Here is a 52,931-nt window from a genome sequence, read left to right on the forward strand (position 1 = left end):
CCACCGGGGCGGAGCGCTTGCGGGTGAAGAAATCGAAGATGCTCATGCCACCGCCTTCCGGCCGAACAGGCGGCCGAACAGGCTCGGCTTCTCCAGCGCCGGGGCGGTGATCTCCACCGTCTCGCCGAGCAGGCGGCGGGCGGCGTCGGCATAGGCGCGGGCGGCGGTGGAGGCGGGGTTATGCAGGGTCACCGGGCAGCCGAGATTGGAGGCGTTCAGCACGTCCGGGCTCTCGGGCACGATGCCGAGCAGCGGAATCGCCAGAATTTCCAGCACGTCATCCACCCCCAGCATCTCGCCCTTGGCGGCGCGGGCCGGGTTGAAGCGGGTCAGCATCAGGTGCTTCTCGAAGGTCTCGCCCTTCTCAGCGCGCACGGTCTTGGAGTCGAGCATGCCGATGATGCGGTCGGAATCGCGCACCGAGGAGACTTCCGGATTGGTCACCACCACGGCGAGATCGGCATGGCGCATCGCCAGCATCGCGCCCTTCTCGATGCCGGCCGGGCTGTCGCAGATCACCCAGTCGAATTTCTCGCGCAGTTCCTCGATCACGGTTTTCACGCCCTCCTCGGTCAGCGCGTCCTTGTCGCGGGTCTGCGAGGCGGCGAGCAGCGAGAGCGTGTCGAGCCGCTTATCCTTGATCAGCGCCTGGGCCAGCTTGGCGTCGCCCTGCACCACGTTGACCAAGTCGAACACCACGCGGCGCTCGGCGCCAAGCACGAGGTCGAGATTGCGCAGGCCGACGTCGAAATCCACGACCACGACGCTCTTGCCAGCCTGGGCCAGCGCGGCGCCAAGCGAGGCGCTGGTCGTGGTCTTGCCCACGCCGCCCTTGCCCGAGGTTACCACCATGACTTTGGACATGCGATTTACAGCTCCTTGTTTGTTGTCCGGCGCACTCAGGCCAGGGGGGCGATGTTAAGCACACCGTCTTCGAGTCGCACCTGCGCGGGGCGATTGGTGAAGGCGGCGCTCCAGCTTTCCGGCGTGTCGTAAACGCCGTCAATGGCGACCAGCTCGGCGCCGAATTTGTGGCAGAAGATGCGGGCATTGGCCCCGGCGCGCAGCCCGGCGATGGCGCGGCCGCGCAAGGCGCCGTAAATATGGATGGAGCCGCCCGCGATCACCTCGGCCCCCGAGGAGACCGGGCCGATGATGGTGACATCGCCCTCCTCGAAGATGATGGACTGGCCCGAGCGCACCGGGCGGTCGATCAGCAGCGAGGTGACGGCCGGCACCGCCGGGGCAGGCAGCTTGTCGTCGGGGATCTCCAGCAGCTTGCCGCCATCCTCGCGGTCTTGCGGTTTCTGGCGCAGATCGGGCAGCCCGGCCCAGCGTGTGCCGGCGAGTTCGGCTGGCTCCAGCCCCTCGACGGCGATGATATACAGCCCGCGCTCTTCCAGCGCCGCGATCAGCTCCTCAAGCCCCGCCCCAGCCTCGCGCGCGGAGGCCAGGTTCACCACCACCGGCTTGTTGGTGAAATAGCTCGCCGCCCGGCGCAGTTGTTCGTCCAGCGCCGCGAACCAGCCGTCCAGCGGCGGCTCGGGCGCCAGGATCAGCGCCATGAAGCTGCGCCCGCGGATGCGCAGCGCCGGCAGGGCGGGGGCGGCGGTCACCGGCACGGCCTCGGCCCGTTCAAAAAGATCGGCTTGCGAGCAAGCGTTTTTTGAAAAAATGGGAGCATTTCAAGAGTCCGTTAAGCAGCCGGGTGGAGTCAGGTCAAGGGTTTTGGCAGGCCTCGGCATGAGCTTTGATCCATATCAAGGACGGGCTGCGCAAAAAGGTTCACATGGCACTCACCTTATGCGGCGGACGGCTTCCCGTATCAGGGCCACCATTTTCAGGGATGAACCATATGTTTTGCTTCCAGTGTGAACAGACTTCGCGCGTTGACGGCGTGGCTGGCTGCGCGAGCGCCAAGGGCGTGTGCGGCAAGGATGAAACCACCGCCGACCTGCAGGACGTGCTGATCCACCTGCTCAAGGGCATCGGCCAGTACAGCACCCGCCTGCACCAGCTTGGCCAGCCTGACAATGCGGCCGACAGCTTCATCATGTATGGCCTGTTCACCACGCTGACCAACGTCAATTTCAACCGCGCCGTGTTCATGGAGCTGATCCCCGAAGCCGCGCGCATCCGCGACCGCCTGCGCGCCGCCTATGAGGCCGCCGCCGCCAAGGCCGGGCAGACCGCCGCGCAGCTTTCCGGCCCGGCCCAGTTCCAGCCTGCCGATAATCTGGCCGGGCTGCTGGCCCAGGCACAGATCGCCTCGGTGCGCCACGGCGTCGAGATCGTGGGCGAGGACGTGATCGGCCTGCGCGCGTTGATCCTGTATGGGCTGAAGGGCGTGGCCGCCTATGCCCACCATGCCGAGGTGCTGGGCCAGGCGAATGAGGAGATCTATGCCGGCATCGCGCATGCGCTGGACTTCCTGGCCGGTGAGCCGGTGGATGTCGCCGCCATGCTGGACGAGGCGATGGCGCTGGGCCGCCTGAACTACACGGTGATGCAGACGCTGGACGCCGCCAATACCGGCAATTTCGGCGCCCCGGCCCCGACCGAGGTGCTCACCACCCCAGTGGCGGGCAAGGCCATTCTGGTTTCCGGCCATGATCTGCGCGACCTGCACAACATCCTGGAAGCGACCAAGGACAAGGGCATCAACGTCTACACCCATGGTGAGATGCTGCCCGCCCATGGTTATCCCAAGCTGCACGCCTATCCGCATCTGGCGGGCAATTACGGCGGCGCCTGGCAGAACCAGCAGAGCGAATTCGCGGCCTTCCCCGGCCCGATCGTGATGACCTCGAACTGCCTGATCGAGCCGCAGCCGAGCTACCGCAACCGCATCTTCACCGCCGGGCCGGTGGGCTGGCCGGGCATCCGTCACATCAAGAACGACGATTACAGCCAGGTGGTGCAGGCGGCGCAGGCCATGCCGGGCTTCACCGAGGCCGCGCCGGAGAAGAAGGTGCTGGTCGGCTTTGGGCACGAGACCCTGATGGGTGCGGCCGGGGCCGTGGTGGACGCGGTGAAGAGCGGCGCGATCAAGCATTTCTTCGTGATCGGCGGGTGCGACGGCGCCGCCCCGGGCCGCAACTACTACACCGACTTCGCCGACCACGCGCCGAAGGACGCCATGGTGCTCACCCTGGGCTGCGGCAAATACCGCTTCAACACCCATGATTTTGGCACCATTGGCGGGCTGCCCCGGCTGCTCGATGTCGGCCAGTGCAACGACACCTACTCCGCCCTGCAGATCGCCCTGGCCCTGGCCAAGACCTTCGAGTGCGGCGTCAACGATCTGCCGCTGTCACTGATCGTCTCCTGGTTCGAGCAGAAGGCCGCCGCCGTGCTGCTTACCCTGCTGGCGCTGGGCGTGCGCAATGTGCGCCTCGGGCCGAGCCTGCCGGCCTTCCTCACCCCGGCGCTGCTAGGGGTGCTGGTGGAGAAGTTCGGCGTGCAGCCGATCACCACGGCGGATGCGGACATCTCCGCCGCCCTCAACCGCCAGGCGGCCTAACCGCCCGGCACCGCCCAGGGAGCCCCCGCTCCCTGGGCTTTTTTCTGACGCAAGAGGATCGCAGCATGGTTGTGACTTTGGTGACCCGCGACGCGGCGCGGCTGGAATTCCCCTGTGCCAGCGGGCAGGATGTGCTGGGCGCGGCCGAGGCGGCTGGGCTGTATCCGCCCGCCATGTGCCATGAGGGCAGTTGCGGCATGTGTCAGGCGCGGGTGGTGGAGGGCGCTTATGAGATGGGCCCGCACACCGAGTCGGCCATGCCTGCCGGGCCGGGGGGCGTGCTGCTCTGCCGCTGCCTGCCGCAGGGCGATGTGACCATCGAGCTGCCCTGCACCGACGCCCAGGTCGGCCGCCACAAAATTCCGGTGCGCGAGGCCGAGATCGAGGCGATGGCCCAGGCCGGGGCCGGCGCCGTGGCGCTCACCCTGCGCCTGCGCCCCGATGCCGAGCTGGGGCTGGCGGTGGATTTCATCCCCGGCCAATACATGGAGCTGACGATCCTCGGCACCGAGACCCGCCGCGCCTATTCGCTGGCCAATCTGCCGAACTGGGAAGGGCGGCTCGATTTCATCATCCGGCTGCAGCCGGGCGGGGCGTTTTCTTCCTGGCTGGGCGAACGCGCGGCGGTGGGCGATGTGCTGAACGTGCGCGGCCCGCTCGGGCATTTCGTGCTGGACGAAAGCAGCCCGCGCCCGCGCTGCCTGGTGGGCGGCGGTTGCGGCATGGCCCCGCTGCTCTCCATGCTGCGCCACATGGCGGATTTCCAGGATTCGCAGCCCGTGCACCTGATCTATGGCGCCAACCGCGAGGATGAGCTGCTGCCAGCCGAGGAGCTGGACGCGCTGCGCGCTGCCCTGCCGCAGCTTGGCGTGACGCTGAGCGTCTGGCGTCCAGGCCCCGGCTGGACCGGGTTTTCCGGCACCTCCGCCGACGCGCTGGACGCCTATCTCGCCACCGCCGCCGAGACGCCGGATATTTATGTCTGCGGCCCGCCGCGCATGATGGAGGCGGTGATGAGCACCGCCCAGCGGCGCGGCGTGCCGGAGGCGCAGATCTTCGCCGAGCGCGTGCAGAGTTGAGGCGCCGCCCCGGCGGCGCTAGGGTACGCCATGCATCTGACACGATTTACCGATTTCGGTCTGAGAACCCTGATCTATCTGGCCTTGCAGCCGGAGAAGCTGGGGCAGATCGCCGAAATCGCCGGGGCCTATGAGATTTCCGAGAGCCACATGACCAAGGTCGTGCACCGCCTGGGGCAGGCGGGGCTGATCGAGACGCTGCGCGGGCGCAATGGCGGCATCCGCCTCGCCCGCCCGGCAACCGAGATCGGGCTGGGCGACGTGGTGCGGGCGCTGGAGCCGGAGCTGGCTCTGGTGGAATGCCAAGCTGGGAATTTTTGCGTGATCGGCGGGCTGTGCCGCCTGCAATCCATCGTGAATGAGGCGCAGGACGCGATGCTGGCGGTGATGGACCGCTACAAGCTCTCCGATATCGCCGGGCCGGATAGCCGCGCGCTCAAGCGCCGCCTCAAGGTCGGGACCGAGGCTTAGCCCTCGGCGTTTTCCCTGCGTAGCACGTCGAGCGGCAGGAGTGCGCCGTCGCGCTCGAAATGCCAGAAGGTCCAGCCATTGCAGGATGGCGCATTCTGTACCGCCGCCCCCACTTGATGGATGGAGCCCCGATGCGCGCCGGAGACGAGCTGCCCCTCGGCCGTGACCTCGGCGCCGAAGCGGCGCTGCTTGTCCATCACCGGCGTGCCGGGGCGGATGATGCCGCGCTCGACGAAGCTGCCAAAGGCGATGCGCGGGGCCTCGCGCCCGGTGGGTGGGGCGAGCACGGCGGTCTTGGGCGCCTGCCGCTCGGCCTTCAGCCGGCCCCAGGCGGCCTCGACATAGGCGGGGTGGCGCTCGATGCCGATGAAATGCCGGTGCAGCCGCTTGGCCACGGCGGCGGTGGTGCCGGTGCCCAGGAAGGGGTCGACGATAATATCCCCCGGGCTGGTCGAGGCCATGATGACGCGGTGCAGCAGGGCCTCGGGCTTCTGGGTGGGGTGCAGCTTCAGCCCGTGCTGGTTCTTCAGCCGCTCCCCGCCGGTGCAGAGCGGCAGCGTCCAGTCCGAGCGCATCTGCAGATCGTCGTTCAGCGCCTTCATCGCTTGGTAGTTGAATTTATAGCGGCTCTGCGGGCTCTTGGCTGCCCAGATCATGGTCTCATGCGCGTTGGTGAAGCGCCGGCCGCGGAAATTCGGCATCGGGTTGGTCTTGCGCCAGATCACGTCGTTGAGGATCCAGAACCCCATATCCTGCATCATCGCGCCGATGCGGAAGATGTTGTGATAGGAGCCGATGACCCAGATTGTCCCATCTTTGAGCAATATGCGGTGGCATTCGGCCAGCCAGTCGCGGGTGAAAGCGTCATAGGCCGCGAAATCCGAAAACCGGTCCCACTCCTCGTCCACCCCGTCCACCAAGCTGTCATCCGGGCGGCGCAACTCGCCGCGCAGCTGCAGATTATAAGGCGGATCCGCGAAAATGCAGTTTACCGACGCGTCGGGCAGCATGCGCAGCATCGTCCCGGCATCGCCGAGCAATATCTGGTCCAGCGGCAGTTCGCGCAGCACTTCCACAGGCAAGGCGGATCCTCGAAATCACGGGTTTCAGCAGATTTGGCGTCTGCCCCGTAACCGCGTCAACACTGGGCAACTATATTTTGTCTTCGCGCCGTTAATAGCAAGATAACCGTTGCGCTATTCTTGACATGCCGGGGGGGGATGGGTAGCAACCCGCCAACGTCTAGGCGGGTTCTCCGCTGAAAACAGGTGCATGAGCGAAGGTCGGGACAAAGCGGCGTTTGAACAGCGGCTCAAGGCTGCCGAACAGGCTGCCGAGGGGCCGAAGCGGGACGCGGCTGAAAGCGATGCCGGGTCGGCCCGGCGCGCGATCGAGCTGGCGATGCGTCTGGGCGTGGAAATGGTGGCCGCGATGGTCATTGCCGTGGTGATTGGCTGGGGGCTGGATAAGCTCTTCCATACGACACCCTGGCTGATGATCCTCATGGTCCCGGTGGGTATGGTGGCCGGGCTGCGTAATCTGCTTCGCGCATCCGGTGACAAAACAGGCGGCTGAACGGGATAGACATGGCAGGACCAACGATCGACGCGCTGGGACAATTCACCCTGACCACGGGGCTTGGCGGCCTCGGCCGCGCCGTGAACTTCACCAATTCCAACGAGGCGATGCTTGGCGCCGCCGTGGTTGTGGTGCTGGTGTTCGCGCTTGGGCTGCGCAGCCGGGCGTTGGTGCCGGGCCGCACGCAGTCGCTGGTCGAGCTGCTTTATGAATTCGTGCGCAACATGTGCGTGGACACGATCGGCGAGGAGGGGCTGCGCTTCTTCCCCCTGGTGTTCACCATCTTCAGCTTCATCCTGCTCGGCAACCTGATCGGGCTGTTCCCCTATTTCTTTGCCTTCACCAGCCATATCGCGGTCACACTCACACTGGCGCTGTTCGTGTTCGTGTTCTCCACCGGGGTGGGGTTCTACACGCATGGCTTCAAATTCCTGAAATTCTTCGTGCCCTCCGGCGTGCCGAGCTGGCTGCTGCCGCTGCTGGTGCCCATCGAGATCATCTCCTACCTGTCCCGTCCCGTCTCCCTCTCGGTCCGTTTGTTCGCCAACATGACCGCCGGGCACGTAATGTGGGAGGTATTCGCCGGCTTCATGCTGCTGCTCACCGCGAGCTTCGGCGTGCTGGGCGCCTTCGCCTCGGTGGTGCCGCTCGGGCTGAACGTGGCGCTGGCGGCTCTGGAGCTGCTGGTGGCCGGGCTGCAGGCCTACGTGTTCGCCATTCTCACCTGTCTGTATCTGCACGACGCCGTGCATATGCACTAACGACTTCGCCAAAACGTTTCTCGGAAAGGAAAGTTACATGGATCCTCAGTCTGCCGCTCTGCTCGCCAAGGACGTTGGCGCGGGTCTCGCCACCATCGGTGTCGCTGGCGCCGGTGTTGGTATCGGTAACCTGTTCGGCTCGTTCGTGTCCGCCGTTGGCCGCAACCCGGCCGCGCGCGACAACATGTTCAAGGACGTGCTGCTGGGCTTCGCGCTGACGGAAGCCGTCGCGCTGTACGCCCTGGTTATCGCGCTGGTCATCCTGTTCACCTGATGCGCCGCGTAAGCACCGCTCTGCTGCTGGCTTTGGCACCTTCGGCCGCACTGGCCGAGGGCACCATGCCGCAGATGGATTTCGCCAACCCGCTGACCCTGGATCAGGTAGGCTGGATGGCGGTCATCCTCGTGGTGCTGTATCTGCTGCTTTCGCGCTGGGGCCTGCCGGAAATCGGCAAGGTGCTGGAACATCGCGCCGGGGTGATCGCCAAGGATCTCGCCGCCGCGCGCGCGGCCAAGGTGGAAGCCGATCAGGCGGTGGCGCAGCTCAACGCGACCATCGCCCAGGCCCGCGCCGCCGCGCAGGCCGAGGTGGCGAAGGCCGTGGCCGACGCCAAGGCCGACGCCGCGGCGAAAGCCGCCGCCCTGGCCAGCCAGCTGGAGGCCAAGCTCGCCGAGTCCGAGGCGCGGATCGACGCCGCCCGGGCCGCCGCGCTGGCCGCCATCAAGCCCGTGGCCGCGGAGGCAGCCAGCTCCATCCTGTTGAAACTCACGGGCAGCCAGCCCGCTGAAGACAAGCTCGCCCAGCGTCTCGACGACGCGCTGGCGGCGCGCAAGGCGGCATAAGCCATGGAATACCAAGCTCTCTCCGGTAGCGCTTTCTATCTGCATGGCGCGTTCTGGGTCTTTGTGGCCGTGGCCATCTTCGCCCTGATCGCGGGGCGCAAGGTCATGGCCGCGATCGGCACGATGCTCGACACCCGCGCCAAGAGCGTGAGCGACGCGCTGGCCGAGGCCGCGCAGCTGAAGGCCGAGGCCGAGGTGATCCTCGCCGACGCCAAGGCCCGCCAGGCCCAGGCCATGGAAGACGCCAAGCAGATCCTGGAAACCGCGCACCAGGAAGCGGCCAGTCTGGCCGCCGCCCTGGCCGCCGAGGCTGAGGCCACGGCGAAGCGCCGGGAACGCATGGCGATGGAGCGGATTGCCGCGGCGGAAGCCTCAGCCGTGAGCGAGGTGCGCGCCGCCGCGATCGACATCGCCACCGCCGCCTCCGCCGCGCTGCTGCGCGACGAGCTGGGCGCGCAGGGCGATGCCGCTCTCATCGACCGCGCGATCTCCGGCGTGCCGGGCGCACTGCGCGCCTGAGCCTCGCGCCGGCTGTCGGATAAAAGGCCAGGGGCTGCTGTCCCTGGCCTTTTAAGTTGTATATACTTTTATCGGTTTTCCCCGTTTTGACCCGTTGCGCGCATGGCTGAAAACGGCCATGATGCCCCGTGTTGCATCACTGCGCGATGCTCTGATGGACAAAATGCACAATATTGGGAGAATGCGATGAAGCAGATTTTCGCGCCGGCGGTTGCCGTGGTTTGCGCGCTCGGTACGCTTGCCGCCCCGGTTGCCGCCCAGGCCAAGGCGTTAACGCAGATCACCTTCGGGGTGGATGCGACCTACCCGCCTTTTGAGAGCCTTTCGCCCAGCGGCGCCTTCCAGGGCTTTGACATCGACCTCGGCAAGGCGATCTGCGCCGAGCTGAAGGTGAAGTGCGTGTTCGTGTCGCAATCCTTCGACGGCATCATCCCGGCCCTGCAGGCCCGCAAGTTCGACGCCATCCTGTCCTCGATGACGGTGACGCCGGAGCGCGCCAAGCAGATCAATTTCTCCTCCGAGATGTATAATGAGCCGACCAGCCTGGTCGAGAAGAAAGGCGCCGGGCTGGAGCCGACCGCCGCGAGCCTGAAGGGCAAGAATGTCGGCGTCGAGGCCGGCACCATTCAGGAGACCTACGCCAAGACCTATTGGCAGCCGCAGGGCGTGAACGTGATCTCCTATCAGGGCCAGGATCAGGTTTATGCCGATTTGCTGTCGGGCCGTCTGGACGCCTCGCTGCAAGACTCGGTGGAGGCTGATTACGGCTTCCTCAAGACCCCGAAGGGGACGGATTACCAGTTCGGCGGCAATGTCACCTATGATCCGCAGGACGTGCTGGGTTCCTACATCGCAATCGGCGTGCGTAAGGATGAGCCGGAACTGCTGAAGAAGATCGATTGGGCGATCGCCGAACTCCACAAGAACGGCACGTATAACAAGATCGAGGCGAAGTACTTCAACTTCGACGTTTACGGCACGCAGCCGGCGGCCACCACCGCGCCGGCGGCAGCGGCGCCTGCCGCGAGCGCGCCCGCAGCCCAGTAAACGGTTTGTCTCTGGCTCCGGCGCGCGGCGCCGGAGCCGTTCCTGGGGAGGAACGTCATGTTCAATCTGGCGGGCTACGGACCGCAGCTTTTCAGCGGCATGGTGACGACCATCGAGTTGTCCGTGTTGTCGCTGGTGGTGTCTTTCGTCATCGGCTTGCTTGGCGCTTCGGCCAAGCTCTCCAAAAGCCGCCCGATGCGCGGCGTGGCCACTGTGTACACCACCATCATTCGCGGCGTGCCCGATCTCGTGCTGATGCTGCTGATTTTTTATTCGCTGCAGATCTGGCTGAATGATTTTTCCGATTACCTGAATTCGATTCAGGGCGATTTCACCTTCGCGTTTCCGCTCGACCCCTTCACCTCCGGCGTGATCACGCTTGGCTTCATCTACGGTGCGTATTTCACCGAAACCTTCCGTGGCGCCTTTCTTGCGGTGCCCAAGGGGCAGCTCGAAGCCGCGCGCGCGTTCGGCATGCGCCCCAAGCAGGTGTTCCGGCGCATCCTGTTCCCGCAAATGATGCGCTACGCCTTGCCGGGCATCGGCAATAATTGGCAGGTGATCCTCAAGGCCACGGCGCTGGTGTCGCTGATTGGCTTGTCGGATGTGGTGAAAGCCGCGCAGGCGGCGGGCGAGGCCACCTTCCGCACCTTCTTCTTCATCGTGGTGGCGGGGGCGGTGTACCTTGTGCTCACCACCGTCTCAAACGGCGTGCTCATCTTACTGGAACGCAAATATTCCGTCGGTGTGCGGAAGGCGGCGCTATGATCGATATTCTGCAAAATTACTGGCAGGCCTTGCTGTATTCCGATGGCTACGGGGTGACCGGCCTGGCCATGACGCTGTGGCTGCTCGTGCTCTCCTGCGCCATCGGCTTCTGCCTGGCGCTGCCGCTGGCGGTGCTGCGCAATGCGCGCAACCCGGTGCTGTGGTTCCCGGTCTGGTTATATACGTTCATCTTCCGCGGCACCCCGCTCTATGTGCAGCTCCTGCTCATCTATAGCGGCATTTATGGGCTGGATTTTGTGCACCACACCGCGCCGCTGGCCGATTTCTTCCGCTCCGGGCTAAACTGCACGATCCTCTCCTTCGGGCTCAATACCGGTGCCTACACCACCGAGATCTTCGCGGGCGCGATCAAGGAGACCTCGCATGGCGAGGTGGATGCCGGGCTGGCGATGGGCATGTCGCGCGTGACGCTGTACCGGCGCATCATCATCCCCGCCGCGCTGCGCCGGGCGCTGCCGGCCTACAGTAACGAGGTGATCCTGATGCTGCACGCCACCACCCTGGCCTTCACCGCCACGGTGCCGGACATTCTCAAGGTCGCCAACGACGCCTATTCCGCCACCTATGCCCCGTTCGACTGTTTCGGCATCGCGGCGCTGATCTATCTATGCGTGTCATTCACGCTGATCTTTTTGTTCCGCCGGACGGAGCGGCGCTACCTCGCCTTCCTTAGCCCGTAAGGCGAGGCTGGGGGGCGGCATTAAATTCTGCGGGGCTTGATCCGGATCAAACCCTGCGCATGGATGAAACATTACAGTTCCGTCCATGAGAATTGTTGTATCCCTGGGCGGCACGGCGCTGCTGCCGCGCAAAGAAAGCTTGTCCCCTGGCATCCTGCGTAAGCGGGTGGCGGAGGTCGCCCGAAGCCTCGCCGGGGCGATGATGGGGGGGCACCAGATCGTCGTCACCTTTGGCGATGCCTCGCAGCTGGGTCTGCTTGGGCTGCAGACGCTCAACAGCCCGCGCGCGGCGTTGATGCCGCTGGATGTGCTGCATGCACAGGTGGGAGGCTGGCTGGGCTACGAGCTTGAGCGCGAGATCCGCAACGCCTTGCCGCCGGGGGCGCTGGTGGTAAGCATGGTCACCCAGACCCTGGTGGATATGCATGACCATGCCTTTCGCGAGGCTGGCCTGCCGGTTGGCCCGGTGTTCGACAAGCCGACCGCCGAGCGCGTCGCCAAGGAGCTGGGCTGGAAGATCGATCGGGCCGGGGAAGGCTGGTGCCGCATGGTCCCGGCGCCGCAACCGGTCGATATTATCGAGACCGAGGCGCTCCTGCGCCTCATCAATACCGGGGTCACCGTCATCTGTGGCGGCGGCGGCGGCGTGCCGGTGCGCCGCGATATCGAGGGGCAGCTTTACGGCGTCGAAGCGGTGGTTAGGAAGGAGGCCGGCGCCGCCTTGCTGGCGGAGCGGGTGCAGGCGGATATGTTCGTCATGCTCTCCGAGCTTGGCGGGCTGTATCTCGATTTCGGCGCCCCCGCGCAGCGGCTGATCGCCGCCGCCGGGCCGCAGGATTTGGCCGCGCATTTCGCCCAATTTCCAGAGCAGATCATGCGCCCCAAGGCACAGGCGGCGGTGGCATTTGTGCGTGCCACCGGCAAACAGGCGGCCATCGGCAAACCGGAGGAGCTTGCGGAAATTCTCGCTGGGCGGCGCGGCACGCTGGTCGCCGCCGATGGCGGGCAGATCAGCTTCCACGACCAGGGGTAGCGGGCTCTCCCGGCGGCAGGGCCGAGCAAGCCGGTAAAATTGTTGCAAATCCGTCCCGGCGCGTTAGGATGCCGGGGCTAGGTCAACAAACCGCCGCTTGGGATGAAAAAAGTGAACGGTATGGGAACATCCGCGGAGAAGGGTGAGCCGGAGGATTTGGCTAGCCTCGCCCTGGCCGCCCTGCGCGAGCGCGAGGCGCAGCTGCGCTCCATTCTGGACACCGTGCCGGACGCCATGATCGTGATCGACGCCGCTGGCGTCGTTGGCTCTTTCAGCAGCGCGGCGGAGCGGCTGTTTGGCTACAGCGCCGCTGAAATGGTGGGGCGCAATGTCAGTCTGCTGATGCCCGCGCCCCATGCCGAGCGGCATGACAGCTATCTTGAACGCTATCTGCGCACCGGGGAGAAGCGCATCATCGGCGCCAGCCGGGTGGTGATGGGCCGGCGCAAGGATGGCTCGACCTTCCCCATGGAGCTGTATATCGGCGAGACGCCGATGCGCGCCGGGCGCGCCTTTACCGGCTTCATCCGCGACCTCACCGAGCGGCACGAGACCCAGGCCCGGCTGCACGAGTTGCAGGCCGAGCTCGCGCATATGTCGCGCTTCACCGCGATGGGGGAAATGGCCTCCACCCTGGCGCATGAGCTGAACCAGCCGCTCACCGCCGTGGCGACCTATCTCAATGGCTGCGCCCGCCTGCTCGACCGTGGCGCCGGCGCCGATCTGGCGATGCTGCGCGACGGTATCGAGCGCGCCGCCGAGCAGGCGCTGCGCGCCGGGCAGATCATCCGCCGCCTGCGCGAATTCGTCGCCCGGGGCGAGACCGAGCGCCGCCGCGAGAGCCTGCCTAAGCTGGTCGAGGAGGCGAGCGCCCTGGCCCTGGTGGGCGAGCGCGAGAGCGGGGTGCGGGTGGATTTCGCCTTCGCGCCGGAATGCCGCGCCGTGATCGCCGACAAGGTGCAGGTGCAGCAGGTGCTGCTCAACCTGATCCGCAACGCCATGGAGGCGATGCGCGAGAGCGAACGGCGCGAACTCGTGGTGAGCACCGTCCCGGCGATGGAGGGCATGGTGCGGATCTCGGTGGCTGATACGGGGCCGGGCATCGCGCCGCACATCATGGCGCAGCTGTTCCAGCCCTTTGTCACCACCAAGAGCTACGGCATGGGAGTCGGGCTTTCCGTGTCGCGCACGATCGTCGAGGCGCATGGCGGGCGGCTCTGGGCCGAGCCCAACCCGGGCGGCGGCGCGGTGTTTTTCTTCACGCTGCCATGTGTCGGGCAGGCGGGCGCGGACAGCCATGCTGCCTGATCCGGTGGTGCATCTCGTCGATGACGACGAGGCGGTGCGCCACTCCCTGGCCTTCCTGCTGGCCAGCGCCGGGTTCGCCGTGCGCACCTACGATTCCGCCGCCGCGTTTCTCGACGCGCTGGAGGCGGTGCGGCCGGGCTGCGTGGTCACCGATGTGCGCATGCCTGGCCTCTCGGGGCTGGCGTTGCAGCGGGAGCTGATCAGCCGGCGCATCGGTCTGCCGGTGATCGTGATGACCGGCCATGGCGATGTGAAGCTGGCGGTGGAGGCGATGAAGGCCGGGGCGGTGGATTTCATCGAAAAGCCGTTTCAGGACGAGGTGATGCTCACCGCCATCCGCGCCGCCTTCGACCGTTATGCCCGTGACACCCGCCACCATGACGAGGCGAACGCCGTGGAAGCCCGGCTGCATACCCTGACCATGCGCGAGCGCGAGGTACTGGATGGGTTGCTGGCGGGCCACCCCAACAAGACCATCGCGCATGAGCTCAACATCAGCGCCCGCACCGTCGAGGTGCATCGCGCGAATGTGATGACCAAGATGGGCGCCGCCAACCTGCCCGAACTGGTGCGCATGGTGCTGCTCTCGCGCACCCCCGGCGTGTAGTTCCGCCGCATTTGCGTTGAATCAAGTGACACGTGCCGGATGTCTGGTATCCGGGCGGGATTATTCATCCTTGTGCAAAGTTCAGGACGGTCGTGTTCGAGTTGGGAGTCAGCGGTATGGCCGAGGCGCGGCCACTGGTCATGGTCGTGAACGACGATGCGGCGATGCGCGACGCCCTGCAGTTCCGGCTGCGCCTGGAGGGGCTGGAGGTACAGGCCCATGCCGATGGCGCCGCGCTGCTCGCCAGCCGCGATCTGGCGCGGGCGGGCTGCGTGATCCTGAAGGACCAGATGCCGGGGGTGGGTGCGTTCGAGACGCTGCTTCGCCTGCATGCGCTGGATCTGGCGCCGCCGGTGATCTTGTTGACGGGCGCCGCCAGCGCGGCCTTGCGCCACCGGGCGGCGGCGGCTGGGGTTTGGCTGGTGCTGGAGAAACCGATCCTCGATAATGGCCTGGTCGATGCGGTCGGGCATGCCCTGGCCGGGCAAGGCGCGAGCCGGCCTACGTAGAATCCCGTAAGGGAAAAACCGAATATCATTGTCAGGGCCGGGCCGGTTAAATCTCTCCCGCAAGAGCAAGTGGGAGAACCAAGAGATGTCAGCCAGCATAGCGCTGCGTGGAGATCATGGTGCCGCGAAGCTGTGGGGCGCGCCGGTGCCGCCGCTCACATTGATCGGCCCGGCGGGAGAGACCACGCTGCCGCCGCCCGCGCTGCATTTCACCCAGGATGCGGAAATCTACGCCGAGGGCGACGAGGCGGTTTATCTCTACAAGGTTGTCAGCGGCATGGTGCGTACCTGCAAATTCCAGACGGACGGGCGGCGCCATGTCGACGCGTTCCACGGGCAGGGCGATGTGTTCGGCTTCGAGCTGGGGGCTGAGCATGCGCTCTCGGCCGAGGCGGTGACCGAATGCGCTGTCATCCCTTATCGACGCCGTGTGCTGGAGAGCAAGGCCGCGCAGGATGAAACGGTGGCGCGCCAGCTTTACCGCTACGCCATGCAGTCGCTGGAGCGCACCCGCCAGCACGCGCAGCTGCTCGGCCGGGCGAGCGCGCCGCAGAAGCTGGCGGTGTTCCTGCTCGATCTGGCCGGGCCGCGCGGCGCGGCGGTCGATCTGGCGATGACCCGCCACGACATCGCCGATTATCTGGGGCTGACCATCGAGACGGTGTCGCGCACCCTCTCGCATCTGGAGCGCGACGGCGTGTTGCACCTGATCACCGCGCGGCAGATCGAGATCCGCGACCGCGCGGCACTGCGGACGCTCTGCGGCTGAGTGCCGCGGCCCATGGGTGGACGGGGCGGATGATATAATATATCATTTCCGCCGGTTTCATCTGGGGGCGGATATGACTCGGCTTGGCTTGTTGGCGGCGGCCGCGGCGCTGGCGCTGGGCGTCGGGATGGCGCGGGCGCAGCCGGTGCTGCGCGCGGTTGGCATTGAAAACCAATACGCCAATGTGATGGCGCAGATCGGCGGGCCTTATGTGCAGGTTAGCGCCATTGAGAGCGACCCCAACACCGATCCGCATGAATTCGAGATCAGCCCGCAAGTGGCTGGCGAGCTCGCGGCGGCGGATGTGGTGGTGGAGAACGGGCTGGGCTACGATGCCTGGGCCGATAAGCTGCTGCGGGGCGGCCATGCCGAGGTGATCAGCGCGCAACGCGTGCTCAACCTGCCCGGCACCACCCAGAACCCGCATCTATGGTACGACCCCGCCACCATGCCCGCCGTGGCCCAGGCGGTGGCGGCGGCCTTCGCCGCCAAAGACCCGGCCCATGCCGCCTATTATCAGGCGCGGGCGCATGCTTTCGACGCCTCGCTCCAGCCCTGGCGGGATGAGCTGGCGCAGATCAAGACCCTGTATGGCGGCACCGCCGTGGCGGTGAGCGAGCCGGTGGCCGATGACCTGTTGCTGGCGGCAGGGCTGAAGATCGCCACGCCCTTCACCCTGCAGGCGGCGGCGATGAACGGCACCGACCCCGCGCCGCAGGATGTCGCCTTCCAGCAAAACCTGCTGGTTTCGCGCCAGGTGGCGCTCTACGTGTTTAACCTGCAGGTGCAGGACACGCTCTCCGATTCCTTCCGCGCTTTGGCCCAGCAGAGTGATCTGCGCGTGCTCGGCGTATTTGAGACGATGCCGAAAGGTGCCAAGAGCTACCAGGACTGGATGCACGGCGAGACCGCCGCCCTGGCCCAGGCGCTGGCGGCGAGCGGGCATTGACGCACGCGCTCGACGTCGCCGGGCTGTGCGTCTCGCTCGGTGGGCGCGAGGTGCTGCACGAGGTCAGCTTCGCGCTGGAGCCGGGGGCGTTTTGCGGGCTGATCGGCGCCAATGGCTCGGGCAAGACCACCTTGCTGCGCAGCATTCTCGGCTTCACCGCGCCCAGTGCCGGGCGCGTGGCGCTGGCCGGGGTGGCGGGCTATGTGCCGCAAAAATTGCAGCTCGACCCTGACATGCCGGTGCGGGCGGGCGATTTCGTCGAGCTGGGGCTGAACGGCCATCGCTTCGGTTTCCCGTTCCCCTCGCGCGCACGCCGGGCCAAGGTGGAGGCGATGCTCGCCGCTGTCGGCGCGGAGGCGTTCGCCGGGCAGCGCATAGGCGAACTCTCGGGCGGGCAGCAACAGCGCGTGCTGATCGCGCATGCGCTGATCCGCCAGCCGAAGCTGCTGCTGCTGGATGAGCCGCTCGCCAATCTCGACCTGCGCGCCAGCGCTGAGATCATCGCGCTGCTCAAGCGCGTCGCCGCCCAGGGGGTGACGGTGCTGCTCTCGGCGCACGACATGAACCCGCTGCTCAGCGCCATGGACCGCATCGTCTATCTCGCCAAGGGCCGTGCCGCCAGCGGCAGGACGCAGGAGGTGGTGCGGACGGAGGTGCTCTCCGCGCTCTACGGGTATCATATCGACGTGATCCGCGTGCATGACCGCATCATCGTGGTGGCGGGCGAGGGCGGCGCGCATGGCGGCAAGCACGTCGCGGCGATTCCATGACATTGCTGCAGCCCGGTTTCCTGTCGAGCCTGCCGGTGCAAAACGCGCTGCTCATCGGCGCGGGGGCGGCGCTGCTCTCGGGCGCTGCGGGGGTGTTCACGGTGCTGCGCGGGCAATCCTTCGCCGGGCATACGCTGGCCGATGTCAGCAGCGCGGGCGGGGCGCTGGCTTATCTGCTCGGCATCAGCCCGCTGGCGGGGTTTTTCGGCCTCGCCGTGCTGGGCGCGCTGGGGGTGGAGGCAGCGGGTGAGCGCCGCGCGGCGGGGCGCGATTTAGCGGCGGGCATCGTGCTCGGCGCCGGCATGGGGATCACCGCCCTGCTGCTCTATCTGGACGTGACGCTGAAAGGCCATGGCGGCGCGGCGGTGGCGGTGATGTTCGGGGCGCTGTTTGCGGCGCCGCCGGGGCTGGGCCGCGCGGTGGCGCTGGGCGCGCTGGCCGGGCTGGCGGGGCTAGGGCTGATCTACCGGCCGCTGCTGCTGGCCACGCTGGATGGCGAGCTGGCCCGCGCCGATGGCGTGAATACCAAGCTGCTCGGCGGCGCCTATCTGCTGCTGCTGGCGCTGGCGGTCACGCTCTGCGCCATGGCGGTGGGGGCGATTCTGTCCACCGCGCTGCTCATCGGGCCGGCGGCGGCGGCGCTGCGGCTGGCGCGCGGCCCGGTGGCGGCCATGGCGCTGGCGGGGTTGCTCGGGCTGGGCTGCGCCTGGGGCGGCATCTGGCTCGCTTATCAGAGCTATGGCTGGACGCCGGGTCATGTCTGGCCGGTCAGCTTCTTCATCACCGCGCTGGTGCTGGCGGTTTATGCCGCCGCCGCGCTGGCCCGGCGGGGTTGAGCATGTTCGCGCCTTATCTCCGGGATGCCTGGATCGTCGCCACGCTGATCGCCTTGGCCGCAGGTTGCGCCGGATATTTCGTGGTGCTGCGCGGGGCCGGGTTCGCCGCGCACGCGCTGCCGATGGCGGCTTTCCCCGGCGCGGCGCTCGCGGGGCTGCTCGGCATCGCGCAGGTTTATGGGCTGGCGGCGTTCGCGCTGGCCGGGGTGGCGGGGCTCACGTGGTTGAAGCGCGCTCAGCGGCCTGATGCCGCGGCCGCGCTGGTGCTGGTCGCCCTGCTCGGGCTGGGGGCGCTGTTTCTCAGCCTCTCCGGCGGCTATGCCAATGCGGTTTACGCCCTGCTGTTTGGCCAGATCCTCGGCGTCGGCCCGGCCGATCTGCCACCTGCCCTCGCCATCGGCCTTGGCGTGCCCGCGCTGCTGCTGGCCTGCTTCCGTCCGCTCAGCTACAGCGCCATCGCGCCCGACATCGCCGCCGCGCGCGGCCTCTCCGGCGCCGGGCTGGATGTGCTGTTTCTCGGCCTGCTGGCGGTGACGGCCGCCATCGCGCTGCCACTGGCCGGGGCGCTGCTGGTGTTCACGCTGATGGTCGGCCCGGCGGCGGCGGCGCGGCAACTCACCCCGGCGCCGCTGCCCGCGCTGGGGCTGAGCATGGCGCTGGCGCTGCTGATCGTGTGGGCGGCCTTGGCGCTGGCCTGGCTCACCAGCCTGCCCTCGGGGTTTTTCGTCGGTGCGGGCTCGGCGCTGGTCTATGCCGCCGCGCGGCTGTGGCGGCGGGTTAAAGGCTAGCACAGGCGGCGCAGAGGCCGTCCAGCTCCACGATCGCGTGGGCTGGGCGGAAGCCATGCGCGGAAGCCGCCCTGGCCAGCGCGGCCGAAATGCCCGGGTCCTCGATCTCCGTCACCGCGCCGCATTGGCGGCAGATCAGAAATTGCGCGTCGGCGTGGTCGTGCTCGGCCTCGGCGCAGGGGATGAAGGCGTTCAGCCGCTCGATGCGGTGGATCAACCGGTTGGCGAGCAGGAAATCCAGCGCCCGGTACACGGTGGGCGGCACGGCGGAGCGGCGCACGGCCTTCAACTGGTCGAGCAACTGATACGCCGTGACAGGCGCTTCGGCCCGCAGGATCAGCTCCAGCACCTCGCGCCGCAGGGCGGTGAGCTGCGTGCCGTGTTTGGCGCAGAGCGCCTGCGCCGCCTGGAGCTGGGCGGGGATGTCGCGGGCGCGGGCGGTGTGGTGGTGAGCCATGCGGCGATGATAGGCCATCGCGCCGCCAGCGGGGAGGGGGCGGCGCGCCCTTGACGAAACCCCGCACCCGGCTACCTTTCCATTATGTCTGACAATGCGACGCTGATGCCGGCAAACGGGCAGGACGAGCCCGCCCAGGCGCTGACGCGCGAGGACATTCTGCGCGCGCGCGACCGGCTGGAAGTGCTGCGCACCCGCTCGCAGCGGCGCTGGCTGCGCCTGCTCTGGCTGCTGGCCGGGCCGGGCGTGTTGGTCATGCTCGGCGAAAATGACGGCCCCTCCATGGTCTCTTACGCCACCACGGGCGCGAGCTATGGCATCGGCTTCTTCATCCCCTTCATCCTGCTCACCTTCGCCATGGCCTATGTGGTGCAGGAGATGACGGTGCGGCTCGGCGTCGCCACGCATCGCGGCCATGCCGAGCTGATCTTCCAGCGCTTCGGCCCGTTCTGGGGCTATTTCGCGATGGCCGATCTGGTGTTCGGCAATTTGCTCACCCTGGTCACCGAATTCATCGCCATCCAGGCGGGCGGGCTTTATTTCGGTTTCCGGCCGGTGGTGTCAGTGGGGGCGGGGGTGGCGGTGGTGCTCGCCTCGCTGGCGCTGCGCCGCTACGCCACGTGGGAGCGTGTGCTGCTGGCGCTGGCGGCGGGGAATCTGCTGTTCATTCCGGCGGCGCTGCTGGCGCATCCTGATGGCGCCGCGCTGGCCCATGCGCTGGGCACATGGGGGCCGCTGCCGGGCGGGCTGAGCACCGGCTTCGTGGTGCTGCTGCTGGCCGATATCGGCGCCACGGTCACGCCCTGGATGATCTTCTTCCAGCAGAGCGCGGTGGTTGATAAGGGCCTGACCCGCGCCGATTTGCCGCAGGGGCGGCTGGACACCGCGATCGGCGCGTTCATCGCCGCCATGGCGGCCATCGCCACCGTGGTTGCGGCGGCGCCGCTGCATGCGCTGCACGCGCCGATCCGCCAATTCGTCTCGGGCGCCGATTTCGCCACGGCGCTGCAGCCGCTGATCGGTCATACCGGGGCGACGTTGTTCGCGCTCGGCATGACGGAGGCCGGGCTGGTCGCGGCGATGACCATCTCCACCAGCTCCTCCTACGCGCTGGCGGAAACCATCTCGGCCCGCCACAGCCTCAATCTCGATTTCCGCAGCGGCCGCTGGTTTTATGGCGCGGCGATCGTCTCCACCCTGTTCGCCGCCGGGATCGTGCTGATCCCGCACGCGCCGCTGCTGGCGCTGACGCTGAGCGTGAACGTGATCGCCACGCTGCTGATGGCTCCGGCGCTGCTGTTCCTGCTGCTGCTGGTCAATGATGCCGAGATCATGGGCGATCTGGCCAATCGGCGTCTGGGCAATCTGGCGGGCGGGCTGATCATCATCGGCATCGCGCTGGCCGGAGCGGTTTATGGCGTGCTCATGGTGTTTCCGACATGACGCAGGATGAGATCCTGCGCGCGCTGGAGCCGGCGCAGCGCTCGGCCCAGAAATACAAGCCTTATCCGCGCCGCAAGCTGGGCTGGCGGGTGCAGGCGCTCTTATGGCTGCTGCGCGCCTATGTGCTGGTGGCGGTGCCGCTGGTGGTTTACGCCTTCGTCAAGGCGCTGCTGGCGGGGGCGTAACCGCGGTAAGAAAAATGCCGCCTTTTTGGAAAAGGCGGCATCGGGTAACGTCGTTGGGTTTTGGTCTTACTTGATCGGCTCGGGCACGATCGTCTTCACGATGGTCGAATCCAGCGCCTCGAACCCGGCGTAATCGATGGTGGCGTAGAGGTCCTTGCGGGTCAGCATCTGGTCCACGCAATTCTGCGCCCCGCCATCGCGCTGGATGGCGGTGTACAGCTTCTCCTGCGCCAGCGCCGCGACACGCAGCGAGGTCACCGGCCAGATCATCATCTTGTAGCCGAAATCCTCGAATTGCTGCTTGGTGTAAAACGGCGTGCGGCCGAACTCGGTCATGTTGGCGAGCAGCGGCACACCGGGCATGCGGCGGGCGAACTCGCGGAACATCTCCTCGGTGTTCAGCGCCTCGGGGAAGATCGCGTCGGCGCCGGCTTCCATATAGAGCTTGGCGCGGGCTACGGCGCCGTCCATGCCTTCCGAGGCGGCGGCATCGGTGCGGGCGATGATGTAGAGATGCCGGCGCGCATGCGCGGCCGCCGCCACCTTGGCCGCCATGTCCTCGGGGCTGGCCAGCTTCTTGTCGTTCAGATGCCCGCATTTCTTGGGCAGGATCTGGTCTTCCAGATGCACCGCGGCGGCGCCCGCATCCTCGAAGGTGCGGACCATGTGCATCACGTTGAGGGCTTCGCCGTAGCCGGTATCGCCATCCACCAGCACCGGCAGCCCGGAGGCGCGCACCACCTGGCGGATGAAGAAGGCGACCTCGTCAACCGTGATGATGCCGAGATCGGGCAGGCCCATCGAGGCGGTCATCGCCGCGCCCGAGAGGTAGCAGGCCTCGAACCCGGCATTGCGCGCCTGCTGCGCGGCGAGGCCGTTATGCGTGCCGGGGATGCCCAGAATCCCCGGCTTGGCCAGCAGCGCGCGGAAGCGGTCGCCCGCCGGGATGTGGGAATAGGAAGACGCGGAGAGATAGGTCATGGGATGATCCTTAGCGGTCGGCCAGCTTCACGAATTTCAGATTCTCCGGGCCGACGTAATTGGCCGAGGGGCGGATGATCTTGCCGTCCACGCGCTGCTCGATGACATGCGCGCTCCAGCCAGAGGTGCGCGAGATCACGAAGAGCGGGGTGAACATCGCGGTCGGCACGCCCATCATGTGGTAGGAGACGGCGGAGAACCAGTCGAGGTTCGGGAACATGTTCTTCACCTCCTTCATCACCGCTTCCAGCCGCGCCGCGATGTCGTACATCTTGGTCGAGCGCGCTTCGTCGGAGAGATGTTTGGCGACACGCTTGATGACCACGTTGCGCGGGTCGGAGATGGTGTAAACCGGGTGGCCGAAGCCGATCACGACCTCCTTGTTGGCCACGCGGGCGCGGATATCGGCCTCGGCCTCATCGGGGGTGTTGTAACGCTTCTGGATCTCGAAGGCGACCTCATTGGCGCCGCCATGCTTGGGCCCGCGCAGCGCGCCGATGGCGCCGGCGATGGCGGAGTAGAAATCGGAGCCTGTGCCGGCGACCACGCGCGCGGTGAAGGTGGAGGCGTTGAACTCATGCTCGGCGTAGAGGATCAGCGAGGTGTGCATGGCGCGCACCCAGCTCGCCGACGGCGCCTTGCCGTGCAGCAAATGCAGGAAATGCCCGCCGATGGAGTCGTCATTGGTCTCCACCTCGATGCGCTTGCCGTTGGTGGAGAAATGATACCAGTAGAGCAGGGCGGAGCCGAGCGAAGCCATCAGCCGGTCGGCGATGTCCTTGGCGCCGGGCTGGTTGTGGTCGTGCGCCTCGGGCAGGATGGTGCCAAGGGCCGAGACATAGGTGCGCATCACGTCCATCGGGTGCGCGGCGGCGGGGATCTGCTCCAGCACCACCTTGGCGGCGGCGGGCAGGCCGCGCAGCGCCTTCAGCTTGGCCTTATAGGCGGCGAGCTCGGCCGTGTTGGGCAGCGTGCCATGCACCAGCAGATGCGCGATTTCCTCAAATTCCGCCTGCTCCGCGAAATCCAGTATGTCGTAGCCGCGGTAATGCAGATCGTTGCCGGTGCGGCCCACGGTGCACAGCGCGGTGTTGCCGGCGGCCACGCCGGAGAGGGCGACGGATTTCTTTGGCTTGGGCAGGGTGCTGGTCTCGTTCATGGTCGGCTGATCCTCCTGGATTAAGGCGGCGTGTTGCGGGGAGTGCGGCGGGGTTCGTCAGAAAATGCCGGGCTTGGCCCCGGCGCGGCGGTCGCGGTTCAAGCGGGTGCGGTTCAGGGGCGCATGCGCCATGTATACGCGAATGTCGTGAAGATTCACGGCCTGACGAACTCCTGGGTTTGGGGTGTTCTTTGCGCTGTTTGCGGTTTGCGTCCAGAGCGGGCGGTGCGGATAAAGGCGAAACTCTTGCCTGGTTTTGCGAATTTTGCGAAGATTGTGGGGTGACAGGCAGGAAAATCTTTGCTGGCGAGCGGCTGCGCCGGGCGCGCGAGCGGGCGGGGCTGAAGCAATCCGCCCTGGCCCAGCGCCTGGGTATCTCGCCCAGCTATTTCAACCAGATCGAGGCCGACCAACGCCCGCTCACGGCGCCGTTGCTGGAGCGGCTCTGCGCCGTGCTCGAGGTGCCGAAAACCTATTTCGCCGATGACGAGGATGCGCGGCGCGAGGCGCAACTGCGCGAGGATCTGGCCGACCCGCTGTTTCGCGGCCTGCGTGGCGCGCAGGGCGAGGTGGGGGCGATGGTGCGCGCCGCTCCCGCCCTGGCCGAGGCGTTCATGACCCTCTACCGCGCCTATACCGCGCAGAGCGAGCAGCACCTGCCCCAGGCCGCCGCCCTGCCGCGCTTTCCATATGACGAGGCGCGCGACTGGGTGCAGTCCCGCGCCAATCACTTCGAGGCGCTAGACCGCGCGGCCGAGGTGGTGTTCGAGGATAACCATTTCTCCTCTGTTTCTTTGCGCGAGGATCTGCGCCGCTATCTGCGCGATAAGCACGGCATCACCACCACCACCACCGGCGGGCTGCTCGCCTCGGGCCTGTTCTGGCGGCTCAACCGGCAGGCCAGGCGGCTCTATCTGGCCGAGGACGCCGCGCCCGAGAGCGAGATCTTCTGGCTGGCGCATGTCATTGGCCAGCTCGAACAGGCGAAGCTGATCGAGAAGGAGCTGCGCCGGGTGGCGTTTTCCTCGGGCGAGGCGCTGGGTCTGGCGCGCATCGCGCTGGCCAATTATTTCGCCGGGGCGCTGATGCTGCCCTACCGGCGCTTCCATGAGGCGGCGCGGCAGGTGCGCTACGACATCCAGCGCCTGCAACGCCTGTTCGGCGCCAGTTTCGAGCAGGTGTGCCACCGCCTTTCCACCATGCAGCGGCCGGGGCTGCCGGGCATTCCGTTTTATTTCGTGAAGACCGACATCGCCGGCAACATCCTCAAGCGCAGCTCGGCCACCCGCTTTCAGTTCGCGCAATTCGGCGGGCCGTGCCCGTTATGGAACGTGTACCGCGCCTTCGCGCATCCGGGCGAGATTCTGGTGCAGCTCGCCACCACGCCCGATGATGTCACCTACCTCAACATTGCCCGCACGGTGGGGCGCGGCGGCGGCTCTTATCTTGCCCGCCCGCGCGCGGTGGCCGTGGTGCTGGGCTGCGAGGTCGCCTATGCGCCGCAGACGGTTTATGCCGAGGGGCTGAACATCACCGCGCAGCAGGCGGCGGACCCGATCGGCCCGGGCTGCCGCGCCTGCGAGCGCACCAATTGCCGCCACCGCTCGGTGCCGCCGATGGGCACGGCGCTGGACATGGGCACCGCTGAGCGCGGCGTGGTGCCCTACCGGCTGAAGACGTGAGCGGCGCTTATTTGCGCAGCGCCATCTGGATCGGCCCTTGCGCGCGGCCATGGGTGAACTGGTCCACCACCGGGTCGGCGCAGGTCATCAGCTCGGCGGCCGGTCCGGTCCAGCTCACGCGGCCCTGGTAGAGCATCGCCGCGTTGTCGCCGATGCGCTGGGCGCTGGCCATGTCGTGGGTGATGGCGATGGAGGTGGAGCCGAGGCGCTTAACGCAATCGACGATCAGCTCGTCGATCACCGCGCCCATGATCGGGTCAAGCCCCGTGGTCGGCTCGTCGAAGAACATGATCGCCGGTTCCGAGGCGATGGCGCGGGCGAGGCCGACGCGCTTCTGCATGCCGCCGGACAATTCGGAGGGTGACAGCCCGGCGACATCGGCGCCCAGCCCGACCTGGGCCAGCACCTGCACCGCCTTGTCGCGCGCGGCGCGGCGGTTGAGGCGCCGCTGCGCCAGCAGGCCGAAGCAGACATTCTCCCATACGGGGAGCGAATCGAACAAGGCGCCGTTTTGGAACAGCATGCCGATCTGCGCCCTGAGCTGCCGCGCGCGCTGGGGCGGAGCTTTCAGCACGTCCTCGCCGTCGATCTCGATCACCCCGGAATCCGGCGTCACCAGCCCGAGGATGGATTTGATCAGCACCGATTTGCCGGTTCCCGAGCCGCCGATCACGACCATGGCCGTGCCTTGCGCCACGTCGAGATCGACGCCATCCAGCACCACCTTGGGGCCGAACGCTTTCTTCAGGCCGCGGATGCGGATCTTCGGCTGGCTCATTTGACGAACAGCACCTGGGTGAGAATGTAGTCGAGCGCCAGGATGAGGATGGAGGCCGAGACCACCGCCGCGGTGGTGGCGGTGCCCACGCCCTGCGCCCCGCCCTTGGAGCGATAGCCGTTGAAGCAGCCCATCAGCGCGATGATGAAGCCGAACACCGCCGCCTTGATCAGGCCTGAGGCCACGTCCATGGTCTTGAGGTTGGTGAAGGTACTGATGAGATAGGTGCCCGAGGAGAAGCCGAGCTTCTGCGTGGCGACGAGATAGCCGCCGAGCACGCCGAGAATATCGGCCAGCACCACCAGCAGCGGCAGGGCGATGGTGGCGGCCAGCAGGCGCGGCGCCACCAGATATTTCATCGGGTCGGTGGAGAGGGTCGTCAGCGCGTCGATCTGGTCGGTGACGCGCATGGTGCCCAGCTCGGCCGCCATCGCCGCCCCGGCGCGGCCCGAGACCATCAGCCCCGCCAGCACCGGCCCCAGCTCACGCGTGACCGAGAGCACCACCACCGAGGCAATCGCGCTCTCCGCCCCGAAGCGGGAGAAGCCGGTATAGGATTGCAGCGCCAGCACCATGCCGGTGAACACGGCGGTGAGCGCCACCACCGGCAGCGAGAAATAGCCGATCTCCAGGAACGCCTTGCCAACCAGCCGCGGGTAATAAGGCGGGCGGAAGATATGGCTCAGCCCGGCGAGCGCGAACAGGCTCAGCTCGCCGATGAATTCGACCGTGCCGAGGGCCACCGCGCCGATCAGGGCGACCAGATTGAGCAGCCTGTTCATGCGCCAATATACCGGCGCTGATAGCGCCGCCCGAGCGCGGTGAGGATTTCATAGCCGATCGTCCCGGCCTCGGCGGCCAGGGCGTCCGCCCCGTGATGCGGGCCGAGCAGCAGCAGCGGGTCGCCCGGATTGGCGGGCACGTCGGTGACGTCGAAAGTGGCAAGGTCCATTGACACCCGGCCTACCAGGGGGACCGGGGTATCGTCAAAATACGCATGCGCGGCGTTGCTCAGGGCGCGGTGGTAGCCATCGGCGTAGCCAACCCCGATGGTGGCGATGCGGCTCGCCCGCGCGGCCCGCCAAGTGGCGTTGTAGCCCACGCTCTCCCCCGCCGCGACTTCGCGGATCTGTAGGATCGGCGCGCTCAGGCGCACCACGCTGCGCATCGGGTTGGCGCGGCCGGGGATGGGGTTGAGCCCATAAAGCGCGGCGCCGGGGCGGGCGAGGTCGGTCTGGAAATCGGGGCCCAGGAACATGCCGGAGGAATTGGCGAGGCTGCGTTTGGCGCCGGGAAATTGCGCCGCGGCCTCCGCGAAGCGCCGCAGCTGGGCGGGGTTGGCGTCGTGGTCCGGCACGTCGGAGGCGAGCAGATGCGCCAGCACGTAATCGATCCGCAGCCCCGCCAGCAGCGCCGGGGTTTCGCGCAGCCGGGCGAGGTCGCGCGCCGTCAGCCCCAGCCGGTTCATACCGACATCGAGGTGCAGCATGCAGGGCAGCGAGCGGCCCAGCCCAGCGGCCTCGGCGTGCCACAGCTCCACATCGCGCAGCGAGCTCAGCACCGGGGTGATGTCATGCGCGAAAAAATCGGCGGCCGCATGCGGGAACAGCCCGTTCAGCGTGGCGATGCGCGCCGCTGGCAGCAGGCGGCGGAGATTCACCGCCTCTTCGAGCTGCGCGGCGAAGAAGGTTTTGCACCCGGCTTTGGCCAGGGCGGGGGCGATTTCGGCCATGCCCAGCCCATAGGCGTTGGCCTTGACCACGCCGGCGGTCTCGCCGCCATGCATGGCGGCGAGCTGGCGCCAATTGGCGGCAATGGCGCCCAGATCGATTTCCAGCAATGCGGTCAACTGCTTACTCGTGCAGCGTGTCGAGGTCGGCGAAGCGGGTGAACTCGCCCTCGAAGAACAGGTCGATCTTGCCGGTGGGGCCGTGGCGCTGCTTGGCGATGATCAGCTCGGCCTTCTGGTAGACATTCTGCATGTCCGACTTCCACTTCTCATGCGCCTCCTGGAACTTGTCGTCGCGGTCGAAGGCGGTGATCTTCGGCTCGCGCTGGGCGAGGTAGTATTCATCGCGGTAGATGAACATCACCATGTCGGCATCCTGCTCGATCGAGCCGGATTCACGCAAATCGGAGAGCTGGGGGCGCTTGTCGTCGCGCGATTCCACCGAGCGCGAGAGCTGGGAGAGCGCGATCACCGGCACCGCCAGCTCTTTGGCGATGGCTTTCAGCCCCTGGGTGATCTGGCTGATTTCCAGCACGCGGCTTTCCGGGCGGGTGCCGGCGGCGGGGCGCATGAGCTGCAGATAGTCCACGATCACCAGCCCCAGCCCGTGGGTGCGCTGCAACCGGCGGCAGCGCGTGCGCAGGGCCGAGAGGGTGATGGCGGGGGTGTCGTCGATGACCAGCGGGATATCCGCGATCTCGCGGCTGACCTTCACGAAATTGTCGAAATCGCGCGACGAGATCTCGCCGCGGCGGATCTTGTCGCCCGAGATGCGCGCCTGCTCGGCCAGCAAACGGGTGGCGAGCTGGTCGGCGCTCATTTCCAGCGAGAACACGGCCACGCATTCCTTGGCCATGGCGTTGGGGTTTTCGATGCGGGCATTGTCGAGCATCGCCTTGGCGGCGCCGAAGGCGATCTTGGTGACCAGCGCGGTCTTGCCCATGCCGGGGCGCCCGGCCAGGATCACGAGGTCGGATTTATGCAGGCCGCCGGTGCGCTTGTTGAGGTCGCGCAGGCCGGTATCCAGCCCCGAGACCGACCCCTGGTTCTGGAACGCCTTGGAGGCGAGGTCGATGGCCTCGGTCAGCGCCTGGCGGAAGCTGATGCCGCTGCGCTCCGCCCCGCCCTGGGTGGCGAGGTTGAACAGCGTTTGCTCCGCCGCCTCGATCTGCCCCGCCCCGTCTAGCTCCGGCTCGGCGCCAAAGGCGCGGTTCACCACCGTCTCGCCGATGTCGATGAGCTGGCGGCGCAGCCAGGCGTCGCGGATCACGCGGCCATAATCGCCAGCGTTGATGATGCCGACCATGGCCGAGAGCAGCTGGGCCAGATAGGCGGTGCCGCCCACCTCGTCGAGCATGCCGGAATGCTCGAACTCGGCGCGCAGGGTCACCGGGTCGGCGATCTGCCCGGCCTCGCAGCGGCGCTGGATGGCGGTGTAGATGCGCGCATGCACCGGATCGGCGAAATGCTCTGGGGCGAGGAATTCCGAAACCCGCTCATACGCCTTGTTATTGGCCAGCAGCGCGCCGAGCAGCGCCTGCTCGGCCTGGACGTTGGTGGGGGGCAGCCGTTGGGACAGGCCAAGCGCCGGGGAGGTGTCGAGCGAATTCATGCGCCCCGATACTAGCCCGGTTATCCGCCCCGCATCCAGGGGATAGGTCATGGAAAGCTGGCAGCCATGCAGTGTATGGTGGGCCAAAATGGAGAGCTGCATGGCCATGCCATCAAAACGGCGTTTCGACGCCGCGCGTTTTTTTCACCCCGAGCGGGTCAGCCTGAGCGGCGCGCGCACGCCCTTTGGCCAGCTCGTGCTGGCCAATCTGCGCGCGGGCGGGTTCACCGGCCAGCTCGGCACCGATGACGATGCGGTGGAGAACGCCGATGTCGCGCTGATCGCCGACGCACCGGAGGATATCCCGGCGGCGTTGCGGCGCCATGCCCGGATGGGCGCGCGCGGGGCCTTTGTGCTCTCGCACAAGGTCAAGGGTCTGGGCGAGATGGCGCGCGCGGCGGGCATCCGGGTGGTTGGGCCGCATTCCTTCGGCATGGTGCTGCCGGGGCTGGGGCTGAACGCCTCGCCCTTCGCGCTCATGCCCCAGCGCGGGCGCATGGCGCTGGTCGGGCAGTCTTCCTCAATCGCGCGCACGGTGATCGACTGGGCGGCGCCCAACGCCGTCGGCTTCAGCCATATGATCGGCATTGGCGGCAATACCGATATCGGCTTCGGGCTGGTGCTCGACCATCTCTCGCGCGACCCCGGCACCGCCGCCATCATGGTCGAGATCGACAAGCTGCGCGACCCCAAGCTGTTTTTCTCGGCCGCGCGCGCGGCGGCGCGGTTGCGCCCGGTGGTGGCCATCGTGCCGGGCATGCAGATGAGCTTTCCCGGCAAGAAGCTGCCCTCGGCGCTGGAGGCCGCGATGGCCCGCGCCGGTGTGCTGCTGACCTCCTCGATCAGCGAGTTCCTGGCCGCCGCCGAGACCCTGACGCGCGTGAAGCCGGTGCGCGGCGACAGCCTTGCGATCATCACCAACTCGGTCTCCATCGGCTGGCTGGCGGCGGATGAGGCGATGCGCTCGGGCGTGAAGCTGGCCGAACTCTCGCCGGAGACGCGCCAGGTGCTCTCGCTCACCCTTGGCAAATTGCCAGAGTCGGGGCCGATTTTCGTCGGCAAGGGGCCGACGGCGCTGGCCGACACCGCCGCGATGCTGGCCTCGGCGCCCGAGGTGGGCGGCATTCTGGTGGTGCACGCGCCCAGCGACGCCGAGGGCGATACCGCGATCGAGGCGCTGATCGCCTGCGCGCAGACGGTGAAGATCCCGCTGCTGATCACGGTGATGGGCGAGGCGTTGGGGCTGCGTCATCGCCATATGCTGAGCCAAGCGCGGCTCGCCTGTTTCGACACGCCGGAGAGCGCCGTGGCCGGGTTCCGCCACCTGCTGCGCAACCGCCATAACCGCGCCGCCGCGCGCGAGCTGCCCGACGCCGCGGTGCTGCGCATCACCCCGGACAAGGCCGGCGTGGCCGCCCGGATCGCCGCCGCGCGGGCGCGCGGGCAGGAGGTGCTGGTGCAGGACGAGGCGCTGGCCCTGGTTGGCGCTTATAATGTCCAGACCATCGCCAGCCGCCATGTCGCCACACCCGAGGAAGCCGCCGCCGCCGCCACGGAACTCGGCTTCCCCGCCGTGCTGAAGCTCTCGCACCCCGAGGTGCCGACGCATCTGTTCACCGGCTCGGTGGTGCTCGACCTCGCCGATGCCGCCGCCGTGCACGAGGCTGGGCGCGGGATTTTGGCGCGGCTGGCGCAGCGTGGCGCCGATCCGGCCAAGGCTGGCTTCGTGGTGCAGAGTCAGGCGCCCCGTGGCACCATGCTGCGCGTGCGCGTCTCCGACCATCCGGTGCTGGGGCCGCTGATCGGTTTCGGCGCGGGCGGGGGGGACCCGGAGGATGTCTCCGGCCTCGCCGCCGACCTGCCGCCGCTCAACCTCACTTTGGCGCGCGCGCTCATCCACCGTGCCGCGGTGGCGCCGCAGCTGGCGGCGCATCGCGGGATGGCGGCGGCGGATCTGGAGGCGATCGCGGCGCTGCTGGTGCGTGTCAGCCAGCTCATCCTGGACACGCCGGAGATCGCGCTGCTCGATCTCGACCCGGTCTTCGCCCATGCGAGCGGGGCGGTGGTAGCGAGCGGGCGGATCGTGCTGCGCCGCCCCGGCGAGACCGGCCCGCCGCCGATCATCACCCCCTATCCGGCCGGGCTGGCCACCATCTATGAGGCCAAGGGGCATAAATTCACCCTGCGCCCGATCCGCCCCGAGGATGCCGACGCGCATATCGCCATGGTCAAGCGCCTCACGCCCGAGGATATGCGCTTCCGCTTCTTCTCGCCGATGAAGAGCCTGCCGGTGGAGCAGATCACCCGCATGACCGATGTCGATTACACGCGCGAGATGGCGTTCATCGCCAAGAACGAGGCTACCGGCGAGACCATGGGCGTGGCCCGGCTGGTGCGCGACGATACTGACGGCCTGAGCGCCGAATTCGCGGTGTCGGTGGAGCCCGCGGCCAAGGGGCTGGGGCTGGGCTCGGCGCTGATGCGCGCGGTCATCGATTGGGGCCGCGCCCATGGCGTGCGCGAGATCGACGGGCAGATCCTGGCCGATAACGCGCCGATGCTGGCATTCATCAGGCGCCTGGGCTTCACCATCCAGCGCATCCCCGAAGAGCCGGACGTGGTGGAGGCCAAGCTCGTGCTATGAGCCGCGTCGCGGACCCTATTGAATTGACGCCCGGTTTGCCGCCACAACCGGATTTTACTCGTTGGATGCAGCCATGACGATCATCAAATACCGGCATTATCAGCCGCGCCTCGCGCCTCGCCGCACCAAGGTTGAGGTTCCGGGCTGGGGCGGAACCAAGGAGCCCCGGCAGGACGGCGCTCATGAGCAGGCCTGGCATTGCCTGCCCTTCGTCGAGGGCGCGCAATATGGGATCGAGATTTTCTACCCTCACGACCACGAAGTGCGGGTCTCGCGCCGCGATGGCCGGTTTTTGTTCGAGGGCGATTTTGGTCCGGCGCCGAGCCCCGGCATGCAATGGCCGCCGTTCCGCTCGTTCGGCGAGGGGTTTTACACCTATCAGCTCCTGCTCGACCTGAAAGTGCCGGAGGGTTATGCGGTGCGCGCCGAGCCGCATCCGCGTTTCTATCTGGGCGAGGCGGATGACGTGCCGCTGGCGGTGCCGGCGCTGCTGCGCACCTCCTGGTGGCCGATGATCAATTTCGTGGTGTTCAAGGCCCCGCCCGAGGGGCGCGTGCATGTGTTCCGCCCCGGCGAACCGTTCATGCAGTTCTGCGTGGTGCCGGCCGAGCCGGAGATCGTGCTGGAGCCGATGGGGGTTGAGGAGGCGGCGGAGCGCGAAATGCAGTCTCGCCGGATTCACGCCAGCCGCGAGACGCTGGGCCGCGAGACGCGCTGGACCTCATCGACGCATACGGTGTTCGACGGCACTTACCGGCGCATCCTGGGCGCGGCCCGGGCCAGGGATCGGGCTGCGGAGGACTAGGCTTTTAAGCGATGGGGGCATGGGTTTAGGCGGGCGCTTTGCGCGTCAACCTAAACCGATGGCGCTTCGGGCTTAATTAATATTGATGCCGATGCCGGGCAGCATGATCACCGCCCCCGCGTGGTGGTGGTGATGATGGTGGTAATAGACGGGCGGCGGTGGTGGCGGCGGCGCGTAGTAATACACGGGCGGCGGCGGTGGCGGCGCATAGTAATCGTGGTGATGGTGGTGATGGTGATGATGTTCATCGCCTCCCCATTGCACCTGCTCCAGCATCGGCGGCGTGTTGCGGGTTTGCTCCATCAGCGCGGCGTTATGCGCCCGCAGCGCTTCCACGGCGTTGGGAACCGGTTGGAGCAGGTCGGCATAGGATGACACGGCCATCGGCTCCGCGGGGGGGGCGGCCCGGCTCGCGGCCTGCGCGCTGGTGCCTCCCAGGGCGGCCACCCCGGCCAAGGCGCCGAGCAATCCTGCGGTTTTCCGCTCCATCGAACACTCCTTCAGAAAATCGATCATACAATCGATGTTGAATTGCGGATCTGGCCGCAAGCTGGGTCTGTAGTCTGGTCTTTTTGTGGCCGGAAGGGGGGAAGAATGTGGCGACGGTATGAAGGCCGATTAAAAAGCATCCACCTGAAGGGCGGATGAAGATTTCCTCCGGGTCTGCCGAGGGGCGGCCTCTTTATCAGGCGAGGCGGGACGGTTTATGCCTTTTGCGCCGCATCAACAGAGGATGTTCATGACCAGACTGCCCATCGCCGCGCTGCTCGCCGCGCTCGCCCTCGCCCTGCCGGCCCACGCCCAGGATGACCAGGATGGCCCGGCCTCGGTGCTCGCCGCCCAGAACGCCTATCGCGCCGCCCTCGGCTTGGCGCCGTTGCGCTGGTCGGACCAGCTCGCCGACCAGGCGCAGCAATGGGCGGACCATCTCGCCGAGATCGGGGAGCTGGTGCATAGCGGCTCGGGGCAGAATCTGGCCATGGCCGCGGCGGGCAGCGAGTCGCCGGCGCAGCTGGTCGATTTGTGGGGCAGCGAGGAGGCGAATTTCACCGATGGCAATTTCCCCGACATCTCAACCACCGGCAATTGGATGGATGTCGGCCATTACAGCCAGATGATCTGGCGTTCGACCACCGAGGTCGGTTGCGGCTTCGCCGAGAATAATGGGCGCGACGTGCTGGTCTGCGATTACGACCCGCCGGGCAACGTGATGGGCGAGCGGGCTTATTAACGCCGGGCCGCCCGGCCCCCTTGTTTTGCGCGGCCATCCGTGCTTAAGCCCGCGCTTCCCTGCCGGGTGCGTGGCATCGCGCCCGGCTATGCTCGTCCCAATTCCGGGAGGGCCCAGACCAGGGCCAGAGCTGATCAGCCGTAGGGAGGGACATATGCCGTTATATGAAACCGTGGTGATCGCGCGCAGCGAGATCACCCAGGCGCAGGCCGACGCCGTCGCCGACGCCGCCACCGCCGCCCTCGAGGCCGGCCAGGGTTCTGTCAAGAAGCGTGAGTATTGGGGCCTGCGTTCGCTCGCTTATCGCATCAAGAAGAACCGCAAGGGCCATTACATTCTGCTGGGTCTGGATGCCCCCTCCGCCGCCGTGCAGGAGATGGAGCGCCAGCTGACCCTGAACGAGGATGTGCTGCGCTTCCTCACCGTGCGCGTGGAAGAGATCTCCGAGGAGCCCTCCGCCATTCTGTCCCGCAAGTCCGAGGAGCGCGAGCGTTCTTTCCGCGGGCCGAAGCCGGCTGGCCGCTTCGAGTCCGGCCGCAAGCGCGGCTTCGATGAGCGCGAGGAGTTCCGCGCGCGTGACGAATATCGCGCCGACCGCGATGAATACGGCGCTGAGGAGGAAGTCTGATGTCCGACACCATCGAACCGACCGTTGGCCTGCGCCGCCCCGCCGTGGGGGCCCGCCGCCCGTTCTTCCGCCGCAAGAAATCCTGCCCGTTCTCCGGTGCTGGCGCGCCGGTGATCGATTATAAGGACGTGCGCCTGCTGTCGCGCTTCCTGTCTGAGCGCGGCAAGATCGTGCCGTCGCGCATCACCGCGGTGAGCGGCAAGAAGCAGCGTGAGCTGGCCAAGGCCATCAAGCGCGCCCGCTTCCTGGCCCTGCTGCCGTATGTGCTGAGCTAAGGAGACCGGAACAATGGCAAACGTTGAACTGATCCTGTTGCAGCGCGTGGAGAAGCTCGGCCAGATGGGCGAGCTGGTGGCGGTGAAGCCGGGCTATGCCCGCAACTACCTGCTGCCCCAGGGCAAGGCCGTGCGCGCCACCAAGGCGAACAAGGAGCGCTTTGAGCGCGAGCGCGTGCAGCTTGAGGCGCAGAACCTGAAGCGCCGCGAGGAAGCCGAGCGTGTGGCCGAGCGCGTCGCCGGGCTGACCGTGACCCTGATCCGTCAGGCCTCCGAGGCCGGCGCCCTATATGGCTCCGTCTCCAGCCGCGACATCGCCGAGGCCGCGACCGCGGCCGGGCTGAGCATCGACCGCAACCAGGTGCTGCTGGTCCACCCGATCAAGACGCTGGGCATTTCCGCGGTGCGCGTTGAGCTGCACCCGGAAGTGATCATCGATGTGAAGGTGAACGCCGCCCGCTCCGTGGAAGAGGCGGAGAAGCAGGCGCGTGGCGAGGCCATCCAGCGTGAAGCCGAGGAGAAGCCCGAGCTCGGGCCCCTGTTCGGCGAGGAAGAGGCAGAAGCCCAGGCTTAAATCTTCTTCATGTTTCGTTGAAAAACGTCCTCCATCCCCTGGGTGGAGGACGTTTTTGTTGCGTCACCTTTTTTTTATGACAATATTGCCTAGCTAATCATCTCCACAAAGACAGGAGAGAGACGTGATCTGGCTCTGGCAAAGGCTACTTGATCGCATGCTCGCCCGGCTCGTGCGCCGCGGCTCCTTTCTGGTGATCTGGCCCAATGGGCGGCGCAGCGAATATGGCGATGGCAAGGGGTTCAGGGCGGGTATCGAGATCCGCGATGCCGCCACGGTGCGCGCCCTGGCGCTGAATCCGGGCCTGGCCTTGGGCGAAGCGTATATGGACCAGGGCTTGGTGCCGGTGAATGGCAATATCCACGACGTGTTGTGCGTGGTTATGGATAATCTGCGCGATGTGCGGCTCCCGGCCCTGACCATGAATGCGCGCCTGCGCAAATGGCTGCGCCCGCTCCTGCAGGCCAACGGCGCCCACCGTGCCAAGCATAATGTGGCGCATCATTACGATCTCAACGGCCGGCTCTATTCGTTGTTCCTCGACCGTGACCGGCAATATTCCTGCGCCTATTTCCAGCGTGGCGACGAGACGCTGGAGGAGGCACAGGCCGCGAAGAAGCGCCATATCGCCGCCAAGCTGAAGCTGGACCGGCCGGACCTGAGCGTGCTCGACATTGGCTGCGGCTGGGGTGGCATGGCGCTGACCTTGGCGCGCGATTATGGCGCGCGGGTGACGGGCATCACCCTCTCCGAGGAGCAGCTCGCCGCCGCCCGCGCCCGTGCCGACGAGGCCGGGCTGGCGGATCGGGTGACTTTCGAGCTGATGGATTACCGGGCCATGGACCGGCAGTTCGACCGGATCGTCTCGGTCGGCATGTTCGAGCATGTCGGCGTGCCGAATTATCCCGCCTTCTTCGCCACGGTGAAGCGCTGCCTGAAGCCCGATGGCGTCGCCCTGATCCACTCGATCGGACGGTTTGAGGGGCCGGATGCGACCAATCCCTGGATCGCCAAATATATCTTCCCTGGCGGCTATTCCCCGGCATTGTCCGAGGCGCTGAGCGTCGTCGAGCATTCCGGGCTGGTGATGGGCGATATCGAGATCCTGCGCCTGCATTACGCCAAGACCCTGGCGCATTGGCGCCGCCGCTTCGCCGCCAACCGCGACGCCATCGCCTCGCTTTATGACGAGCGTTTCTGCCGGATGTTCGAGTTCTACCTGTCAGGCTCCGAGCTGTCGTTCCGCCTGGCTGACCATATGAACTTCCAGATCCAGCTGATGCGCGACCAGGAGGCGGCGCCGCTGACGCGCGATTACATGTTTGAGCAGGAGCGGCGGGCCAAGCTTGCCTCGGCTTCGGAGTAGATTAAGCTGCAGGGCATGCAACTGCCCTTCTCGCGCCCCAAAATCCCGGTCATCGCGTTTCGCGGGCTGATCGCCGCGCGCCCTGGCATGATCAGCCTGGAAGCCTATGCCGAGGTCGTCGCGCGCGGTTTCGCGATGGCCAGGAAGAGCGGAAATCTGGTGCTGGCCATCGAGAGCCCCGGCGGCTCGGCCGCGCAATCCGACCTGATCGGCCAGCTCATCCGCCGCCATGCCGAGGCGGGCAAGGTGAAGGTGACGGCGGTGATCGGCGATACCGGCGCCTCGGGCGGTTATTGGCTGGCCTGCGCGGCGGATCGCATCCTCGCCAACCGGCTCTCCATCGTCGGTTCCATCGGCGTCGTCACCGGCGGGTTCGGGTTGGACAAGTTCATCGCCCAGCATGGCATCGAGCGGCGCATCTTCACCGCAGGCGAGAACAAGCGCCGCAACGACATGTTCGCGCCGCTGAAGCCGGAGGACGAAGCCTTCACCCGCGCGCTGCTGGATGAGGCGCATGCGATGTTCAAGGCCTGGGTGCGTGAGCGCCGGGGCAGCCGGCTGAGCGCCGACGAGGGCAGGGTGTTCGACGGCGGCTATATGCTCGGCAGTCAGGCGCTGGCGCTGGGGCTGGTGGACGGGTTCGGCGATGTCGAGCAGGTGGTGAAGGAATTGGGCGGGGAAAAGGCGCGGCCCGTCTGGCTGCGCCCGCGTCCGCCGCGCGGCGTCTTGCGCTTCTTCCTGCGCGGCGCGGCGGAGGCGGCGCTGGACGCCGCCGAGGAGCGAGCCGCCATGGCGGTGCTGCGGTGAGCCTCACGGCCCGCCGTGCCGCCGCCGCTGACGCCGCGTTGCTGCTGCGCCTGTCGCGGGATTTTCACCTGGAGGATGGCTCGCCGCTGGATGCGGCGGCGGAGGCGACGATCGCCCATGTCGCCGCGGGCGAGCCTCTGGCCCCGGCCTATATCCTGGAGCTGGATGGCGAAACGGCCGGGTTCTTCATCCTCACTCTGGGGTACAGCGTCGAGAATGGCGGCGCGGACGGTTTTATCGACGATCTTTATCTGCGCCCCGAACTGCGCGGGCGCGGGCTGGGGCGGCGGGCGGTGGAATTGGCCATCGCCGCGGCGCGGGAGCTTGGCATCCGCGCCTTGCTGCTGGAGGTGGAGGCACCGAACCAGCGCGCCTACGACCTCTATCGCAAGATGGGCTTCACCGACACCAAGCGGCGGCTGCTGCGCCAGGTGATCGCGGCGGATTAGCTCCAAACCGTGAGCGCGCCGATGAGCAGCAGCACGGCGATGACGATGACGACATTCACGAACAGGAATTTGGCGAAGAAATCCCATCCCTTTTTCGAGGGCGTGTCGAAATCGACCTGGATTTCAGGCCCGGTGGTGGGCTGTGTCGTGTGCGTGGCCATACATCTCTCCCAATTTTGGCGGATTTTGCATCCTCTGGCAAAATTTAGGGGCGGCGGGCAGCCTCTGGCAAGCGGATTTTGCGGGCGAGTTCGGCCAAGGCGCGCGGGTAGAGGAGGTGCTCTTGTTGCAGCACGCGCGCGGCGAGGTTGGCCTCGGTGTCGCCGGGCAGCACCGTCACCTCGGCCTGGGCGACGATCGGGCCTTCATCCATGCCCTCGGTGACCAGATGCACGGTGCAGCCATGCCGCGCCGCCCCCGCCGCCAGGGCGCGGGCATGGGTGTCCAGTCCCGGAAATTCGGGCAGCAGGCTGGGATGGATGTTGAGCATCCGCCCGGCCCAGCTTTGCACCAGATAGGGGGTAAGCAGGCGCATATACCCGGCGAGGCAGACGATCTCGGCCCCGGCTTCGCGCAGCTTGGCGTCCAGCGCGCGCTCATGCGCCTCGCGGTCCTTGCCGAAGGGCTTGGCGGGCACGGCCTCGGCCCGCACGCCCAGGGCGCGGGCGATCTCCAGCCCCGCCGCCTCGGGCTTGTTGGAGAGCACAAGCACGATCTCGGCCGGGTAATCCGGGGCCTGGGCGGCGCGGATCAGCGCCTCCATGTTGGAGCCGCGCCCGGAGATGAGCACGGCCACCTTCACCTTGTTCATGCGAAGAGCTTGTCCGTGCCCTCGATGGCGATGCCGGGCTGGCTGGTGACATGGCCGAGCAGGAAGGGCTGCTCGCCCGCCTCGCGCAGCACCTTGGCGGCGGCCTCGGCGTCGGGGACGATGAGTGTCATCCCCACGCCGCAATTGAACACGCGCAGCATTTCCTCCGGCGCGACATTGGCGGTCTTGGCCAGGAAGGGGAAGATTTCCGGCATCGCCCAGGGGCCGGTGAGGGCGGCGCCGCAGCCCTCGGGCAGGGCGCGCGGCAGGTTGCCGGGAAGGCCGCCGCCGGTGATATGGGCGGCGCCCTTGAGCAGCCCGGCCTTGTGCAGGGCCAGCATCGGGCGGACATAGATGCGCGTCGGCGTCATCAGCACATCGGCGGCGCGCTGGCCGCCCAGGATGGCGGAGTCCCAGGACAGCCCGGCATCCTTGAAGATTCGCCGGACCAGCGAGAAACCGTTGGAATGCACGCCCGAGGAGGGCAGGGCCAGGATGGCGTCGCCCGCGCGGACATTGGCGGGCAGCAGATGGCCGCGCTCCGCCGCGCCCACCGAGAACCCGGCGAGGTCGTAATCGCCCTGCGCGTACATGCCGGGCATTTCGGCGGTCTCGCCGCCGACCAGCGCGCAATCGGCCTGTTTGCAGCCCTCGGCGATGCCGGCGATGATCCGCTTGGCGGCGGCCACGTCCAGCGCGCCGGTGGCGAAATAGTCGAGGAAGAAGAGCGGCGCCGCGCCCTGCACCACGAGGTCGTTGACGCACATGGCCACGAGGTCGATGCCCACGAAATCATGGATGCCGGTCTCGATGGCAATTTTCAGCTTGGTGCCCACGCCGTCGGTGGTGGAGACCAGCACCGGGTCGGTGAAGCCCGCCGCCCTCAGGTCGAACAGCGCGCCGAAGCCGCCCAGCCCGCCCATCACCCCGGCCCGGGTGGTCGCCTTGGCCAGCGGCTTGATCGCCTCGACCAGCGCGTCCCCCGCCTCGATATCCACCCCTGCGTCCCGGTATGTCACGCTAGTCATGCAAGCCCCCGATGCGCTAAGCCATCATTCATGGCGTCAGCTTCCAAATCACAGGCGCGTTTCATCACAGGCGTTGGCGCGGCGCAATCGCTGCGGGCGGCGCCATGAGCGAAATCTCCCCCGAATCGCGCGGGCGCCGGGTGCGTTGGCAGCGCGCGGCGCTGCTCGGCGCCTTTCTGTTCAGTGTGTGGCTGTTCTTCCATCTGTTCTCCCCGATCCTGCTGCCTTTTGTGATGGCGGCGGGGCTGGCCTATTTTCTCGACCCCGCGGTGAGTCGGCTGGAGGCGATGGGCGTGCGCCGCTGGATCGGCGCGCTGGTGCTGCTGCTGACGCTGGGCGTGTTCGTCACCATGTTCATCCTGCAGCTCTACCCGGTGATTGCTGATCAGGCGGCGGCGCTGGCGCAGAGCCTGCCGACCTATATCAGCACGGCGCAGAAGGATTTCGGGCATTTCATCAGCAGCGTGCAGGAGCGCCTCGGCCCCGGCCAGGTGAGCGCCAAGCTGCGCGACATCGCGGCCAATCAGGCGGGCGCCATCGTCTCCTTCGCCGGGTCGGCGGTCACCAACATCATCGGCGGCGGGTTCGCGGTGGTGAACGTGCTCACCCTGCTCATCGTCACCCCCATCGTCACCTTCTACCTGCTGCGCGACTGGCCCGCGATCATCCGCCATGTCGATATCTGGCTGCCGCGCCCGTATGAGGCGGTGATCCGCGCGCAGGCGCTTGAAGTGAACCGCGTGCTCGCCGCCTGGATTCGCGGCCAGGCGATCTGCTGCATGGTGCTGGCGCTGATTTACGCGCTCGGGTTGACGATGATCGGGCTGGATTTCGGCCTGATCGTGGGACTGGCGGCGGGGGTGCTGTCGTTCATCCCCTATGTTGGCACGCTGCTGGGCGGCATCACCGCCATGCTGATCTCGTTGAATGAAAACCCGGGCTGGCATGGCATCCTGATGGTGTTTCTGGTGTTTGCCTGCGGCCAGACGATCAATGATTATGTCATCCAGCCCCGTTTTCTGGGCGACCGTCTGGGCCTGCCTGCGGTTTGGGTGATCTTCTCGCTGTTCGCCGGCGGGGCGGTGTTCGGGTTCCTGGGCATCATGCTGGCGGTGCCGGTGGCCGCCACGCTGGGCGCGTTGGTGCGCTTCTGGCTGCGCCGCTACCTGCAATCACCGCTTTATCTCGACCCCGCCCCCGAGTGAGCGCCCGCGCATGAAGCAGTTATCGCTGCCTTTCGCCGAGGCGCAGGATTTCGCGCCCGAGGATTTCTGTCCCGCCCCCTCCAACCTGGCGGCGCGCGAATGGCTGGCCCGGCCCGATGCCTGGAGCAATGGCCGGCTGGTGCTGTGGGGCGAGCCGGGCTGCGGCAAGACGCATCTGCTGCATCTCTGGGCCAAGGCGAACGCCGCGCAGATCATCGAAGGCACGCGGCTGCGCGGGTTGGTGCGCCCGGATGGGCCGGTGGCGGTGGACGACGCCGAGCTGGCCGACGAGCCGCGCGCGCTGCTGCACCTGATCAACGCCGCCGCCGAGGCGCGGGTGCCGGTGTTGCTCGCCTCGCGTCTGCCGCCCGCGCGCATGGCCTATAAGCTGGCCGACCTCACCAGCCGGCTGCGCGCGGCGCAGAGCGTCGAGATCCTGCCGCCCGAGGACGAGTTGCTGGACCTGCTGCTCGGCAAGCTCTGCGCCACGCGCCAGATGCAGCTGAGCGTGCCGGTGCGCAATTTGCTGCTGCTGCATCTGCCCCGCGCCCCGGCTTATTACCGCGAGGCCGTGGCCCGGCTCGACCGCGCGGCAATGGACAAGGGCGCGCGCGTGACCCGCGCCCTGGCGCTGGAAATGCTGGCGGGGCTGGCCGACGGCGATTAACTGTTACAAATTGATCACGTCGGGGCACCGCGCGCGCTGCTAAGGAGATAATGCCATGAATCACATCACTCCGGCGGAGCACCCGCAGATCGGCCTGGATGACTCGGCCCGCTTCATCAACCGCGAACTCTCCTGGCTCGACTTCAATTTCCGCGTGGTGGGCGAGGCCCGCAACCCCCGCCACCCGCTGCTGGAGCGCCTGCGGTTCGTCTCCATCAGCGCCTCCAACCTCGACGAATTCTATTCCGTGCGCGTGGCCGGGCTGATCGGGCAGGAGCGCGCCGGGGTGCAGGAGCGCTCCGCCGATGGGCTGAGCCCGGCGCAGCAGTTGCACGCCATCAACGCCCGCGCGCGCGAGCTGATCACGGCGCAGCAATCGGCCTATGCCGAGCTGCGCGCGCTGTTGGCTGAGGCCGGGCTGGTGGTCTGCGCCGCCGCCGAGCTGACCTCGGACGATGCCGCCTTCCTCGATTCGTATTTCATGGAGCGCGTGTTTCCGGTGCTTACCCCGCTGGCGGTGGACCCGGCGCACCCGTTCCCCTTCATCCCCAATATGGGGCTGGTGATGGCGCTCACCCTGACGCGCGACGACGACCGCGGCCAGATGTCGGCGCTGATTCCGCTGCCCAGCCAGATCGAGCGTTTCGTGCGCCTGCCCGCCGGGGCCGGGCCGATCCGCTTCATCATGCTCGAAGAGCTGGTGGCGATGAACATGGGCCGCCTGTTCCCCGGCTTCACGGTGGAGGGCTCCGGCCTGTTCCGCGTGATCCGCGACACGGATGTGGAGTTTGAGGAGGAGGCGGAGGATCTCGTCCGCTCTTATGAGAGCGCGCTCAAGCGCCGCCGCCGCGGCGTGGCCATCCAGCTCACCCTCGAGGCCGACATGCCCGCCGATCTGCGCGAGCTGGTGATCGACGCGATCGAGGCCCCGGCCGAGGAGGTGTATCTGGAAACCGGGCTGGTTGGACTCGTCGATGTGAAGCAGCTGATCGTCGATGACCGGCCGGATCTGCTGTTCCCGCCCTACACCGCGCGCTTCCCCGAGCGCATCCGCGATTTCGGCGGCGATTGCTTCGCCGCCATCCGCGCCAAGGATATCTTGGTCCATCACCCGTTCGAGAGCTTCGACGTGGTGGTGCAGTTCCTGCGCCAGGCGGCGATGGACCCGGCGGTGGTGGCGATCAAGCAGACGCTCTACCGCACCAGCCGCGACTCCCCGATCGTGAAGGCGCTGATCGAGGCGGCCGAGGCGGGCAAATCGGTCACCGCCATGGTGGAGCTGCGCGCGCGCTTCGACGAGGAGGCGAATATCCGCCTCTCCCGCGCGCTGGAGGCTGCGGGCGTGCAGGTGGTGTTCGGTTTCGTCGGGCTGAAGACGCATGCCAAGATCAGCTACGTGGTGCGCCGCGAGGCCAACACGCTGCGCGCCTATGCGCATTTCGGCACCGGCAATTACCACCCGATCACCGCGCGCATTTACACCGATCTCAGCTTCTTCACCTGCGACCCGGCGCTGACGCGCGACGCCGCGCGGCTGTTCAACTACATGACCGGCTATGCGCGGCCGGAGATCATGGAGCAACTCGCCTTCTCGCCGCTCACCACGCGCAAGACGATCGACACGCTGATCGACACCGAGATCGCCAATGCCCGCGCCGGGCGGCCCAGCGGCATCTGGCTGAAGATGAACGCGCTGGTCGATGAGAAGCTGATCGACCATCTCTACGAGGCATCGCGCGCTGGCGTGCCCATTTCCATCGTCGTGCGCGGCATTTGCTGCCTGCGCCCCGGCGTGCCCGGCCTCTCCGAGACGATCAAGGTGAAGTCGATCGTCGGGCGCTTCCTGGAGCATGCGCGCATCTGCGTGTTCGCCGACGGGCATTCGCTGCCCTCCCGCGAGAACAAGGTGTTCATGTCCTCCGCCGACTGGATGGCGCGCAACATGGATTACCGGGTGGAGACCTTCGTGCCCATCCATACCCCCACGGTGCATGCGCAGATCCTCGACCAGATCATGGTCGTGAACCTGCGCGACGACGCGCAAAGCTCCGAGTTGCACGTCGATGGCACCTGGCACCGCGTCACGCCGGGCGACCCGCCGGCTTCGGCGCATGAATATTTCATGACCAACCCGTCGCTCTCCGGCCGCGGCTCGGCGCTGCATGGCGGGCTCGCCGCCGACCGGCCGAAGCCGAAATACAAGCGCCGGGTGGATTGAGGGGGCGCCTAGTTCAGGCTGTGGAGCGTGCCGTGGTTCCATTGCGCCGGGGTGATCAGGCGGCTCGACCCGACCCGCACCGAGTGCAGCTTGCCGTCCAGATTGCGCGTCCAGAACGCCAGGAATTTCCGCAGCACCGGGTATTGCGGGGCGAGATCCAGCTCCTGCCAGATATAGCTCTGCAACAGGCCGGGGTGATCAGGCATGTGGTAGAGGATTTCCGCGGTGGTGAGGCGGTAGTCGCGCAGCTGCAAGGTGAGGTTCATGCTCATTCCCTTCTTCGAACCGAACATTCCCCCGGGATTCCCAGACTGCCACGGAGGCGGGGGCGAGATGCAAGGAGAAAAGGAGCGATTCCAGCAACTTGGCACTCGCCACGCCGGAGTGCTGCGGTTTCTTGACTCGCCGCGCCGCCGCCGCTAAATCCGTAGCACTCTCTAAAAGGGAGTGCTAACAGCCGCGGTGCCGCGTGCCGGGCCGGACTGGCTGTAAAGCTTTTAAGACAATAACGTTTAGGAGCGAGCAAACATGGCGAATTTCCGCCCCCTGCACGACCGCGTGGTCGTCCGCCGCATCACCGCCGAGGAAAAGACGGCGGGCGGCATCATCATTCCCGACACCGCCAAGGAAAAGCCGCAGGAAGGTGAAGTCGTGGCCGCTGGCCCCGGCGCCCGCAACGAGACCGGCGCCCTGGTGCCGCTGGACGTGAAGGCTGGCGACCGCGTGCTGTTCGGCAAGTGGTCCGGCACCGAGGTCAAGGTCAACGGGGAAGACCTGCTGATCATGAAGGAATCCGACATCCTGGGCGTGATCGCCTGATTTCCCGCCGCCCGTTTCGTGGCGCGCCGCTGAGGCCGCCGCACCGGGCCGCTCAAACATTTTCAAGGAGCTAATCATATGGCTGCCAAAGAAGTCCGTTTTGGTTCCGACGCCCGCGACCGCATGGTGCGTGGCGTTGACGTTCTCGCCAATGCCGTGAAGGTGACCCTGGGGCCGAAGGGCCGCAACGTGGTCATCGAGAAGTCGTTCGGCGCCCCGCGCATCACCAAGGACGGCGTGTCCGTCGCCAAGGAAATCGAGCTGTCCGACAAGTTCGAGAACCTGGGCGCGCAGCTGATCCGCGAAGTCGCCTCCAAGACCAACGACCTCGCCGGTGACGGCACCACCACCGCCACCGTGCTGGCCCAGGCCATCGTGCGCGAGGGCGTGAAGGCCGTGGCCGCCGGGCTCAACCCGATGGACCTGCGCCGTGGCATCGACAAGGCGGTCACCGCCGTGGTCGAGGAGCTGAAGACCCGCTCGAAGAAGATCACCACCCCGGCCGAGACCGCCCAGGTTGGCACGATCTCCGCCAACGGCGAGTCCGAGATCGGCGAGATGATCTCCCAGGCCATGCAGAAGGTCGGCAATGAGGGCGTGATCACGGTTGAGGAGGCCAAGGGCATCCAGACCGAGCTCGATGTCGTCGAGGGCATGCAGTTCGACCGCGGCTATGTCTCGCCCTATTTCATCACCAACCCGGAGAAGATGATCGCGGATCTCGACAGCCCGTATATCCTGATCTTCGACAAGAAGCTCTCCCAGTTGCAGCCGCTGCTGCCGCTGCTCGAGGCCGTGGTGCAGACCGGCAAGCCGCTAATGATCATCGCCGAGGACGTTGAGGGCGAGGCCCTGGCCACCCTGGTGGTGAACAAGCTGCGCGGCGGCCTGAAGATCGCCGCCGTCAAGGCGCCTGGTTTCGGCGACCGCCGCAAGGCCATGCTGGAAGACATCGCGATCCTCACCGGCGGCCAGGTGATCTCCGAGGATCTCGGCATCAAGCTCGAGAGCGTGACGCTGAACATGCTCGGCCGCGCCAAGAAGGTGCTGATCGAGAAAGAGAACACCACGATCATCGAGGGTGTCGGCGCGCAAGACGACATCAAGGGCCGCTGCAACCAGATCCGCGCGCAGATCGAGGAGACCACCTCGGACTACGACCGCGAGAAGCTGCAGGAGCGTCTGGCCAAGCTGGCTGGCGGCGTGGCCGTCATCCGCGTCGGCGGCGCCTCCGAGGTTGAGGTGAAGGAGCGCAAGGACCGCGTGGACGACGCGCTGCACGCCACCCGCGCGGCGGTCGAGGAAGGCATCGTGCCGGGCGGCGGCGTCGCCCTGGCTCGCGCCTCGCAGATCCTCGCCAACCTGACGGCCGAAAACAACGACCAGCAGACCGGTATCGAGATCATCCGCCGCGCCATCCAGGTGCCGCTGCGCCAGATCTCCGAGAACGCCGGTGAAGACGGTGCGGTGATCGCCGGCAAGGTGCTCGACAATGGCGATTACAGCTATGGCTTCGACGCCCAGAACGGCGAGTTCAAGGACATGGTCAAGGCCGGCATCATCGACCCGGCCAAGGTCGTGCGTACCGCCCTGCAGGACGCCGCTTCCGTGGCCTCGCTGATCATCACCACCGAGGCTGGTGTGACCGAGAAGCCGGAGAAGAAGGCCCCGGCTGCCCCCGACATGGGCGGCATGGGCGGCATGGGCGGCATGGATTTCTAATCCGGCCCCACAGCCTGAAGACGAAGAACCCCGGGGGCAACCCCGGGGTTTTTTCATGTGCGGCGGCGCCCGCCATAAAGCCACCGCAAACAGCGGCAAGAGAGACAGCCATGTACTCTGAATCAGACCTCGACGCGGCGGTGGCCGCGGGCAAGCTCACCCCTGACGAGGCGGCGAAGTTCCGCGCCTTCATCGCCGCGCAACAAACCGCCCCGGCGGTGGACGAGGAATATGTCCGCCTCGTCAGCGGCTTCAACGATATTTTCGTGTCCATCGCGCTGATGCTGGTGCTGGTGGCGCTGGGCGCGCTCACCGCGGTGACCGGTCTGCCGGGGCTGTGGGTGGCGGCGGCGAGCTGGGGGCTGGCTGAATATTTCACCCGCCAGCGGCGGATGGCGCTGCCCAGCCTGCTGCTGTTGGCCACCTACACGCTGGGCGTCGGCGCCACGCTGATCTGGCTGATCGGGCTCAATCTCGGCACGGGCATCGCCCTGGCCTTTGGCACGCTGGTGCCCGCCGCCACCTCGGGCATGCTGCTCATCTGCCCGGCGCTGATCGGCGCCGCCGCCTACGCGCATTGGCGGCGCTTCCGCGTGCCCATCACCCCGGCGGCCGGCGCGGCGGGGGTGATCTTCTTCGGCATGGCGATGCTGATGGGGCTGGCGCCGGGGTTACGCCCGCTTTGGTCCTGGCTGCTGCTGGCGGCGGGGCTGGGTGTGTTCTGGCTGGCGCTGCGCTGGGACATGTCCGACCGCGCGCGCATCACACGGCGCAGCGATGTCGCCTTCTGGCTGCATCTGCTGGCCGCGCCGCTGATTGTGCATCCGCTGTTCCACATGCTCGGCCTGCTGCATGGCAGCGCCAACGCCGCGCAGGCGATGGCGGCGATCGCCATCTATCTCGGGCTGGGCGTGGTGGCGCTGTTGGTGGACCGCCGGGCGTTGCTGGTCTCGGGGCTGTTTTATCTGTTTTCGGCGCTTTCGGCGGTGCTGCGCGCCACCGGCATGCTCGGCCACGGCTTGGCCACCACGGCGCTGGTGGCGGGGGCGGCGCTGCTGCTGCTTTCGGCCTTCTGGCATAAGGCGCGGGCGGGGGTGATGGCGCTCACCCCGCCCGGCCTGCGCGCAATGCTGCCGCCGGCTTAGGCCGCGCAGCTCTCAAAGCCGCGGCGCAGCTGCGGGCGGTTGAGGTCGCGCCCGATGAACACGATGCGGCTGGTGCGGGCCTCGCCCTCTTTCCAGGGCGCCAGGAAATCGCCGTCGGCGATCATGTGCACGGCCTGGAAGCCGAAGCGCCGCTCCTCGCCCTTATAGGCCAGGATGCCCTTGGTGCGCAGGATGTTCTGGCCCTGGGTTTGCAGGATATGCCCGATCCAGGCCTGGAATTTCTCCGCCGCCAGCGGCTTGTCGGTGGAGATCGAGATGCTGGTCAGGTGCTCGTTATGGGTGTGCGAATCCTCCTCCAGGAAATCCGGCACGGATTCGAGCACGCGCTTGAGGTCGAAGGCGTGCAGGCCGAGCAGCTGGTCGGCCGGCACATCGCCGCGCGTGGCCTTGTGGATGACGGCGTAGGGGTTGATCGCCTTGATCTTCGCTTCCACCGCCGCCAGCTCCTCGGGCGTGGCGAGGTCGAGCTTGTTCAGCACCACCACATCGGCGAAGGCGACCTGATCCGCGGCTTCCGGCGCATCCTCCAGCCGGGCCAGGAAATGCTTGGCGTCGACCACGGTGACGATGGCGTCGAGCCGGGTTTTGGCCTTCACATCCTCATCGACAAAGAAGGTCTGCGCCACCGGGGCGGGGTTGGCGAGGCCGGTGGTCTCGACGATGATGCCGTCCAGCTTGCCGGCGCGCTTCATCAGCCCGGAGATGATGCGGATGAGATCACCGCGCACGGTGCAGCAGATGCAGCCATTATTCATCTCGAACACTTCCTCGTCGGAATCCACGACGAGGTCGTTATCCACCCCCAGCTCGCCGAATTCGTTGATCACCACGGCGTATTTTTTGCCGTGCGTGCCGGTGAGCAGGTGGTTGAGCAGGGTGGTTTTGCCGGCGCCGAGATAGCCGGTGAGGACGGTGACGGGAACGAGATCAGACATTGGCTCTATCCATTGGAATTATTCGAGGACAGGATTTAGCGATCCTGCCCCGCCCCGCAAGGCCTGCAGCCTTTCGGCGAGCAATGGCGTGTCGAAGGCCCGTGCCCGTTTGCGCCCGGCTTCGGCCAGGGCTTCGCGGGCGGCGTCGTTGCGCGCCAGGGTGAGGATCGCCCCGGCCAGAGCTTCCGGCTCGTCGGGGGCGGCGTAGAGCGCGGCATCGCCCGAGATTTCGCGCAGGCCGCCGCGCCCGGAGCTGATCAGCGCCGCGCCGCTGGCCAGGGCCTCCAGCGCCGACAGGCCGAACGGCTCGGCCCAGCGGCTCGGCACCACCGCGATGGCGGCGCGCGTCATCTCGGCCAGCACCTCATCATGCGGGCGGGCGCCCAGAAACGCGATGCCCGCCTCGGCCGCGGCGGCGCGCATGGCGGCGACATAGCTGGTCTCCGGGCTGTCAGGCCCGAAGCGGTCGCCCCCGACCATGCGTGCCGACCAGCCCGGCAGGTGCGGCAGCGTGGCCCGGCAGGCGGCGATGAAGGCATCCGCCCCCTTATCGGCCACCACCCGCCCGGCGAACAGGATCAGCTTGTCCTTGGCGCGGGGCGGCGGCAGTTCGGCCAGGGTGATCGGGTTGTGCAGCACCTCGGGCGCGGCGTGCAGCCCCGTGGCGTAACGCGCGGCCAAATGGGCGGAGACGCAGACCACCCGGTGCAGCCGGCGCAGCATCAGCCGCCGCTCGAAGCGGGATTTGAGCCCGCGCATGGTCAGCGGGTCGTTGTGCAGAAACAGCAGCACGCGGGCGCGCGGAAACAGCCAGGAGAGTGCCAGCGCCAGGCGCGGCCGCTGATGCACCTCGATGATTTCGGGACGCAGCGTGGCCAGGGCGCGGATCACCGCCTTGGCCTTGCGCGCCGCGATGAAGCCTATGCCGGGGAAGGGCGCGCCCTTGGCTTGGCCCAGCACCACGGCGCCGGGCAGCGCCAGGGCGAAGCGGCGCACGACCATGGCGATCGCTCCGGCCGAGCCCGGCGAGAAGCTCTCGCCCAGCGGCAGCACGATGGCGATTCGTGGGTCAGCCACGGGGCTCCCGGGTCGGGATCAGCGCCAGGCCGAGGCCGAGTAGCACGAACAGCCAGCCCGGCATGTAGAGCGTGGGGAATTCATCGGTGGAGCCGATGGGCCAGATGAAGGTGAGCGCGCCGATGAACAGCCCCAGGCGCAGCGCCTCCGGCTGGCGCCACAGCCCGGCCCCCAGCGCGCGCAGCCAGGCCACGCCCAGCGCCGCGAACAGGATCAGTCCGGGGAAGCCGGCATCGGTGAGCGCCTGCATGTAGTAGTTGTGCGGATGCAGGTTGCAGGCGCCGAGGCCGATCAGCGTCGGCGCGATGCCGAGCGCGGGAAAGCCGCCACCAAAGCGCGGCAGCGGACAGCCGACGCGGAAGCCGTTATAGCCCCAGCCATGCCAGGGCGATTGCTGCGCCATCACGGCGGCGCGGGTGTAAAGTTCGCCATAGGGGCTGAGCAGGAAATGCCCGAGATTGCGAGCGGTTTCCTGCACCAGCTTGGCATAGGTGGGGGGCGAGATGATGGGAGTGAGCAGCACTGCCAGCACCGCGAGCGCGAAGACCAGCACCGCCACCGGACGCAGCTGGCGCACATAGAGCGCCGCCACCGCGAGCCCCAGCCCGGTGAGCGCCACTGGCATGCGCTGGCCAATGAATACAGCGGTGAGCACGCCCAGCGCCGCCAGCCCCAGCCCGGCGAGGCGTGCACCCAGGCCCGGGCGGGCGAGCAGCGCCAGCACGGGCGGCAGCAGCGCCGGGTAGAGCAAATGCGCATAGGCCGCCCCGGCGCGGGGCTTCCAGAACGGGCCGGTGAGCGCGCCATCGCCCCAGCGCGGGTCGCCGAAGATGTTGCGCCCGGTGAGGTATTGCTGCCAGCTTTCCAGCCCGATCCAGACCGCGCACAGTGCCAGCGCCCACCAGAAGGCGCGCCGTGCCTCTGGTGTTGTCAGCACCCAGCTTTGCAGCGCGGCGGTGAACAGCAGCAGGCGGATGATGACCAGCACCTGGAGGAAACCGAGCGCCCAGCCCGCGCTGCCGAAGCCGGGCAGGGGCAGAGGCGTGGAGCAGAGCAGCAGCCAGCCCCACCAGAGCAGCCCAACCCGCACCCAGCCCTGGCGCAGCCAGCCGAAATCACGCCGCCGGGCGCATTCGGCCAGAAACAGCACATCGACCGCGGCGATGCAGATTTCGGCCAGCACGAAGGCGTGCAGCAGCCCCAGCGGCACCAGCAGCGCCGCCGCCAGGGCGATCTGGCGCGGGCGCTCAGCCGGCATGAGCCGCGCCCGCCGCGCTGGCGATCCTCCTCACAACGCGCATCGACCTCTCCGGAGTTAGAGCGATTCAACCAAAACGCGTGGACGAATAGCCGGGAATCTCCGGAGGCGCCAGGGTTAGATCCGAACCTTCACATACGCCCCCGGCGCCTCCTCGAGCGCCGGCAGGCCGCGTGCCTTGCCGGGAATGCGGGCGGGCAGCTGCGTTGGGTCGAAGCTGGTGACCCAGCGCTGCCAATCCGGCCACCAGGAGCCCGCAACCTCGGTCGCGCCCTCGAACCATGGCTCCGGATTGTCCGGCAACTCAGGGTTGATGAAGTGGTTGTATTTGCCGCCGGGCGGGTTGATCACCCCGGCGATATGGCCGGAGGCGGCAAGCACGAAGCGCACCGGCCCGCCGAAATTCTTCGCCCCTTTATAGGTGCTGGTCCAGGGCGCGATGTGGTCCTCGCGGCAGGAGAGGAAATAGCACGGCACCTTCACCTGGCGCAGATCGACCGGCACGCCCTTCATCTGGATGCCGCCCGGCTGGCTGAGCAGGTTCTTCTGGTACATGTTGCGAAGATAGAACGAATGCATCGTCGAGGGCATCCGCGTCGCGTCCGAGTTCCAATACAGCAGGTCGAACGGGAACGGCTCTTGGCCGAGCAGGTAGTTGTTGACCACGAAGCTCCAGATCAGGTCGTTGGCGCGCAGCATGTTGAAGGTGGTCGCCATCTCGGTGCCTTCGAGATAGCCGCGCCGGCTCATCCTCTCCTCGAGCTGGCTGAGCTGCTCCTCGTCAATGAACACGCCGAGCTCGCCCGAATCGGTGAAATCGGTGAGGGTGACGAAGAAGGTGGCGGATTTGATGCGCTCATCGCCCGTCGCGGCCATGTAGCCGAGGCTGGCGGCCAACAGCGTGCCGCCCAGGCAGTAGCCGATGGCGTTCACCTCGCGCTGCTTGGTCGCCTTTTCGATCGCGTCCAGCGCCGCCAGCACCCCGTCGCTCATGTAATCGTCGAAATTCTTGTGCGAGAGGCTCTCATCCGGGTTGACCCAGCTGACCATGAACACCGTGTGTCCCTGGGAGACGAGATAGCGCACCCAGGAATTCTTGGGCCGCAGGTCGAGAATGTAGAATTTGTTGATCCAGGGCGGCAGGATCAGCACCGGCCGGGCGTAAACATTTTCGGTCGCCGGGCTGTATTGGATGAGCTGCATCAGCTCGTTCTGAAACACCACCTTGCCTTCGGAGACGGCGATGTTCTCGCCGATCTTGAAGGCCTCGGTGTCGGTCATCTTGATGCGCAGATTGCCGCGCCCTTGTTCGAGATCGGCCAGCAGATTGTTCAGCCCGCGTACCAGGTTTTCGCCGCCGGTCTCGCGCGTGCGGCGCAGCACCTCGGGGTTGGTGAGGGCGAAATTGGAGGGGCTGAGCGCGTTGATGAACTGGCGGGCGTAAAAATCGACCTTTTGCGCGGTCTTCGGATCCAGCCCGTCCACCTGGGTCACCACGTCGTTGATGTAGCGTGCCGAGAGCAGATAGGATTGCTTGATGAAATCGAAGATCTCGTTCTGCTTCCAGGCTGGATCGGCGAAGCGCTTGTCGCGCGGGTCATGGGCGATAACGGGGTCGGCGTCCTCGCCGGACCAGATGCGCCGGGCGGTGTTTTGCCAGAGGGTGACATAGTCGCGCCACAGGCCGAGCTGCGCCTCCACCAGATGCTGCGGGTTGGAGAGCAGCTTCGCGGTCATCTCCATGAAGGCGTTGCCTACGTTCAGCGGGTCCATATCCACGCCCTCGCTCGCCTGGCGCTTCAGCCAATCGGCGACGATGCGCTGGCTGCGCGCCGCGATATCGGCCATCGAGCGGCCGAGCATGCCGGCGTCGGGCAGTTTGATATCGGGTTCCTGGGGCGATTCGGGTTGCGGCATGAGGGGCGATCCTTTCCGTGGCGGCAGTTCTCAGGCAAACAGGTTCCGGCCGGCGGCGCCGGCGGATTTGGGAGACGGATGTGATGATTCGGCGGCGTGGCGCGGCGGCATTCTCGGTGGTCTTGGCGTTTTCTCTGGGCGGGTGTTCAAGCCCATTGGGGTTGTATCACAGCCTCGAAGGTGGCGCGATTGCGCAGAGCCGGCAAGCCCCGCCAGGCGCCAACCAGCCTTACCCCAATCTGGCCGATGTGCCAGCCGCCCCCGCCGCCACCCCGGCTGGCGCGCAGGCGGCCATCGCGGCGCAGGCGCGTGGCGCGGCGGGCGGTGTCTCCGCCCCGGCGCCAGAGGCGCTTGCGGGGCTGGCCCTGCCCATCGCCGCGCCGCCCGTGCCCAATGTGCCGGGGCTGCAACTCACCGCTCCACCTGTCTCTTATACACATCTGA

The 52,931-nt window shown here is 67.1% G+C and carries 58 protein-coding genes and 1 pseudogene (1 of these 59 running past the window's edge); 39 read left to right on the top strand and 20 right to left on the bottom strand.

The features are described 5' to 3' along the window. The 3 genes in view from minE to minC are tightly spaced (at most 35 nt apart) and all read right to left on the bottom strand, a layout consistent with a single transcriptional unit that may run on beyond the window. On the bottom strand, positions 1-46 hold the 5' portion of the coding sequence (gene minE, locus LI953_RS08545) for a cell division topological specificity factor MinE (protein WP_227075633.1). 215 nt of this gene lie to the left of the window's left edge; 46 of the gene's 261 nt are visible here — the first part of the coding sequence; the start codon lies at positions 44-46; the stop codon falls past the left edge of the window. Next, positions 43-864, bottom strand: coding sequence for a septum site-determining protein MinD (gene minD / locus LI953_RS08550; protein WP_227075635.1), 822 nt, complete (start codon positions 862-864; stop codon positions 43-45). Before minD ends, minE begins: the two co-directional genes overlap by 4 nt. Before the next feature lie 35 nt (positions 865-899). Beyond that, the gene (minC, locus tag LI953_RS08555; RefSeq protein WP_227075636.1) at positions 900-1,622 is read right to left on the bottom strand and encodes a septum site-determining protein MinC; all 723 of its coding nucleotides are present in this window, start codon (positions 1,620-1,622) and stop codon (positions 900-902) included. A gap of 233 nt (positions 1,623-1,855) precedes the next feature. On the opposite strand from minC, the gene hcp reads away from it, so the two are divergent. The 3 genes from hcp (at position 1,856) to LI953_RS08570 (ending at position 5,073) form a co-directional block, all read left to right on the top strand. Beyond that, the gene (gene hcp / locus LI953_RS08560) at positions 1,856-3,523 is read left to right on the top strand and encodes a hydroxylamine reductase (protein ID WP_227075697.1); all 1,668 of its coding nucleotides are present in this window, start codon (positions 1,856-1,858) and stop codon (positions 3,521-3,523) included. Positions 3,524-3,588: 65 nt separating this feature from the next. Further along, complete coding sequence (locus LI953_RS08565; RefSeq protein ID WP_227075637.1) at positions 3,589-4,602, top strand: 2Fe-2S iron-sulfur cluster binding domain-containing protein; 1,014 nt, start codon at positions 3,589-3,591, stop codon at positions 4,600-4,602. A gap of 30 nt (positions 4,603-4,632) precedes the next feature. Next, positions 4,633-5,073, top strand: a complete 441-nt coding sequence (locus LI953_RS08570) for an Rrf2 family transcriptional regulator (protein WP_227075638.1) — start codon at positions 4,633-4,635, stop codon at positions 5,071-5,073. Here LI953_RS08570 and LI953_RS08575 read toward each other — a convergent pair. Next, positions 5,070-6,092, bottom strand: coding sequence for a site-specific DNA-methyltransferase (locus LI953_RS08575; protein ID WP_227075699.1), 1,023 nt, complete (start codon positions 6,090-6,092; stop codon positions 5,070-5,072). The two genes, LI953_RS08570 and LI953_RS08575, sit on opposite strands and share 4 nt — an antisense overlap. Before the next feature lie 253 nt (positions 6,093-6,345). On the opposite strand from LI953_RS08575, the gene LI953_RS08580 reads away from it, so the two are divergent. The 17 genes from LI953_RS08580 to LI953_RS08660 all read left to right on the top strand — a co-directional run bounded on the left by LI953_RS08580 (position 6,346) and on the right by LI953_RS08660 (position 18,859). Continuing rightward, positions 6,346-6,648 carry an AtpZ/AtpI family protein gene (locus LI953_RS08580; protein WP_227075639.1) on the top strand — a complete coding sequence of 101 codons (303 nt, stop codon included), beginning with the start codon at positions 6,346-6,348 and terminating at the stop codon, positions 6,646-6,648. 11 nt (positions 6,649-6,659) lie between these two features. Further along, positions 6,660-7,412, top strand: coding sequence for a F0F1 ATP synthase subunit A (locus LI953_RS08585; protein WP_227075640.1), 753 nt, complete (start codon positions 6,660-6,662; stop codon positions 7,410-7,412). Between the two features lie 37 nt (positions 7,413-7,449). Further along, positions 7,450-7,686 carry an ATP synthase subunit C family protein gene (locus LI953_RS08590; protein ID WP_227075641.1) on the top strand — a complete coding sequence of 79 codons (237 nt, stop codon included), beginning with the start codon at positions 7,450-7,452 and terminating at the stop codon, positions 7,684-7,686. Then, on the top strand, positions 7,686-8,255 hold the full coding sequence (locus LI953_RS08595; protein WP_227075642.1) for a F0F1 ATP synthase subunit B: 570 nt from the start codon (positions 7,686-7,688) through the stop codon (positions 8,253-8,255). The genes LI953_RS08590 and LI953_RS08595 overlap by 1 nt, the downstream gene beginning before the upstream one ends. A gap of 3 nt (positions 8,256-8,258) precedes the next feature. Continuing rightward, a complete protein-coding gene (locus LI953_RS08600) occupies positions 8,259-8,774 on the top strand; it encodes a F0F1 ATP synthase subunit B (RefSeq protein ID WP_227075643.1) in 516 nt (171 codons plus the stop codon). A 186-nt stretch (positions 8,775-8,960) separates the two neighbouring features. Continuing rightward, positions 8,961-9,821 carry an ABC transporter substrate-binding protein gene (locus tag LI953_RS08605; RefSeq protein ID WP_227075644.1) on the top strand — a complete coding sequence of 287 codons (861 nt, stop codon included), beginning with the start codon at positions 8,961-8,963 and terminating at the stop codon, positions 9,819-9,821. 57 nt (positions 9,822-9,878) lie between these two features. Further along, positions 9,879-10,589, top strand: coding sequence for an ABC transporter permease (locus tag LI953_RS08610; RefSeq protein ID WP_227075645.1), 711 nt, complete (start codon positions 9,879-9,881; stop codon positions 10,587-10,589). Further along, positions 10,586-11,290, top strand: coding sequence for an ABC transporter permease (locus tag LI953_RS08615; protein ID WP_227075646.1), 705 nt, complete (start codon positions 10,586-10,588; stop codon positions 11,288-11,290). Before LI953_RS08610 ends, LI953_RS08615 begins: the two co-directional genes overlap by 4 nt. Before the next feature lie 85 nt (positions 11,291-11,375). After that, a complete protein-coding gene (locus LI953_RS08620) occupies positions 11,376-12,323 on the top strand; it encodes a hypothetical protein (RefSeq protein ID WP_227075648.1) in 948 nt (315 codons plus the stop codon). 120 nt (positions 12,324-12,443) lie between these two features. Beyond that, complete coding sequence (locus LI953_RS08625; protein ID WP_227075649.1) at positions 12,444-13,631, top strand: sensor histidine kinase; 1,188 nt, start codon at positions 12,444-12,446, stop codon at positions 13,629-13,631. Then, complete coding sequence (gene fixJ / locus LI953_RS08630) at positions 13,621-14,238, top strand: response regulator FixJ (protein WP_227075651.1); 618 nt, start codon at positions 13,621-13,623, stop codon at positions 14,236-14,238. The genes LI953_RS08625 and fixJ overlap by 11 nt, the downstream gene beginning before the upstream one ends. A gap of 92 nt (positions 14,239-14,330) precedes the next feature. Continuing rightward, positions 14,331-14,747, top strand: coding sequence for a response regulator (locus LI953_RS08635; protein WP_227075653.1), 417 nt, complete (start codon positions 14,331-14,333; stop codon positions 14,745-14,747). Positions 14,748-14,832: 85 nt separating this feature from the next. Next, positions 14,833-15,516: a helix-turn-helix domain-containing protein gene (locus tag LI953_RS08640; RefSeq protein ID WP_227075654.1), complete on the top strand. Its 684-nt coding sequence runs from the start codon at positions 14,833-14,835 to the stop codon at positions 15,514-15,516. A 73-nt stretch (positions 15,517-15,589) separates the two neighbouring features. Beyond that, a complete protein-coding gene (locus LI953_RS08645; protein WP_227075655.1) occupies positions 15,590-16,465 on the top strand; it encodes a metal ABC transporter solute-binding protein, Zn/Mn family in 876 nt (291 codons plus the stop codon). After that, positions 16,462-17,235, top strand: coding sequence for a metal ABC transporter ATP-binding protein (locus LI953_RS08650; protein WP_227075656.1), 774 nt, complete (start codon positions 16,462-16,464; stop codon positions 17,233-17,235). Before LI953_RS08645 ends, LI953_RS08650 begins: the two co-directional genes overlap by 4 nt. Continuing rightward, on the top strand, positions 17,232-18,071 hold the full coding sequence (locus LI953_RS08655; RefSeq protein WP_227075657.1) for a metal ABC transporter permease: 840 nt from the start codon (positions 17,232-17,234) through the stop codon (positions 18,069-18,071). Before LI953_RS08650 ends, LI953_RS08655 begins: the two co-directional genes overlap by 4 nt. Before the next feature lie 2 nt (positions 18,072-18,073). Then, entirely contained in the window at positions 18,074-18,859 is a 786-nt protein-coding gene (locus tag LI953_RS08660) for a metal ABC transporter permease (protein WP_227075658.1), read from the top strand. On the opposite strand, the gene LI953_RS08665 is transcribed toward LI953_RS08660, so the two are convergent. Continuing rightward, on the bottom strand, positions 18,849-19,334 hold the full coding sequence (locus tag LI953_RS08665; protein WP_227075659.1) for a Fur family transcriptional regulator: 486 nt from the start codon (positions 19,332-19,334) through the stop codon (positions 18,849-18,851). The two genes, LI953_RS08660 and LI953_RS08665, sit on opposite strands and share 11 nt — an antisense overlap. Positions 19,335-19,400: 66 nt before the next feature. Between LI953_RS08665 and LI953_RS08670 the strand changes: the two genes are divergently transcribed. Both LI953_RS08670 and LI953_RS08675 read left to right on the top strand, forming a co-directional pair. Continuing rightward, the gene (locus LI953_RS08670) at positions 19,401-20,759 is read left to right on the top strand and encodes an NRAMP family divalent metal transporter (protein WP_227075660.1); all 1,359 of its coding nucleotides are present in this window, start codon (positions 19,401-19,403) and stop codon (positions 20,757-20,759) included. Further along, a complete protein-coding gene (locus tag LI953_RS08675) occupies positions 20,756-20,944 on the top strand; it encodes a hypothetical protein (RefSeq protein ID WP_227075661.1) in 189 nt (62 codons plus the stop codon). Before LI953_RS08670 ends, LI953_RS08675 begins: the two co-directional genes overlap by 4 nt. Before the next feature lie 66 nt (positions 20,945-21,010). On the opposite strand, the gene prpB is transcribed toward LI953_RS08675, so the two are convergent. Further along, on the bottom strand, positions 21,011-21,925 hold the full coding sequence (gene prpB / locus LI953_RS08680; protein WP_227075662.1) for a methylisocitrate lyase: 915 nt from the start codon (positions 21,923-21,925) through the stop codon (positions 21,011-21,013). Between the two features lie 10 nt (positions 21,926-21,935). Continuing rightward, the gene (prpC, locus tag LI953_RS08685; protein ID WP_227075663.1) at positions 21,936-23,084 is read right to left on the bottom strand and encodes a 2-methylcitrate synthase; all 1,149 of its coding nucleotides are present in this window, start codon (positions 23,082-23,084) and stop codon (positions 21,936-21,938) included. Positions 23,085-23,365: 281 nt separating this feature from the next. Between prpC and LI953_RS08690 the strand changes: the two genes are divergently transcribed. Further along, the gene (locus LI953_RS08690; RefSeq protein ID WP_227075664.1) at positions 23,366-24,766 is read left to right on the top strand and encodes a helix-turn-helix transcriptional regulator; all 1,401 of its coding nucleotides are present in this window, start codon (positions 23,366-23,368) and stop codon (positions 24,764-24,766) included. A gap of 7 nt (positions 24,767-24,773) precedes the next feature. On the opposite strand, the gene LI953_RS08695 is transcribed toward LI953_RS08690, so the two are convergent. From LI953_RS08695 to LI953_RS08710, 4 genes are read right to left on the bottom strand one after another with little or no spacing between them, the layout of a single operon-like run. Continuing rightward, positions 24,774-25,544 (bottom strand): ABC transporter ATP-binding protein, encoded by a 771-nt coding sequence (locus tag LI953_RS08695; RefSeq protein WP_227075665.1) that lies wholly within the window; start codon positions 25,542-25,544, stop codon positions 24,774-24,776. After that, positions 25,541-26,326 (bottom strand): ABC transporter permease, encoded by a 786-nt coding sequence (locus tag LI953_RS08700; RefSeq protein WP_227075666.1) that lies wholly within the window; start codon positions 26,324-26,326, stop codon positions 25,541-25,543. Before LI953_RS08700 ends, LI953_RS08695 begins: the two co-directional genes overlap by 4 nt. Then, the gene (gene alr, locus LI953_RS08705) at positions 26,323-27,393 is read right to left on the bottom strand and encodes an alanine racemase (protein WP_227075669.1); all 1,071 of its coding nucleotides are present in this window, start codon (positions 27,391-27,393) and stop codon (positions 26,323-26,325) included. Before alr ends, LI953_RS08700 begins: the two co-directional genes overlap by 4 nt. Before the next feature lie 4 nt (positions 27,394-27,397). Next, the gene (locus LI953_RS08710) at positions 27,398-28,885 is read right to left on the bottom strand and encodes a replicative DNA helicase (protein ID WP_227075700.1); all 1,488 of its coding nucleotides are present in this window, start codon (positions 28,883-28,885) and stop codon (positions 27,398-27,400) included. A gap of 100 nt (positions 28,886-28,985) precedes the next feature. Here LI953_RS08710 and LI953_RS08715 point away from each other — a divergent pair, with 100 nt between their 5' ends. Then, positions 28,986-31,529 (top strand): GNAT family N-acetyltransferase, encoded by a 2,544-nt coding sequence (locus LI953_RS08715; RefSeq protein WP_227075670.1) that lies wholly within the window; start codon positions 28,986-28,988, stop codon positions 31,527-31,529. A 73-nt stretch (positions 31,530-31,602) separates the two neighbouring features. Next, positions 31,603-32,334, top strand: a complete 732-nt coding sequence (locus tag LI953_RS08720; protein WP_227075671.1) for a hypothetical protein — start codon at positions 31,603-31,605, stop codon at positions 32,332-32,334. Between the two features lie 72 nt (positions 32,335-32,406). On the opposite strand, the gene LI953_RS08725 is transcribed toward LI953_RS08720, so the two are convergent. Beyond that, entirely contained in the window at positions 32,407-32,823 is a 417-nt protein-coding gene (locus tag LI953_RS08725) for a hypothetical protein (RefSeq protein WP_227075672.1), read from the bottom strand. Positions 32,824-33,073: 250 nt separating this feature from the next. Here LI953_RS08725 and LI953_RS08730 point away from each other — a divergent pair, with 250 nt between their 5' ends. From LI953_RS08730 to LI953_RS08760, 7 genes are all read left to right on the top strand, one after another. Beyond that, entirely contained in the window at positions 33,074-33,565 is a 492-nt protein-coding gene (locus tag LI953_RS08730) for a CAP domain-containing protein (protein WP_227075673.1), read from the top strand. Positions 33,566-33,719: 154 nt separating this feature from the next. After that, positions 33,720-34,193 (top strand): 30S ribosomal protein S6, encoded by a 474-nt coding sequence (rpsF, locus tag LI953_RS08735; protein ID WP_227075674.1) that lies wholly within the window; start codon positions 33,720-33,722, stop codon positions 34,191-34,193. Beyond that, the gene (gene rpsR / locus LI953_RS08740; protein WP_227075675.1) at positions 34,193-34,468 is read left to right on the top strand and encodes a 30S ribosomal protein S18; all 276 of its coding nucleotides are present in this window, start codon (positions 34,193-34,195) and stop codon (positions 34,466-34,468) included. The genes rpsF and rpsR overlap by 1 nt, the downstream gene beginning before the upstream one ends. 13 nt (positions 34,469-34,481) lie before the next feature. Continuing rightward, entirely contained in the window at positions 34,482-35,042 is a 561-nt protein-coding gene (gene rplI, locus LI953_RS08745) for a 50S ribosomal protein L9 (RefSeq protein ID WP_227075676.1), read from the top strand. A gap of 157 nt (positions 35,043-35,199) precedes the next feature. Beyond that, a complete protein-coding gene (locus LI953_RS08750) occupies positions 35,200-36,408 on the top strand; it encodes a cyclopropane-fatty-acyl-phospholipid synthase family protein (RefSeq protein WP_227075701.1) in 1,209 nt (402 codons plus the stop codon). A 15-nt stretch (positions 36,409-36,423) separates the two neighbouring features. Then, complete coding sequence (locus tag LI953_RS08755) at positions 36,424-37,215, top strand: S49 family peptidase (protein ID WP_227075677.1); 792 nt, start codon at positions 36,424-36,426, stop codon at positions 37,213-37,215. Next, positions 37,212-37,664, top strand: coding sequence for a GNAT family N-acetyltransferase (locus LI953_RS08760; protein ID WP_227075678.1), 453 nt, complete (start codon positions 37,212-37,214; stop codon positions 37,662-37,664). The genes LI953_RS08755 and LI953_RS08760 overlap by 4 nt, the downstream gene beginning before the upstream one ends. Here LI953_RS08760 and LI953_RS08765 read toward each other — a convergent pair. Genes LI953_RS08765 through purM form a run of 3 tightly spaced genes read right to left on the bottom strand, consistent with a single transcriptional unit; the run spans position 37,661 to position 39,503 of the window. Continuing rightward, a complete protein-coding gene (locus LI953_RS08765) occupies positions 37,661-37,825 on the bottom strand; it encodes a hypothetical protein (protein ID WP_227075679.1) in 165 nt (54 codons plus the stop codon). The genes LI953_RS08760 and LI953_RS08765 overlap by 4 nt on opposite strands. A gap of 44 nt (positions 37,826-37,869) precedes the next feature. Continuing rightward, a complete protein-coding gene (purN, locus tag LI953_RS08770) occupies positions 37,870-38,475 on the bottom strand; it encodes a phosphoribosylglycinamide formyltransferase (protein WP_227075680.1) in 606 nt (201 codons plus the stop codon). After that, positions 38,472-39,503 (bottom strand): phosphoribosylformylglycinamidine cyclo-ligase, encoded by a 1,032-nt coding sequence (gene purM / locus LI953_RS08775; protein ID WP_227075682.1) that lies wholly within the window; start codon positions 39,501-39,503, stop codon positions 38,472-38,474. Before purM ends, purN begins: the two co-directional genes overlap by 4 nt. 104 nt (positions 39,504-39,607) lie before the next feature. Between purM and LI953_RS08780 the strand changes: the two genes are divergently transcribed. Genes LI953_RS08780 through LI953_RS08790 form a run of 3 tightly spaced genes read left to right on the top strand, consistent with a single transcriptional unit; the run spans position 39,608 to position 43,593 of the window. After that, a complete protein-coding gene (locus tag LI953_RS08780; RefSeq protein ID WP_227075683.1) occupies positions 39,608-40,708 on the top strand; it encodes an AI-2E family transporter in 1,101 nt (366 codons plus the stop codon). A 10-nt stretch (positions 40,709-40,718) separates the two neighbouring features. Next, positions 40,719-41,375 carry a hypothetical protein gene (locus tag LI953_RS08785; protein WP_227075684.1) on the top strand — a complete coding sequence of 219 codons (657 nt, stop codon included), beginning with the start codon at positions 40,719-40,721 and terminating at the stop codon, positions 41,373-41,375. Positions 41,376-41,430: 55 nt separating this feature from the next. Beyond that, positions 41,431-43,593, top strand: a complete 2,163-nt coding sequence (locus tag LI953_RS08790) for an RNA degradosome polyphosphate kinase (RefSeq protein ID WP_227075685.1) — start codon at positions 41,431-41,433, stop codon at positions 43,591-43,593. Between the two features lie 8 nt (positions 43,594-43,601). Here the strand turns inward: LI953_RS08790 and LI953_RS08795 are convergent, their stop codons facing one another. Further along, positions 43,602-43,859, bottom strand: coding sequence for an usg protein (locus tag LI953_RS08795; RefSeq protein ID WP_227075686.1), 258 nt, complete (start codon positions 43,857-43,859; stop codon positions 43,602-43,604). A 262-nt stretch (positions 43,860-44,121) separates the two neighbouring features. Here LI953_RS08795 and groES point away from each other — a divergent pair, with 262 nt between their 5' ends. From groES to LI953_RS08810, 3 genes are all read left to right on the top strand, one after another. After that, on the top strand, positions 44,122-44,412 hold the full coding sequence (gene groES, locus LI953_RS08800) for a co-chaperone GroES (RefSeq protein ID WP_227075688.1): 291 nt from the start codon (positions 44,122-44,124) through the stop codon (positions 44,410-44,412). A 78-nt stretch (positions 44,413-44,490) separates the two neighbouring features. After that, a complete protein-coding gene (gene groL, locus LI953_RS08805) occupies positions 44,491-46,134 on the top strand; it encodes a chaperonin GroEL (RefSeq protein ID WP_227075690.1) in 1,644 nt (547 codons plus the stop codon). Positions 46,135-46,244: 110 nt separating this feature from the next. Next, positions 46,245-47,279 carry a hypothetical protein gene (locus LI953_RS08810; protein WP_227075691.1) on the top strand — a complete coding sequence of 345 codons (1,035 nt, stop codon included), beginning with the start codon at positions 46,245-46,247 and terminating at the stop codon, positions 47,277-47,279. On the opposite strand, the gene LI953_RS08815 is transcribed toward LI953_RS08810, so the two are convergent. The 4 genes from LI953_RS08815 to LI953_RS08830 all read right to left on the bottom strand — a co-directional run bounded on the left by LI953_RS08815 (position 47,276) and on the right by LI953_RS08830 (position 52,487). After that, a complete protein-coding gene (locus tag LI953_RS08815; RefSeq protein ID WP_227075692.1) occupies positions 47,276-48,235 on the bottom strand; it encodes a GTP-binding protein in 960 nt (319 codons plus the stop codon). The two genes, LI953_RS08810 and LI953_RS08815, sit on opposite strands and share 4 nt — an antisense overlap. An 18-nt stretch (positions 48,236-48,253) precedes the next feature. After that, positions 48,254-49,312, bottom strand: coding sequence for a glycosyltransferase family 4 protein (locus LI953_RS08820; protein ID WP_227075693.1), 1,059 nt, complete (start codon positions 49,310-49,312; stop codon positions 48,254-48,256). After that, positions 49,305-50,570: an O-antigen ligase gene (locus LI953_RS08825; protein WP_227075694.1), complete on the bottom strand. Its 1,266-nt coding sequence runs from the start codon at positions 50,568-50,570 to the stop codon at positions 49,305-49,307. Before LI953_RS08825 ends, LI953_RS08820 begins: the two co-directional genes overlap by 8 nt. A gap of 117 nt (positions 50,571-50,687) precedes the next feature. Beyond that, a complete protein-coding gene (locus tag LI953_RS08830; RefSeq protein WP_227075695.1) occupies positions 50,688-52,487 on the bottom strand; it encodes an alpha/beta hydrolase in 1,800 nt (599 codons plus the stop codon). 83 nt (positions 52,488-52,570) lie between these two features. On the opposite strand from LI953_RS08830, the pseudogene LI953_RS08835 reads away from it, so the two are divergent. Further along, positions 52,571-52,931 (top strand): annotated as a pseudogene (locus LI953_RS08835) (hypothetical protein); the annotation flags it as partial.

The sequence above is a fragment of the Acidocella sp. KAb 2-4 genome (assembly GCF_020567705.1).
In the GTDB taxonomy this organism is placed as follows: domain Bacteria; phylum Pseudomonadota; class Alphaproteobacteria; order Acetobacterales; family Acetobacteraceae; genus Acidocella.

Coding starts and splice junctions, on each gene's coding strand:
- groL (WP_227075690.1), top strand. CDS start 44,491: ATGGCTGCCAAAGAAGTCCGTTTTGGTTCCGACGCCCGCGACCGCATG.
- LI953_RS08790 (WP_227075685.1), top strand. CDS start 41,431: ATGAATCACATCACTCCGGCGGAGCACCCGCAGATCGGCCTGGATGAC.
- LI953_RS08815 (WP_227075692.1), bottom strand. CDS start 48,235: ATGTCTGATCTCGTTCCCGTCACCGTCCTCACCGGCTATCTCGGCGCC.
- purN (WP_227075680.1), bottom strand. CDS start 38,475: ATGAACAAGGTGAAGGTGGCCGTGCTCATCTCCGGGCGCGGCTCCAAC.
- LI953_RS08565 (WP_227075637.1), top strand. CDS start 3,589: ATGGTTGTGACTTTGGTGACCCGCGACGCGGCGCGGCTGGAATTCCCC.
- LI953_RS08620 (WP_227075648.1), top strand. CDS start 11,376: ATGAGAATTGTTGTATCCCTGGGCGGCACGGCGCTGCTGCCGCGCAAA.
- minD (WP_227075635.1), bottom strand. CDS start 864: ATGTCCAAAGTCATGGTGGTAACCTCGGGCAAGGGCGGCGTGGGCAAG.
- LI953_RS08640 (WP_227075654.1), top strand. CDS start 14,833: ATGTCAGCCAGCATAGCGCTGCGTGGAGATCATGGTGCCGCGAAGCTG.
- LI953_RS08590 (WP_227075641.1), top strand. CDS start 7,450: ATGGATCCTCAGTCTGCCGCTCTGCTCGCCAAGGACGTTGGCGCGGGT.
- LI953_RS08810 (WP_227075691.1), top strand. CDS start 46,245: ATGTACTCTGAATCAGACCTCGACGCGGCGGTGGCCGCGGGCAAGCTC.
- LI953_RS08645 (WP_227075655.1), top strand. CDS start 15,590: ATGACTCGGCTTGGCTTGTTGGCGGCGGCCGCGGCGCTGGCGCTGGGC.
- LI953_RS08660 (WP_227075658.1), top strand. CDS start 18,074: ATGTTCGCGCCTTATCTCCGGGATGCCTGGATCGTCGCCACGCTGATC.
- LI953_RS08625 (WP_227075649.1), top strand. CDS start 12,444: ATGGGAACATCCGCGGAGAAGGGTGAGCCGGAGGATTTGGCTAGCCTC.
- LI953_RS08575 (WP_227075699.1), bottom strand. CDS start 6,092: ATGCTGCGCATGCTGCCCGACGCGTCGGTAAACTGCATTTTCGCGGAT.
- rpsR (WP_227075675.1), top strand. CDS start 34,193: ATGTCCGACACCATCGAACCGACCGTTGGCCTGCGCCGCCCCGCCGTG.
- LI953_RS08725 (WP_227075672.1), bottom strand. CDS start 32,823: ATGGAGCGGAAAACCGCAGGATTGCTCGGCGCCTTGGCCGGGGTGGCC.
- LI953_RS08695 (WP_227075665.1), bottom strand. CDS start 25,544: ATGAGCCAGCCGAAGATCCGCATCCGCGGCCTGAAGAAAGCGTTCGGC.
- LI953_RS08710 (WP_227075700.1), bottom strand. CDS start 28,885: ATGAATTCGCTCGACACCTCCCCGGCGCTTGGCCTGTCCCAACGGCTG.
- LI953_RS08665 (WP_227075659.1), bottom strand. CDS start 19,334: ATGGCCTATCATCGCCGCATGGCTCACCACCACACCGCCCGCGCCCGC.
- rpsF (WP_227075674.1), top strand. CDS start 33,720: ATGCCGTTATATGAAACCGTGGTGATCGCGCGCAGCGAGATCACCCAG.
- LI953_RS08720 (WP_227075671.1), top strand. CDS start 31,603: ATGACGATCATCAAATACCGGCATTATCAGCCGCGCCTCGCGCCTCGC.
- LI953_RS08585 (WP_227075640.1), top strand. CDS start 6,660: ATGGCAGGACCAACGATCGACGCGCTGGGACAATTCACCCTGACCACG.
- LI953_RS08615 (WP_227075646.1), top strand. CDS start 10,586: ATGATCGATATTCTGCAAAATTACTGGCAGGCCTTGCTGTATTCCGAT.
- LI953_RS08605 (WP_227075644.1), top strand. CDS start 8,961: ATGAAGCAGATTTTCGCGCCGGCGGTTGCCGTGGTTTGCGCGCTCGGT.
- LI953_RS08610 (WP_227075645.1), top strand. CDS start 9,879: ATGTTCAATCTGGCGGGCTACGGACCGCAGCTTTTCAGCGGCATGGTG.
- LI953_RS08780 (WP_227075683.1), top strand. CDS start 39,608: ATGAGCGAAATCTCCCCCGAATCGCGCGGGCGCCGGGTGCGTTGGCAG.
- hcp (WP_227075697.1), top strand. CDS start 1,856: ATGTTTTGCTTCCAGTGTGAACAGACTTCGCGCGTTGACGGCGTGGCT.
- purM (WP_227075682.1), bottom strand. CDS start 39,503: ATGACTAGCGTGACATACCGGGACGCAGGGGTGGATATCGAGGCGGGG.
- LI953_RS08580 (WP_227075639.1), top strand. CDS start 6,346: ATGAGCGAAGGTCGGGACAAAGCGGCGTTTGAACAGCGGCTCAAGGCT.
- LI953_RS08825 (WP_227075694.1), bottom strand. CDS start 50,570: ATGCCGGCTGAGCGCCCGCGCCAGATCGCCCTGGCGGCGGCGCTGCTG.
- LI953_RS08655 (WP_227075657.1), top strand. CDS start 17,232: ATGACATTGCTGCAGCCCGGTTTCCTGTCGAGCCTGCCGGTGCAAAAC.
- fixJ (WP_227075651.1), top strand. CDS start 13,621: ATGCTGCCTGATCCGGTGGTGCATCTCGTCGATGACGACGAGGCGGTG.
- rplI (WP_227075676.1), top strand. CDS start 34,482: ATGGCAAACGTTGAACTGATCCTGTTGCAGCGCGTGGAGAAGCTCGGC.
- LI953_RS08750 (WP_227075701.1), top strand. CDS start 35,200: ATGCTCGCCCGGCTCGTGCGCCGCGGCTCCTTTCTGGTGATCTGGCCC.
- LI953_RS08700 (WP_227075666.1), bottom strand. CDS start 26,326: ATGAACAGGCTGCTCAATCTGGTCGCCCTGATCGGCGCGGTGGCCCTC.
- LI953_RS08670 (WP_227075660.1), top strand. CDS start 19,401: ATGTCTGACAATGCGACGCTGATGCCGGCAAACGGGCAGGACGAGCCC.
- LI953_RS08600 (WP_227075643.1), top strand. CDS start 8,259: ATGGAATACCAAGCTCTCTCCGGTAGCGCTTTCTATCTGCATGGCGCG.
- LI953_RS08715 (WP_227075670.1), top strand. CDS start 28,986: ATGGCCATGCCATCAAAACGGCGTTTCGACGCCGCGCGTTTTTTTCAC.
- LI953_RS08795 (WP_227075686.1), bottom strand. CDS start 43,859: ATGAACCTCACCTTGCAGCTGCGCGACTACCGCCTCACCACCGCGGAA.
- groES (WP_227075688.1), top strand. CDS start 44,122: ATGGCGAATTTCCGCCCCCTGCACGACCGCGTGGTCGTCCGCCGCATC.
- LI953_RS08785 (WP_227075684.1), top strand. CDS start 40,719: ATGAAGCAGTTATCGCTGCCTTTCGCCGAGGCGCAGGATTTCGCGCCC.
- LI953_RS08830 (WP_227075695.1), bottom strand. CDS start 52,487: ATGCCGCAACCCGAATCGCCCCAGGAACCCGATATCAAACTGCCCGAC.
- LI953_RS08765 (WP_227075679.1), bottom strand. CDS start 37,825: ATGGCCACGCACACGACACAGCCCACCACCGGGCCTGAAATCCAGGTC.
- prpB (WP_227075662.1), bottom strand. CDS start 21,925: ATGACCTATCTCTCCGCGTCTTCCTATTCCCACATCCCGGCGGGCGAC.
- prpC (WP_227075663.1), bottom strand. CDS start 23,084: ATGAACGAGACCAGCACCCTGCCCAAGCCAAAGAAATCCGTCGCCCTC.
- LI953_RS08755 (WP_227075677.1), top strand. CDS start 36,424: ATGCAACTGCCCTTCTCGCGCCCCAAAATCCCGGTCATCGCGTTTCGC.
- LI953_RS08675 (WP_227075661.1), top strand. CDS start 20,756: ATGACGCAGGATGAGATCCTGCGCGCGCTGGAGCCGGCGCAGCGCTCG.
- LI953_RS08570 (WP_227075638.1), top strand. CDS start 4,633: ATGCATCTGACACGATTTACCGATTTCGGTCTGAGAACCCTGATCTAT.
- LI953_RS08595 (WP_227075642.1), top strand. CDS start 7,686: ATGCGCCGCGTAAGCACCGCTCTGCTGCTGGCTTTGGCACCTTCGGCC.
- LI953_RS08730 (WP_227075673.1), top strand. CDS start 33,074: ATGACCAGACTGCCCATCGCCGCGCTGCTCGCCGCGCTCGCCCTCGCC.